The organism is Alkalibacillus silvisoli (genome assembly GCF_039521975.1).
In the GTDB taxonomy this organism is placed as follows: Bacteria; Bacillota; Bacilli; order Bacillales; family Alkalibacillaceae; genus Alkalibacillus; species Alkalibacillus silvisoli.
Map to the genome: position 1 here is coordinate 1 of NZ_BAAACZ010000027.1, position 57,671 is coordinate 57,671.

Below are 57,671 nucleotides of genomic sequence, written 5' to 3' on the forward strand. Positions count from 1 at the left end.
ATATACAAGGCCAAATGGCATAAATAAGGAGTGCTCTTAAGAGAGCACCCCAACATTTGACTTAGAACCGTTTTGTTATTTGTTTATAATAGGTTAATAAGGGTTTAATTGATAAACGCTTATTTAACAAACAGAATATGATTTTTTTGGAATCAAACAAATGGGTCCTTGAAAGAATGAAAATACCCTAGAAAAAGAATCGTTCATGGTGGGAACCCAATTTTAAGATGGATAATGTTTTCGACAAAACTGACCCTGCTGGAAACATAAAGCCTAATATAGAGAAAAGTACAGAGCGAATTTATGGTGCTGTGGTAATGATTATGGCATTGGATCGAGCGATTCGGAACGAAAATCGTGAGAGTGTCTATAATGAAAGAAAGATATTGATAATATGAGTTCAGAATCAGACATTGCATTTATTTTCATTGCAAACTGTCCCTAACTAACGTATAATTATAGGAGTTTAGCTTAATAGACAGATAGTTTAATATTTCATATGTGCCTGGGCAACTAGTTTTTTGGTTAGAAACTGGTTGTTTATTTGGTTAAAGATAGATTTTCTTAAATCTCCATTCTGTAAGGCACTTTTTATATTTTTTCATTCAATAAACTTACAAAGAAATTTGCACTTACAGGAGCGATGATACAGGTGTCTAAAAAATACTATGCTGTAAAACAAGGCAAAAAAACTGGCATCTTTACTACATGGAATGAATGCAAACAAAATGTACACGGATACCCAGGTGCAGAATATAAAAGCTTTACTAGTAAAGCACAGGCAGAAAACTATTTAACTGGTACACAAGAAACTGACGATCCCGAAAAAGATAGGGGAACCGAAAGTGAAGCTGAAGTTGTAGCTTATGTTGATGGTAGCTTTAATGAAGTAAGCTCTGAGTTTTCTTACGGTTCAGTTATTTTTTACCAAGGAGAACAAACACATTTTGCTGAAAAATTTAGTGATCCTGACCTAGTTTCCATGAGGAATGTTGCAGGAGAAATTAAGGGTTCAGAAAGAGCCATGGCTTTTGCTGTCGAAAAGGGAGCCAAGAGCCTGACAATTCATCATGATTACGAAGGTATTTCTAAATGGTGTACAGGTGAGTGGAAAGCGAAAAAGCCAGGCACTATTGCTTATAAACAATGTTTTGACAATATTAAAAATGACGTGAAAGTTAAATTTGTTAAGGTTAAAAGCCACTCTGGTGATGAATTTAACGATTTGGCAGATAAATTGGCTAAAGATGCTTTTGTGCAAACAGAAATTGTAGAGAACTCAGTAGATAGTGTTTCCGAAAATCCAAAAAATATCGGTATCTTTGTAGAACCAAACAAGTTAGGAGAAGCTATTTGCTCTGCTGGGGAAAGTGAATGGAAGGATTTCCAACTTCTCTCTTTTGAAAAAGTTGGGAATGCTAAACGATGCATCTTTTCCGTAAATGATAAACAAGGTTCCTTGGATTTTTATTACAGAACAAGCAAAGGAACAACTACTATGACTCCTATCGGGAAAAATGTTGAACTTTCCTCGGTGCTTAGAGATCGAATTATCGAGCAAAGTGAATATACAGATACGGGTGTTTCTAAATCGCATACGTTTAGGATTAACAAAGAATGGGCAAATAAACTAGTGAACTTCTTAGGTGGACTAGAGGATATTGGTAAAGACCAGAAAAGCTACGAAAACCCTAAATACCAACAATACAATTTTGTGAGTGGTAGGGGCGATCGATTAAACGTAAACATATACGAAACAGGTAAAGTTGTTTTGCAAGGGAAACCTGCCTATCTTTATACTGAAGCTCTTTCCTTTTTATCTTACTGCCCAGAAGTTAATATCAATGATGTTGTTGAAGCAAATAATTCATTCTACGAAGTATATATTACAGTCACAGATACTAGAACAGAACTTCATAAGCTTATGCCAAATGCGTTTGAGAATATTGACGATACGCTAATCAAGATACTCTCTCCGGCAGTGTCCCTTAAAAAAATAAAAATGGAAATTGAAGACTATTCTTGTTACGCTTTTCCTGCTTTACGAGCACTGGAAGGTTACTTGAAGTACCTGTTTGGTATAGAAGGCGTTGAAATTGGGCATAACTATGGACAACAATTTGGGCACGACACTAAGACTGGTGCGTTTCACTTGAAAAAGCATACTGTACAGAAATTGAAGAATCCAAAGAGTGAAGTTCCGATAACGGAAGCTTACAATTACTTAAATAAAAACCGTCATACATTGTTTCATTCAGAACAATTATTATTTACTACTCGCATTTTAGAGGATAAACTAGAAGCAGATCAAATTGTAAATGAAGTCATTGATCTGATTGAACGAACATATACGTATCTTATAGCATAAGATAACTGAGGGAGAAGGTGGTTACTATGGCTAATTTTGAAGTGATACAACTTAATAATGCCCCATATGACTACTTGTTTATCGCGACAAGTTTTCGTAGCTCCCTCAGTGATTTAGCAAAGCTAGACAGTGCAGTGAGTATAGGGCAAGGTAAGATTTTGGTTGACCTTATGTTAATTAATGGTAACAAAAAGAACCGTTTTGTAGAATGCAATGTTGTAAATAATGCTTGCCGAAGACAATCAATAAAAATTGCAGATGATGTTGACGAAAATATTCGTCAAAAGAGCTTATCGTTTTTTAAGGAAAATGAACAACTCGTAAAAAACAGTGTACTACCAAAAGCCCTTCAGTACCTAATTACAACCGGTGATGCTATTTAGCAAAAAACTTGTGGAAGGATTGGGTAATGCCTTAATCCAAATATTCCATTTGTGGGAGGGGTGAGACTATATGTTTTGCTCCTTTTTCTTATGAACAAGAATATAATAAATACGTGCATCTACTGAACAGTGGGTGCTTTTTTTGTCTAATTTCGGAGGTGAGGATCATGAAGATACCACTTATAACAAAAATATTTCAATCAAGGTCAAATCCAAAGAATAGTTTTCTAGGAAACATCTATAGTTTCTTCTTTGGCAGTACAATAAGCGGGAAAGCAGTCAATGAAAGAACGGCTATGCAGACGACCGCAGTTTGTGCTTGTGTGCGGATATTAGCTGAAACGATCGCGAGTCTTCCGCAGCACGTGTACAAATATACCGATAACGGAAAAGAAAAGGCATTGAAACTCCATTTATATAACATGCTCCATGACGAGCCAAACTCCGAGATGATTTCGTTTGTGTTTAGAGAAACACTGATGAGTCATCTTTTATTAAGGGAAATGCCTATGTACAAATCATCAAGGATAGCAGAGGGAATGTGCTTTCTCTTTATCCCTGACAAGATGACGGTGAACCGAACTTCAACAGGTGAGCTTTAATATAAATACTTAAAGGACAGCGGGACAGTCATTCTTAGAAATGATGAGGTTCTTCATATCCCAGGACTAGGTTTTGATGGTCTTGTGGCCTACTCACCAATTGCAATGGCCAAGAATGCGCTAGGAATGGTACTATCTACTGAAGAATATGGGGCTAAGTTTTTCGCTAACAGGGCTAATCTCGGTGGTGTGTTAGAACATCCCGGTGTAGTAAAAGACCCTGCAAAAATGGGAGGAAGCTGGAATGCTGTTTATCAAGGAAATTGCAATGCCCATCGTATTGCGGTCCTTGAAGAAGGGGTGAAGTTTCAGAGTATCGGCATTGCACCAGAGCAGACTCAGTTCCTTGAAACGAGAAAATTCCAAGCGGAAGAAACTTATAGGATATTTAGAGCTGCACCTCACCTCGTTGCAAACCTTGATAAAGCAACCTTTAGTAATATCGAACATCAACCAATTAGCTTTATAGACAATACGATCATGATCTGGGTGGTGAGAATTGGGCAATCAATAAAGAAAGCTCTGTTGAATTCTACGGAAAAGAAGGGGTATTAATCAAAATTAACCTAATGGCCGACTTCGTGGAGTGTGTAAACGCTAAACTAAAATGGACAGTTTTTGCTCGATAAAAATGAACACTTTTGATCAATTAATCCTATTGATGTTTAAATCCATTAGACCGCCCATTGTTAAAATGCAATGAGTGACGAGTTCTATCTTTTAAAATGACCGAAACGAAAGAGGAGAATTAATGAATACGAGTAGAATGCTAGCTTTTGACCCTAATTATGAGCCCTTCCCATGTCATGAAGGTGATGAGGTATTCGCTAATGGAATATTTCAATTTAATATCTCACATATGATGGAGCATATTCACTCTGGATCTCTTATAGTTAAGACAGAAAGGATTGATGTGAATAGATGGTTCAAGACTCATTACCGCCCATCTGTTAATGAAAAGCACCTTCAAACCGTTGATATAAAGATTCCAGTTATCCAAGCAGAAATCAGACCAGGTAAGTACTCCATCATTGATGGAAATCACCGAATGGAACGGGCTTATCGGGAGGGCGCTCAGTATGTGGATTCGTACAAATTACAGGCAGAGCAGCTTGTACCATATTTTGTGAATAAACAAGGTTATAAGGCGTTTATTGATTATTGGAATTCGAAATTATAGATGTAAAAAAAGCAGTTCAGTTAGCATTACTTTAATGTATGCCTCAAAACCGAACTGCTTTTATAATGGTGAAATTACTCCGCTAGTGTCCCGGCTGCTTTTACCCGGATTTTGGTTGCGTTTCCTGGTAGGTAGGCTAGTGGGACGTCTTCAAAGTCTACAATTTCAAGGTCATCTGGGGATGCTCCTGCATTAATGGCTTCATCTTTAGCCATTTTCTTTGCGAGTTCTAGTGTTTCTTCTCTTCCTAATTCATCTAATGAAAAGACGCGTTCTATTTGGCCACTAACTTGTGCTATGGCTGAGCCGATTGCGTTGGCGACACCAAAATGGTTGGGGCGATGGACGCTTGATGCGCCTTTTAATTGATCAGGTAGTAAAATGCTGCCTCCACCAACTAGAATAACCGGAATTGGTTCAGCGCTTGTTTTCATACGGTCGATTGCTTCTTCTACTTTGTTGACTAAGGTTTGGTATGCTTGGTTGATTAATTCTGAGTCTAATTGGGATACAAGACTAGGGTCTCCCACTTTAGCTAGTCCTTTGGCAACCATAATATCTGTAGTGGTGAGTGTGTTTCCGCCAAAGACATAGGCTTCTTCTTGGAGGCGGTAACCGACACTGTCTGGGCCTAAAGTTACGGTTCTATCTTGATTTTGACGTACAATTGTGCCACCCCCAATACCAATTGAGGTGATGTCAGGCATTCGAAAATTTGTCCTAACGCCACCAATTTCAACGGCGAGTGATGATTGGCGTGGGAATGAGTTAACGAGTACACCGATATCTGTTGTCGTACCACCCACATCGACAACTAGTGCATTAGATTGGTTTGTTAAATAAGATGCACCACGAATACTATTGGTAGGTCCGCAGGCGATTGTTAATATAGGATATTTGACAGTGTATTCGACTGACATTAAGGTTCCATCATTTTGTCCGAAGAAGACTTTCGCCTCGACGCCTTCTTCTTTTAATGCATTGATAAATCCATTGGCCGTGTTACGTGCGACCTTAACGACTGCCGCATTTAAGATCGTTGCATTCTCGCGTTCAAGTAGGCCAACACTTCCGATCTCACTTGATAATGAAAGCGCCACTTCTTCACCTAAGACCTCGTGTAAAATCCGTTGAGCTTCAAGTTCATGTTCAGTAGAGACAGGTGAAAACACGGACGTGATCGCTACTGAATCGACCTTACCTTTTAATTCATGAGCGATTTCGTATAATTTCTCTGTATCTAAATCGGCTATTTCTCGCCCGTCAAATTCATGACCGCCATTAATAAGGTAAACGTGCTGACCTAAGATTCTTCTTAAATCATCTGGTACACCTACTAATGGTTTAATGCCTAATGTTGCAGGTGCTCCAATTCGAATCACAGCTACGTGATTTAATCGTTTACGTTCTACAATTGCATTTGTACAGTGGGTCGTACCAAGCATGGCGTAATGAATCTTTTCTTTCGGCACATCTGATGAATTTAGAATGTTCTTCACCGCATTATATATTCCAGTGCTAATGTCTTCTGTTGTTGGTTCTTTCGTTTCTGTTATCACATTAAAGTGTTGGTCTAACACGACAGCATCAGTGTGTGTTCCGCCGACATCAATTCCGATACGATAATTCCCCAATTACTTCGCCTCCTTTTGGTTCAGTTGTTCAACAGGTATATAATCCACATCATAGCCAAAATAACCAGGGCCAGCAGTGGCAATGCCTTTCTCTGTTCGCCACTTTGGATCACAAGGCATACCAATTACAATACAACGAGCCCCGTAGCGTAACCCTTCAGTTGTGATTGGCATACCTGTTTCAGCATCGAGCACAGCTATTAAATCTGGCGTCACACACAATACATCATCTCCACAAGTAGCTAGTAAATGTTCATTTTGGAAGCTTAATGTTAATTCGCTACCGTTGTAGTTATGAATGCCTTCAATTTTTGCGGTTCCTCTTGTAAAGCCAGTTTCCGTTTTACGATTTATATCACTTACTTTTCCTTGAAATAATTCATAACCACTGGTGATTTTTAAGACAGATTGGACAGGGTCATCATTATTCTCTTTCGCCTCTCGAATGCTACGTCCGATATTTTCCTCTAAAGTTAATGTGTTACGGATCGCTGATTGCTTCATCTCTTCACCTTTCATTGGGTAAATGGCTAACATGACTGAACCACCCATTTCAATGGTTGCACCACGCGCCAGTCGCTCAGCCCATACGCTATTAATTGTATTGAGTACCATCCCGTTACCTTTTTCATCTGATAAAACCATAGGAGTGGCACTCATACCATCTAAATAAAACGTCACCATCTGAAGTTCTGGAAATGCACGTCCCATTCCATCACAATCGACTACAGGAAGTCCCTGACGTGCAGCTAGAGCAAATGGGAGAAGCGAATTAACTCCTCCTGCTTCAATCGGCATTGTGGCATATATTTCAGTTGATAAATTATCTTTTAAAGATTGAAAGGCTGTAATCGCCTCATCACCACTTGGTATTTTTTCAACCATGACAGTTGGAGCGCCCATCATAGCCGATGGAACGATAACTGCTTCATCTGGAACCTCATCGGGATCTAATAGTTTAATAGGTCCATGTTCTTCTATTGCTTGAAGTGCCATGAGCTTCCCGATATACGGATCACCCCCGCCACCTGTTCCAAGTAAGGCAGCACCTACTGCTATATCTTCTACTTCTTGTTTTCCTAATAAACGCATGTGTATTATCCTCCTTTTAATTGGTTACCGGACTCGGTGTTTTAACTAGTAAGATCTTTGTGACAACAGCTTGCAATACAAATGCCACTAAGAATGCATCAAAGCCAGAAGCGCCTGTTATGGTAAATAAACCAAAGCCACCTGGTTGAGGTGTTGTCATAAAGGCAACTAATGAAGCTACGACCCAAACTGCAACACTTGGTAGATTTATATTTTCCATGTGGTTTAAGTGATCAAAGCTATACTTTGATTTATTGACTAAGTAATCAGCCACATAAATACCGCCAATTGGTGGGATTAAAACACTTAGGAAATTCAAGAATGGGATGAAGTTATCATAAATTCCCCCAACAGCTAATAATGTTCCAATTGTCCCTGCAATAATTGTTAAGACATATTTCGGCGTATTTTTAAAAATCGCTGAGAAACCAAGTGCTGATGAGTAAAGGTTATTATCGTTTGTTGTCCACTGTGCTAAAATCAATACAAGTAAAGCACCCGAGCCCCAACCTAAGCCAAGCATGATTGCGACAATGTCTGTTTCTGTAGTGAATTTAGCTAATATGAAAGAAGCTATTAAGACTAAACTAAAGCCTGCGAAGTATCCGACAAAAGAAGAAATGACAGCATCCTTAGTCGACTTAGCATATCTAGAAATATCTGGCCCAATAATGGCACCGACTGCAAGAGAACCAATGATTAATGAAACTGAAACACCAATGGATAACGGCTCTCCAAATAAATTACCACTAACCTGATTAGCTTCTGAACTATTTCCAACACGAATTAAAGATGCAACAATTAGAATCGCGAGTAACGGAACAGCTATGAAACTTAACTTCTCTATTGCCTTATAACCAATTACAGCTGTTGTGGTCATTAATATACCACCGATCACCACCAACAACTTTGGTGCGATCTCTATACCGAATGTGTTATTTATTACATGGGCTAAGCTCGCACCAAAAAGATCTAATTGCACCCCGAACCAACCAAACAAGGATAAAGCAATAACGACAGATACCGCATATGAGCCATATCGACCAAGCGCAAAGGTGGAAACTAATGCTGTTGGTAGATTTGTTTTCGCACCTACTACACTACATAAAGCACTTAAACAAGCTAATAGAAACGTTCCAACCAAAGCTGCAATAATTGCTTGTGACATCGTTAAGCCACCTGCAAGTGTTCCTCCAAGCACAATAGCGGATATCGCCACAATCCCACCTAACCAAACAATAGATAACTTGAACCACCCTTTACGTTTATGTTCAGGCACTGGTTCACGCTCGTAGTCTTTCACTAGATTTTTCTCAGCTACATCAGCCATGTTAACCTCCCCCGATCTCGTGTTTTAAACGTTAACTTCTTACAATCCCATTCCAGAATTGATTGAACATAAGGTCCATACGCTTATAGATCACATCAAGACTATACCGTTGCATCTCCCAAAACAGTCCATCCATCAACCCTTGAAACGTAGTAGCTAGTTGAACTGGATCATGCTTACCAATCTCGTCTTTATCTATTCCATGTTGAATAATTTGATAGAGCACATCATATTCACCTTTTTCCATTTCATTAAATCGATTCCTAATATCATCTTTTAAAAAGTCTGGCGGAAAAATCATGAGCCGAATTAAAAACTTAGACTTTAAATCTTCTCTATATTGAAATTCTATAGTCGATTTCAATATATTGTACAGCTGTTGTTTAGCTGATTGCTCACGACTAACTTGAGACTTAACCTCCATTAGGTGGCCGTCTAACAAATCATGGTATATCGCTAGAAATAGATCTTCTTTCCCGCTAAAAAAGGCATATACTGATGGTGGTTTAATCCCAACTTCATTCGCAATCTCCTTCATCGTCATACCTAGAAACCCATACTCAGCAAACAGCTTAGTAGCCGCAACTTTAATTTCTTCTCGTGTAGACATAATACCTCCTCACCTCCTAAGCCTAACTAATATTAGTTAGGTAGAATGGATAAAAAAATAAACGTTTTTGAGAGGCTAAACCTCCCTTCTTTTTCTGAATTTTTAGGTACCTGTAAATTGTTTTAAAAGAAATCATAGCATAGCGGGTGACTGAATACAATAATTTTTCTGAAAAAAGATTGAAGTAAGCGGTTTCTTACAATTTGGGGGCTGTGGTTGTGGTTAAAGGGGGGTGGTATTAGTGTCTAAATGAAGGTAAGAGTTGATAAGGGGGACAATGAAACAAAAAATTACAAAGTTACGCTTAATTATCCCTACATAATAAATACTGACTTTTACATGATTATCTATTTATGCAGGATAAGGTTGTTCGTATTATTTGCAAATGAGGACTGCTCAAACATGTTTTAAAGCTATAGCTGACTTACCAAAGTATTATCACTTTGGTAAGTCAGCTTCTTTGGATCATAGTTTTGCAAACGTCTACTTTACCTAGAATATTAATCGAAAAGAAACTTATGCTTGTTTTTAATTGACAATAAGTATCGTTTGGTAGATATTATTGGTAGATTTCAGCATATATCAAAAGATTATTAAGTCTAATATAATTAGGAGGATCACATGAGCGAAATTCACTATTTTCCTAGGTACTCACAAAAGGAAAACATGACCACGAACAATACACTGTTGTTATTTAGACAACTCTATTACAACAGCCAAGAGAAGTTTATGAATTTCATTAGAGCTACTCTGCAACAAGAAGATTTAGAAACGATGGCAGAGTTCAAACAACAGAAGAAAGCACCAAGCGGCAGCATTCCAGATGGTCTTATTGAACAAAGTAGCTTTAAATTTGTGATTGAGACTAAACTCTATGGCCAAGAGCAAATAGGTCAAATTCGTAATCACCTGTTTTCATTTGAAAATGAAGAACAACAAGTTTTGATCCTGATTAACAAAGAGCTAATTTCTAATGGGTTTGAAGAGGGTGTATCAAAAGTAATTGATGAGCATAATGAACAACACGGGACAAATATTCAACTAGCAACCACAACTTTTAAGGAAATATGTCAAGAATTTAGAGGGGTCATTCAACCATATGATCTTGAAATGCAAGCACTAATAGACGACTACGAAAAGTTCTGTTATGAGTCTAAGTTGATTGATAACTCTGATTCCAAAATTCGTGTCGTACTAACTGGGAAAACGTTAAAACAAAATAAGCAATACAACCTGTATTTTAACCCTAAAAGCCGTGGCTACCAAAATAGCAAATACATCGGTCTATATAAAAATAAAGCAGTAAGAGCAATTGGAGAACCCACGACGATTGTAGATACTCGTTACGACCCAGAAGCTGATGAACTAGAAATTATTTCGGTTATAAATGGTCACATCACTGAAGAAATGAAAGAACGAATTAAAGCAGTTAACCTTGAAGCTAAGGAACAATATGGCTACCCTGCAACTGAAGAAAGACGCTTCTTTTTCGTAGATCAATTCTATGAAACAAATTACCGGAAACAATCCAAAGGTGGTCTACCAGGAACAAGATACATAGACTTAGGCGAATTTGGTGATGAGTACGATACAGACATGACTGCAGAACAAATCGCAGAGTTACTTGAAGGGAAAGAGTGGGGGATTTGATTAGGGAGTTAAAGGAATTAATTGGTTCTATGAATATTTTTCTTAATTTTTTCATGATAAAAAAGTGTTTGAGCAAATTAGTTTATGAATGGTTTGTTTATTAGTATTTTATAGTTGTAAGGCATTTAATTTTGGAGGTGTATTTATGAATAGATTTGAGAACAATGTTGTATTAATTACTGGTGGTGCCTCTGGTTTAGGACAAGCTGCAGCACTTCAAGTAGCCAAGGAAGGTGCTAAACTTTCGCTAGTTGATTTGAATGATGATGGATTACAAGATGTCAAAAAGCAACTTGAATCGGAAGTTCCTGATGTAGAGATTATAACGGTTGAAGCGGATGTTTCTGATGAAGAAGCGACTAAAAACTATGTGAATAAGACGGTTGAGCATTTTGGACGAATTGACGGATTCTTTAACAATGCAGGAATTGAAGGTAAACAAAATCTAACCGAAGACTATGGCAGTGACGAATTCCGTAAAGTTGTAGACATCAACTTGAATGGTGTATTCTACGGATTGAAGTATGTATTAGATGTGATGAAAAGGCAGGGGTCAGGCTCTATTGTAAATACAGCATCTGTCGGCGGCATTCGTGGAGTCGGGAATCAATCTGGATACGCTGCGAGTAAACACGGTGTCGTAGGCTTAACGAGAAACTCAGGTGTAGAGTACGGCCAGTACAATATAAGCATCAACGCGATTGCACCGGGCGCGATCATGACAGCCATGGTCGAAGGATCACTCAAACAAATGGCTGGTGACAACTGGGAAGAAGCTGGAGAAGAGTTCGTTAGTGCGAACCCAATGAAACGCTTCGGGAAACCAGAAGAAGTCGGCCACCTCGTTGCTTTCCTTCTGTCTGATCAAGCAAACTTCATTAACGGCTCTGTCATCCCGATTGATGGTGGACAATCCTTCAAATATTAACTATTTGTGAAGAAGCGCTCACATTGGAGTGCTTCTTTTTTGCATATTTGTCATGAATAATTCGGAAGCACGGGGACGGTTCTCGTGCTTCCTAATACTTTCTAAACCCACGCAAAAATATAGTGAAAAATGTATTGAAATAGGATATAATACATTTAATATCAAATTCATCCAACGTTTAATAAGATTTTATCCCCTTAAGGTACCATGCCACCATCACCATCACTCTTCTAATCATCATTTCCGATTAACAAAAATGCATCGTTTCTAGTAGACTAATCTCCTTAACACTCCTTAATCGTCTTTTCCAATTAAACAATCAAACAATAAAATAATGCCTGGAGGAAATCATTTGTCAGAGAAAACATTAAGTATTGGTTTGAAAGGCCTAGAAGGTTATCGTGTCCAAGTTGAAGTTCAAGTAATTGACGGGTTAGAGTCGATTGTTGTTGTCGGACTGCCAGATGCATCTGTAAAAGAGTCGAAAGAGAGGGTATCGGCAGCATTGCATAGTATGGGATTTCCATTAATAGATAAAAAAGTAGTCATTAATTTATCTCCTGCTGTAACAAAAGAAAAACGGGCCTTTGTTTGATCTCGCCATAGCTCTAGGGATCTTAAAGAGTGGTAACTTCATACAAGAGAGAATTCCAAGTGATGCAGGTTTCATCGGTGCTCTATCGTTAGACGGAACCGTTCTTCCTGTTGAAGGTATGATTGCTGCTGTATTAGTAGCAAAAAAATTAGAACTAAAAAAGCTTTTTCTCCCGTATGATCCATCCATTCCTTCTATTGAACTAGACAACTTAGAACTGACTTATATTTCTTCTCTTCAAGATGTCATAGACCATCTAGCAGGACGACAGCCTTTATCATTCATTGAACCTAGGCCAATACCTAAAGAAGAAAAGGTGGTTGAAAGGGATTTTAATCAAATTATTGGTCATGAATTTGCCAAAAGAGCACTAGAGATTGCTGCAGCGGGTGAGCACTATGTTTTGATGGATGGACCTCCCGGTTGCGGGAAAAGTCTTTTGGCCGAAACGTTTCCTTCTATCCTGCCACCACTTTCAAAAGAGGCACAGCTCGAAAAAATGAGCTTATACCAATTAGCAGGTGCTTCCAACTACTCCCTTACTATGCCTCCATATAGACATCCACATCATTCTGCATCAGCTGTGTCACTCATCGGCGGGGGAACGAACCCGAAACCAGGTGAGGTTTCCTTAGCACATCGTGGGGTTCTTTTCTTAGACGAACTAGCTGAATTTTCCAAGAAAACGTTAGATATGTTGAGACAACCGTTAGAAAACGAAAAAGTAACGATTAGCCGTGGTCGATAAGTGATGACAGTCTATTCTTGGCGATGGGCTTAAGAAAATTGAAAAGTGACTCCATGATCAATCAGGCTATGGTTGCTAGAGAGAAGGGAGGTGGAAGGTACTGGTGAAAGGTTAGTATGTACGAGGGTTTTAGTGGTGATGAGCTTTCATTTAAAAATAGTAAACAATCTACCTACAGAGTGGTGATAAAAATGCCTCGTAAAGCTAGAGTAAAAAGCAAAACTGGGATCTACCATATTATGTGGCGTGGGACGGGAGGTCAAGATATTTTTCATGATGATGGTGACCGGTTAAAATATCTTGATACCGTTTTGAAATATAAGAAGAGAGCGGATATGTCTGTGTATGCTTGGTGTTTAATGAGCAATCATGTTCACTTATTATTGCAAGAGGGAAATGAAGATATTTCGATTACAATGAAGCGGGTTGGGGTAAGCTTTGCTTCTTATTATAATTGGAAGTATAGCATAAAAGGGCATCTGTTTCAGGACAGGTTTAAGAGTGAGAATGTTGAGAATAATCAGTATTTAAGGGCAGTCGTAAGGTATATCCACCAAAACCCACTGAAAGCAGGTATCGTTGATCAGGTTGAGGCATGGAACTGGAGCAGCTGTCGCGGGTATTATGGAAAAACAGTGTACCCATTAGGATTATTGGATGCTGAATTTGTTTTAGGAATGTTTTCAAGCGATAAGGAGATGAAGAGGAAAGCGTTTAAAGTGTTTAATGAAAAAAGAAATCTTGACAAGTGTCTTGATGAGTCTATCTATAAACCAAGGTTATCCGATGAAGAGGCACGGGCAGAAATTAGAAAGATTCTTGGTGAAGTAGAGATACCGCAAATTAAGGGTTTGCCAAGGATGGAAAGGAATGATTTATTGAAAAAAGTAAAGCGGATAAACGGTGTTTCCCAAAGACAAGCAGCGAGAATTTTGGGCGTTTCCCCTAACCTTGTCTTTAAGGCGTAGGGAATCTGCGGGACGGTTCACGTGCTTCCTAGTGTTTTCCAATAGACTAAGTTTTCAGGAAGCACGAGAACCGTCCCTGCGCTTCTCTCGTCTATAAAATATAAGCTAAAATCCTTTCAAGGAATTATTATCAGGGATAAGAGGTATGAATTTAAGTATTCAAGTTATAATGGTTTATATCAGTATATAATTATTCACTTTATTTATAAACCAATCTTTAGGGTTTTTTGAAAGTTGGTTTCCTCCTTTCTATTCAGCATCTTTTACCCCAGACTTTACATAAAACGAACCAAGCAGAAGGATCCCCCCGCAAATGAAAAATATAGGAGCCAGTCCCAAAGATTGTGAAACTAAACCGAATGATACTGGACTAATAGATTGTGCAATTCGGTTTCCTGTTATACGTATACTTAAAGCTCTACCTCTGAAGTTATCTGGTGATAAATTAATAACCGCAACTGTTGATAATGGTTGCGCTAATCCCATTCCTGCTCCCAAAAATAAGAAAATGATAGTCCAATAAATGAAAGAATCGTTAATTGGTAGAGTCATATAACAGATTCCGCTAAGCAATAGAGAGATAAAAAGCACAGTAAAACGATTAACATGCTTTAATATGAAGCCTTGTACCATCCGTATGAACATGGAGGTTATACCTTGCAAACTGATGAGTGCGCCAATCTGTGTTGTAGACGCTCCATGGGATGATGCAAATAGTGGGAAGTATGTAATGATTACATCTTTAGAAAATTGCACGAACATACTAGCAGAAATAGATTTAAACATTCCAGGGATTTTAATTAAATCTAAAGCAGAATATGAGTTATCCTCTGCCTTTTTAGTAGGTTTTTTCTCATTTTGTGGTTGATCTTCATGATTCATTTGTTGTTTAAGCAGTAATAAGCATAGAATTGTAGCTACAAACGATGTCACCGAAAATATTAAAAAAGTATTATAAATGCTACTTTCAGAGATGATTCCCCCAATTAGGGGCCCGATTAATTGTCCCCCGGATACCCAAAAGCTAAACCAACCAAAGTAGTGATCACGTTTACTTATGTCAACATACTGACTTAGAGTATTTTGAAAAGCTATAACTATAAATAAGTGAGCTATACCGGATAAGGTTTGGGATATATATAAAATTGATAGATACGGCCAAATAAACGGTATGATCAAAGAAAAACTGATAGTCAGTAAACCTAGGGAAATAGGTAGGCTACCTTTAAATTTGTCGATAACTTTCCCTGCTTTAAAAGCAAGAAATAAAGGGATAAGCGAGAAACTAGCAGCTATAAGTCCAATCTCTATGGCGCTAGCATTTAAATCAAATGCTAGTAGCGGAACCATGGGACGAATACCTTGTACAATCGCTTGGTGTAGAACGCCACATAGAAAAATAAAATAAATAGGGGTTCGTTTATTCACATTAACACCTCAACGTAGACTTCAAATTTATTTAGTAAAACAACTACTATCTATGACCTAAATTCGAAATATGAGCAAATGATAATATTAAAAATCGAATTCTTTTACAAAGTTGACAAAGGCGTCAATGATATTAAGTTCTAATGATTCACGTTGGTATAACAAGAAGGCTCGACGTTTTAAAGGATTTCCATTTTCCATACTTATCGGTATTCGGAAAAAGTGGATTGAGTTTTCTAAAACGATACTTGGAAGAACAGCATAGCCCAGTCCGTGCATGACCATTTGTTTACATGTATCTGTTGTTCCTACTTCCATCCCGACTTGTGGCGGTTTTGAAAAGCGTTCAATCCACCAGTCATCGATAACTGCACGTGTTTTATAATTTGAATGATAATCAATTCTAGGGAGGTCTGGAAGTTCATCTAAAGTAAGTTCATTTTTTGAGACGATATTAATCGATTCCTCAAATAGCATATGTTTTTCTATTGCATTTGAATAGTCACCTCTTCCTATCCCAACGTGTACGGTTTTGTTTTGAACCATATCCTCTATTTCTAAGCTACTGGAAGTAATGACTTTGAACTTCACTTTAGGATATTTTTTTTGGAATTCACTTAGAATAGCTGGAAGTTTGTATCTAGTCACTAACTTAGATGCTCCGATTCTTAAGGTCCCTTCAAAGTTATTGTCCATATTCAAAACGTCTTCGTTGATTTGTCTTAGGCGAATTAGCATCTCTTCAGCGTAGTTTGCGATATACTCACCCTTTGGAGTAAAACTAATCCCTCGAGCTTCTCTAGTAATGATTTTAAATCCAAATTCGCTTTCCATTTTCCTCATTCGTTTTGAGATTGTCGGCTGTGTGATGTATAACGAATGGGCTGTTTTGGTTATGTTTTTGTTTTCATTTAACGTTTTAAGTATTTCCCAATCTCTGAATTCCATCTTTATTTCCTCCTATGTGTATAAGGTATTCCATTTTGTTATGGCTAATAATAATAAATTGCTATTTCTCTTTTTATCTATAGTAACATATAATTCCTAATATACAGAAAAATAGATTTATTCAAATTTATTTTCAACTAGAAATGTATTCAAAGGAGGAGTTATATGTCGCAAATTAGTGTGCCATGTGTCGTTTATCGAGGTGGAACGAGTCGGGGGTTGTTTTTTCATAAACGAGACTTACCCAACGATGAGGGGCTGCGTAATCAGATATTCTTATATGGAATAGGTTCTCACGATGAGTCACAGATCAATGGGTTAGGTGGTGGAACTTCACACACGAGTAAAGTCGTTGTCATCGCCCCCTCTGACCGTGAAGGTGTGGATGTTGACTATACATTCTACCAGCTCAGCATGGGTGAAGAAGTAGTAGATGATCGTGGTACTTGTGGGAATTTAATGGGAGCTGCAGGTGCTTTTGCAATTGATGAGAATTTAGTGCAAATAAATGAAAGCGCATTCTCAATAGTGACACTCTATAATACAAATACTGACAGCATTATAAAAGTTAAGGTACCTCTAGAAGATGGTGTTGCTAAAGCTCATGGAGATTATGAGGTGCCTGGTTTAGTTGAACCTGGTGCTAGAATTGAGATTGATATTTTGGATCCAAGTAGCGGTGTAACTGACTCAATATTGCCTTTAGGCCCTACTAACGAAATGAAGGGAGAAGAGGGGACAATTGAGTTTACATTTACGGATGCCGTGAATCCCGTCGTGTATGTTAAATCGGAATCAGTTGGGTTGTCAGGTACTGTATCAACGGATGAATTGAAAAGTGATCCGAATATTATTAGTACTTTAAATAATATTCGTGATCAAGCAACCGTACAAACTGGGATTGCAAAAGATATGGATGAGGCTCGAAATGTATATCCAGCTGTACCTAAGATTGCTTGTGTTTCTGAACCACAAGATTATGTTACAACTTCAGGCAAACTTGTGAAGAAAGAGGAAGTAGATATATTAGCAAAGATGATTTCTATGAGTCGTGTTCACCGCACATTTGCAGGAAGTGGACTGATGAATCTAGCAGCATCCGTTTTACTTGAAGGTACGATTCCAAATAAAGTCACCAATGTCCCATCATCAGCGACAGAAATCCGAATTGGGCATCCTGATGGTGTTGCGGTTATTCGCTGCTCATTAAAAGATAATCAACAAGACGTAGAGTCTGTAGGTTACGACAGGACTGCAAGACGATTGATTAAAGGTGAATTGTTTGTTCCTAAGAAGAAATAGCTTAAATTGTAAATGATTCCAATAATACGGTCGCCGTTAGATTAATTTGTGATTAAAAGCGCAAAGTCATTTAATAGTTAGAAAATTTGTGGAATAATAAAAATTCAGAGGGGGATTTTCATGAAAAAGTGGATTTTGTTTACTTCAATTGCATTCACATTGGCATTTATTACAGCTTGTGGTGCGGATGAGGATGAAAATGTTAGTGGTGAAGATGTGCTTGATGGTTATCCTGATGATGATATTACAATCATATGGAGTTCTAGTCCTGGTTCTGGGGGAGATATTTTCCTTAGAAGTCTAGCTGAACCATTGGAAGAGCTTTTAGATGTTTCTGTAGTTGTAGAAAATCGGGAAGGAGCTTCAGGTGCCAATGCATGGAATCATATACTAAATAATACAGATCCAGACGGTTATACTTTATTAGGAACTAGTGCAACGTTTATTAGTTCTCCAGTTATGAACGACTTAGATATTTCTCATGAGGATTTTAAGCCAGTTGCTCAAATGTTCACTGAGCCGCAATTCCTTTACACTTATGCTGATTCTGAATTCGATGATGCAGAGGAACTTATTAATCACGAATTAGAAAACCCAGAGGAATTACAGTGGGCTACTGCGACTCCGGGTAGTAAAGATAATATTTCAATCTCTATGATATTAGAAGAAACGGGGATAGACCCTCATACAGTAAGCTTTGATAGTGGTACAGATGCACTAACACAAATTGTTGGTGAACACATTGATGTGGCACTTGGTGAATATTCTGCGCTTCAAGGTCAAATTGATAGTGGGACTGTAAAGGTTCTTGGGGCTCTAACTGAAGAGCGTTATGAACACTTGCCAGATGTACCAACTTTAACGGAATTAGGTTGGGATGTCGCTCCAATTTTATCTCGTGGATTAGTCGTTCATGGTGATACACCAGACGAAATCGTTGATTATTTAGCAGAAGTATTAGAAGACACTTATGAAGATGAAGGGTTTCAAGAGGTATACGAACAGCAAGGACTTCAGCCTGATTATGCACCGCGTGATGAGTTTAGAAGCAATCTTGAAGAAATGGATGACTTCGTACGTTCACTTCTAGACTAGAAAGGGACGATCTACATGAATAAGGGAACTTTTATCGCATCTCTAATAGTAATTGGAATAGGGGTATGGTTATTTTGGGGTTCAGGAAGCCTTGGCCAAACGAGTACTGGCCAAGACCCTCTTGGTCCAGCTTTTTATCCAAGGTTGTTAGCTGGTTCATTTATTGTCCTAGGTTCAATCTTGCTATTTCAACAAGTGTTTAAACAAATGAATATGGCTTCACAGAAAGTAGAGGATGAAGAAGATGAACCAGAGTATATGTCATTTAAAAATAAAATGACCATTATTTCTATTATTCTATTAGGTGTTGTATATATCTTTGTTCTTGACTCAATAGGTTTTATTTTAGCTACAACTCTATATATTGTTGCGTTGATGTTAATTTTACATGAGAGAACTTGGTGGAAAATTGGATTAACATCTGTAACAGTATCAGTTGTTCTATATTTATTATTTAGTGGAGTTTTGAATGTACTTCTTCCAACACTCTTTTAACTTGAAGAGAGGAGCATAACAAGTGATTGATAATCTCATATTAGGTTTAGAATATGCCATTTCCTGGCAAGCTCTTCTGGTTATTGTTATCGGAGTGGCTTGGGGGATTATAGGTGGTGCCATTCCAGGGATTACAGGATCGATTGCAGTAGCACTACTCTTACCTTTTACATTCACAATGGAACCTGCCTTAGCTTTAATGATGTTAGCAGGTACATATGTAGCAGCTGAATACGGTGGAGGAATTCCAGCCATACTGATTGGAGCTCCCGGAACAGCATCTAACGCAGCGGTCGTATTGGATGGCTATCCCCTTCACAAAAGTGGTCATACGGGTAAGGCACTTGGGACCTCATTAATCATTGGTACGATTGGTGGAATCTTTAGTGTAATTATTCTTATATTACTAGCTATTCCATTAGCTTCAGTTGCCTTAGCATTTTCTGCACCGGAGTATTTTGCGCTCTCCGTATTTGCAATTACAGTAGTGGCATCACTCGTTTCTAATAGTATCGTTAAGGGTTTAATATCAGCAATATTTGGGCTTATGCTAGCGTCAATTGGTTTAGACCCTTTTACAGGGGAACAACGATTTACGTTTGGTATGCCAGAGCTTAGTACAGGCCTTGAAATTTTACCAGTGCTGATTGGACTTTTTGCAGTCAGTGAATTGTTCTTAATGGCCATCAAAAAACAACAAAATAAAAACTATTCGAAAGGTGTATCAACCCAATTCCCTACTTACAGGGAATTACGATCCACTTGGAAAGCAACTTCAATTGGGTCGGTTTCAGGAACATTCTTTGGCCTTATGCCAGGTGTCGGAGGAACGATCGGTTCTTGGGTTGCTTATAATGAAGCGAAAAGATGGTCGAAAAATAAAAAGAAATTCGGTAAAGGTTCACTAGAAGGAGTAGCTGCACCCGAGGCGGCTAATAATGCTGTAACAGGTGGAGCCATGGTACCACTTTTAGCCCTTGGTATACCTGGTTCTACAACGACAGCTATTATGATTGGTGCATTGATGATTCATGGAATTTCTATTGGCCCCATTATGTTTACAGAAACACCTGAGATTCCTTACTCATTATTTATAGGTATGCTAATTGCCCAATTTACCATGTTGGTAATAGGTTATTTAATCATTAAACCTGCAATTAGAATTAGTGCAACGCCACCACCAATTCTTTTATCGGTGATTTTCCCACTAGTATTTGTGGGCGCATACTCTATTAGTAATCATACTTTTGAGGTAGGAGTTGTACTTCTATTTGGTGTGATTGGCTTATTAATGAAAGTCTATGGCTTCTCACCACCAGCTACTGTACTTGGATTAGTACTAGGAGGGTATATAGAGACTAACTTCAGAAGAGCTTTATCTATGTCATCTGGTGATTACTTAGTATTTGTTCAAAGCCCGATTGCTTTAATATTCCTGATATTAGCAGTTCTAAGTCTAGCAGCACCATTTATACAAAACCGACTAATGACGAGAATTAAAGAGAATCACACATGATCTAAAAAAGATAGCGAATAACCTTTTAAATAGATAGGCACTTTTCATTTCGCAGAGGTTGGGTGGGAAGTGTCTTTCATATGTAGATAGCTAGCTCCCACAACCCATTTACTGTAACCCAAGAAGCCCCCACTTCAAGCAACCAGTAAGGGTGGTAAGTGGTAGGTAGTTCACGAAGTTGTGGTCACTATGACGACCCATTAAATAATCCATAAAGAGAGAGTGCAATTTTGAGATAATCCAAGCACTGTGGATAACCAAACAGCAAACATTGATTTTTATAAAATAGAGAGAAGATCACAACATATTTAAAGGTCAGCCAAGAACTACTCAGCTGACCTTTAAATGATTCTATAATAAACCACCCTTATTAAGAGGATGGATCTAGTTCACACCTTAATTCGTAAACCAGTCGTGTAGATCATCTGATTTGATGGAGATGTAAACATCATTCTCAACCTCAGGATTATTATAACGGTCCCGCTTATGAAATACAACAACACCGTCTTCTGATGTTTCAATGGTACCATCTTCTACAATCCATCCGCCATTAGGGCGTGTATAAGTGTCATTTTCACTGACAACTCTATATTCACCCGCTTCATACTCTGTGATCGAGAAGTCGCCAATATCTTCTGAAAAAGTTTCATCATCTGAGATATAGATGTTAATTGTTTTTAAGCCATCGTCATTGGTATAAAATTCAATTTCTTGATCTGATGTTGTATAGTGACTCCAGTCAAATGATGATGACCTCCAATCAATTTCCCCAGTATACATTTGCCCGTCATCATCTTCACCATCTACTTGTGTTGCAACAACCTCTAAAGCAATATCACCACTAGCCCCTTGGAATTCGATGTCATTGTCTCCATGTGGCCAGTTCACTAGAATACGGTATTGTTCAGTGTCGTTCTCTGGTGTGAATGTTTCTGAATGGTCTACTTCCTCCCAGTTACCATCAATCATTCTTTCCATAGTGAGTACGACAGGAGAGTCACCATTACTTGGGAATAAGTCTCCGTTAGTATTTAGGTCGACGCTGTATTCTACAGGTAGTTCGGTATTGTTTTTGTTAATATCAAAGGAATAGACTTCTTTTTCATCCATTCCAGGGTATAGATCGTCACCTAAATCAAAGTCCCCATTACCAATTGTTTGTCCATCACTATTGACAACATCGACATCAAATGAAGCTGCTGTTGCTGTGTTGTCCTCACTTGAAAACTCTGATGTAAAGTAAGCAATTGTTCCAGATAGTGCAATGGCAAAAACTAAAGCACCAATTAAGATAAATAGCTTTTTGTTCTTTCTCATACATATTCCTCCTTCAAATAATTAGATAATTTAATAGTTTTTGTGTGTTGATCATGGGTGTAGTAGCTTTTATACTCACCTCCTTAAGTCTACATCAACCCTTAGATTCTTTACCTTCTGTCGATAGTAGTCTTTTGATAGGGCGATAACCTATACTAATTAGAAAAATCATCGATAGGGTGAAAATACCAAAGGGCCCTTTTAGAAAATCCATCATATAGCCTGCTTTTGGAATGGAAAATGATAGTTTACCAACAATTTCTTCATTTGTAACAAGGATGTGATCAGGGGTATTGTTAGCATCTCCCTTTGTTTCATAATGAGCTGTTCCGCTTTCTTCGATTACATCAATCACGCGGTGGGTAACGAGATTATTTTGGTGATCACGAAAGGTAATGACATCATTTTCTTCAATCGCATCTGTATTTTTAACGATAATGATGTCTCCAGGTGAAACTTTAGGCTCCATGCTTCCAGATAAAACATTCAACAGATGAAAGCCAAAGATTGATGGAGGGTCTTGATTTTGAGATTGAAATGTTGTTAAGAAAGCTAGTACAAAGGTCAGAAGAAGTAAGACTAGAAAACTATTAAAGATCCATTTGCTAATTTGTTTGACCATATTTTTATCTCCATTCCTACTTTTGATATCCACATTTACTCACATTGTATGGACAAAATATGGATGATATGACCTATTTTAATAATCTTTTGAATCAAGTAGGGAGAATGAAGGTTTGAGTGTTTTATTAATAATAATAGATTGCAGCAGCTAAGAGAAAATTAAAGGTGGAGCTTTGAAATTGCCGTAGGATGGCAGCAGTTTTTTAAATTTTTCATGCAAATACACAAAAAACATTCCCCTTTTCATGAAAATTCGAAAATTTTTCTTTACTTTTTCTCCCTTTTGAGTATAATTATTAATGTAATATTTTGTATCTTTTATGATATAAAAGGAGGGGGTAGAGTGAACTAACTGTTTTAAGGGATATGATGAAATTTCAATTGGGGTAGAAGGGAGAAAGTTGAGTGAGCGCTGGTAAAACTGAAGCAGACTTAAAAGCTGAGTTTGTAGACGCGTACTATAATTATGCTAAAACGCGTGATGGTGAATATTTTAAAGAAATGCTTAGGATTCATAGAAGGCTATTCAAATTAACTAAGGGGGCAGTCCCTCTAAATGTATTTGATTATATCCCAGTCTTGAAAGAAGAACTTCGACAAGAATGGGAAGCTAAAAGAAAGAAGAAAACAACTGTTTAGTGGTGATCTAACTTAGGTTTCCACTTGCGAAATAAATGTAGTTAAAATAAAAGATCAAATTCGACCATTGATTTTTTTGTTAAAACACACCTAAACCCCCACCTGAGTCCTTGAAATTGGGCTTTGGTGGGGTTAAAATTTATACATAATTTTGTTAGGTAGTTTATAGGAGAAAGTACTTATGAATAAAATCTTTTCTTGGGGCGCTGTCCTTTTATGGATGGCTTTAATTTTTTACTTTTCTCATCAACCAGCTGAAGAGTCGAGTGAACTAAGTGGAAGTGTTGTCGATTTAGTTATATCCATAGCTCCGTTTATAGAAGGTGATTCTGACTGGGTTCATTTCTTAGTCCGTAAAGGTGCGCACTTTTTCGTTTATTTTGTGCTGGGGATTCTGGTTATAAACGGATTAAGAGTGAGTGGTATTTCGATTAAGAGGAGTGCACTTGCTAGTGTGTTCATCTGTTTACTTTATGCAATATCAGATGAGGTCCATCAATTATACATACCAGGGCGATCTGGAGAAGTGAGCGATGTTATTTTAGATACAATAGGAGCGAGTGTGGGTGTGTTGGTTTATTTAGGTGTGGTGAGATTGGGTAGAAAGAGTGGTAGGTGAGCAGCGACCCGAGCGGAATTTATCAGCGCTCGGGAGTGATTTATCAGCGTTCGAGCCAATTTATCAGCGCCCGAGCCAACTTATCAGCGCTCAAATTTTCAATTATGAGTCCCAACCTCATACAATTAGCGATTATAGCGCCAGGCAACATAGCCGCTTAATCCAAGGACAGCCAACATAGAACCAAGGAGCATTAAAGTGTGGGTTGAACCCGGGCTTGATGCTTGTCTTTCTGAGAATTCGCTATTTACTCTTCTTTCTCTTGCTTCATAGTTGTCTAAGCCTTCATATTGCCCAAATCTAATAAATGATGACCTCATGTCTGATCCTAAGAGCTCACGAATTTCTTTTGCTTCATCTTCATCTTCATCTTCATCATCTTCTTCGTCCTCATCCTCTTCTCGAGCGTCTTCATCTTCATTTTCTTCGTCAAGTTCAGATTGGTTGTTTTGATTGATTGTATCATTTTCTACTGAATCAGAAGAAGATTCCTCATCTGAAGAGGGGTTGTTAGATGGACTAGTATCATTAGTATTATTATTGTCATTAGTATTATTACCATTGGGCGAGCTATCCCCGCCAGAACCACTACCGTTAGAAGAGTCGTTTCCATCAGAAGAACCATTGTCGAGAGAGTCCTCTTCATTAGGGGATTCTTCTTGATCACCATTTGAATCTTCACTAGAATCGCCGTTTTCATCAGACTCACCAGACTCATCACTTTCTTCATCAGCGTCATTGTCTGAAGGGTCATTTTCATCAGTAGGATCGCCATCGTCTATTGGCCCGTCATCTTCTTCTGCTTCATTTTCATCTGAAGAATTGTCCTCATCAATTGGTCCATCGTCCTCATGAGTCTCATTGCTGTTAGGTGAACCACCCTCATCGTCATCATCTGCAAGGATTAGCTTGGGGGTTGCTAAGAGTAATATGATCATAACTATAATAACAAATGATTTTCTCATATAGCCTCCTATTAATTAAAAGTTCAGTATGTGTAAAATTATTAATGCGAAGTTTTTCTTCATATAATAAGTCCTAGTTTAAATTAATCATAAATAATAGAAGATTTCTACCAATTTCCCGAGATTATTTGCTAAAAATTAAAAACCATAAACTAAATTGTAATTAAATTCACTCTATTGTTAAAATTTGTTGAATTACTAGTTTAAATTTGCTAGACTATCATTAAGCACGAATTGCATGGGTACATAGACTTGAGTTCGTGCATGGGGTGAATTTAGTACAGGGACTTTCCAATGGGGGAATGTAAGATTCCATCAATTCGGTGGGATCTTACAATTGTTTAAACAGAAAAATACGAGTTGGGCGTCACACTTTAATAGAGAGTGTGGCGTTTTTTGATTAGGGTATTTGAAAAGTAAAGAAATACAGTGGAAATGAAAAAAGTCGCTGGGTGCTGATAAAAGTTGTGGAGCGCTGATAAAAGCTGCCAAACGCTGATAAAAGTGTCGTGAACGCTGATAAAAATGATCCGCTTGCGTAACTGTTTATCATACACAAGTCATCAAGTGTTCGTATTTTAGTAACACTTAACACCCACTTGTTTCAGGCTTTTATATTTTAAAATGTTAAATTTTAAAAAATTCATCTTTACAAAGACTTATTTGTTTAATAAAATTATCTGTAACGGGTTACAGGCAGTGTGTCCCCTATATATTTTACATGATGTGTAACCGGTTACAGGTCGAATTGATAGGCTATTAAGGTGATTATTATGACAACTATTAAAGATGTAGCACACCATGCGGAAGTTTCGGTGGCGACGGTTTCGCGGGTTATTAATCGTAATGGATATGTTAATGAAGATACGCGTAAGAAGGTAGAAGCGGCAGTTGAGGAGCTGAATTATAAGCCTAATTCGGTTGCACGAAGCCTTTTTAAGAAGCAATCCAAGACGATCGGCATTATTGTCCCTGACATTACGAACCCATATTTCCCAGAATTAGTTCGTGGTGTTGAAGATTATTTAATTAAAAAAGGCTTTACGACGATTCTTTGTAATAGTGATGAAGACCCGGAAAAAGAAAGACTTTATCTTGATGTGATGAAGCAAAAATATGTCGATGGTGTGATTATTGTTTCGAATATGGCTGAGCGAGAGTTTATTGATGAGTGTGATATCCCAATGGTTGCCTTAGATCGTAATGTTCATCAAGAGATGCCCGCTTTCGTAATTGACAATCGTGACGGTGGAAGGGTTGCGACAGAGCATTTATTCGATGTGGGGTGCAAGCGAGTTGCCCATATTAAAGGCCCAGATCAAGTTATCAATTCTGAAGAACGATATGAAGGATACATAGAAGTAGTAAATGGTCGAGACTGGTTTCAAGACAGTTTCGTTGTATCGGGCAACTTTGAACAAAAACAGGCCGCACAAGTAACTAAGCAATTGTTAAACAAGCACCCTGAAATTGATGGTATTTTTGCTGGGAATGATGCTATGGCAGTCGGTGTATTAAAAGCCGCAGAATCATTAAACCTGAAAGTCCCCGAAGATTTAGCGATCATTGGTTTTGATGGCATCGATTTAACAGAGATGACATCCCCAGAATTAACCACCCTCTCACAACCGATTTATCAAATGAGCCGTGATGCTGCAAAAGCCTTAATCACGTTAATAGAAGGGAAAACAATTAAACAAAAAGAAAACCTTTTCCCATTACAATTGCTCAAGCGTCAATCAACTAAAAGATAGATAGAAAGAAAGCACACACGTTCGTGTTAACCGCGAGTGGGTGCTTTTATTTTTAACACTTTTCTAGTTTCTAGTCGGTTGTATTAGTAGAGACTACAAATGAAAAGTGGTGATTATATGAGAAATGAGCTTTTGAGTCTTATAGATAAGCTTCAACAAGATGATTATAAGACAAGGTTATTAAGACGATTACTGATGATGGCATTTTCAGTGCTTTTGAGGGAGGGGAATTATGACGATTTCCGAAAGACGATGGTCATGCTAACTCGGAGTGGTTTTTTTCGTGATGTTGTAAAAGATGAAGAGTTGGTGATGTTGGCCAGTCTGGTGGGGAGGAGGTTTCGTTGAGAGACGAATGTTTAACACCTTGGTCGCTTAGGGAAAACATTATACAAAACCCGATTAATAGGTGGTGTTAAAATGGTCCAACACAAAAATAATCACAAAGGGAAAAGCGTTGATCGTAAGAAAAAAGGCGCATACGAAGAAGACCGCACGCCAATTCACGAATACAAGGACGCTCAATTTGTCGACGAACCACCGCTAGAAGATGTGAAAATCGAGGAACAGAATCAAAAGCAGAAAAACAAACGAAAAAGCCAAAATACTTCGCAGAGTGAGAGGAAGTATAGGAAGAGTCAGTAAGCCCGCTTTGAATAATAAAGCGGGTTTATTATATTGGGGGCGGTTAGCAATCTGATATTTACATGAGAGTGCTCCTTAAATTTAAGTTTTGGGTATATAATAGAGTAGGGGAGTTTAGTTGTGAGTGAAAAGCATACTAGGTAAGAAATACAAGGAATGGAAACATTAATTTTTTCGAGTGCTAAAGATTTATTAGTGTATTATGAATTAGAGTCTAAAGACGATGGTCCAATAGTTGCTAAATCCCTTGTTGAAGAATACAGTAGAAAAATAAGGGGAATATTGGATTATCCTCATGGTGGGACATTAGCACCTGAAGAAATAGCAGAAATTAGGTTTAGACTTAATAAGATGTTTGAATTGTATAGGAAGGAGGTTACTTTATGACTGCTATAAAATCCCTGTTATTCGTTTGGAAAAACCATGAGAATAACTTTTATTATCAAATTGGTACACTTAGTTATGATGGGGAAGTGTACACCTTCGAATATAGTCATAAAAGTGAATCCCCTCGAAATGTTTATGAAGCTTTAAGTAAAGGTTATCGTTTACACCCTGCTTTTCCAGACTTAGAGAAAACTTAAGTTTCTGAGAAGCTTTTTACTACTTTTAATCGACGAATTCCCGACCAATCTCGTATTGGCTATGAAAATATATTGAATGAGCTATTTTTACCACAAGATGCTGATCGAATGGATTTGTTACGTGAAACACGTGGCACTTTATCTGGTGACCCTTATTCATTTGAAGAGCCCCTTCGGTTAACTGGTGAAACTCTTTATTCTAACTTTTATATCAATGGCATGCGACATAGTGAAGGATTGCCAACTAATTGGGATTCAATTATCAATAAAGGTGATTCATTGGTTGCGCAGTTAGAGGAAGGTAATCAATTTGATCCTTTTGCAGTAAAAGTATTAACCATAGATGATATGCATGTAGGTTATATTCCTGGAATTTATGCACAGGCAGTCCATGCCTTGTTGAAAAATCAGGAAAAGGTGAAGTTAACTGTTAAGCAAGTTCGTCCTAATTTTACACCACAATGGTGGGTGAAGGTTGAGTTAGCTGCTACTGTTGAAATGAATAACCCCAACCAATATTATCGCAAAAATCTAGATAGTTTTATATTTAAGGAGATAGCGTAACATTTGGCACTTAATTAGTATTTTGGGTAGAGATGAAAAAAGAATCCGTACGCTCTTCTACTTACGCAGTTTAGATTACACTCTCCAAGGCAAATAAAAGGAGCACCTTTGCAAATCCAAAGGTGCTCCTTTTAGCTTGACCACAATTTGTATATAAGAACGTTGTATAACCTTAAAAACTTTCACCCTTTACACGTTCTTCCCCCTATAGATTTTCGCTTAGATATTAGGAATTTCGCCCGATTAACGGGTTGATTAGGCGAACGCCCAATTAATTAGGCGTTCGCCTGAAAAATGATAATTTCGCCTGAATATTCGAAATTTCGCCCGATTATTGTGAAGTTCGCCTGAATAACGGAAATTTCGCCTGATTCCTAAATAATCAGGCGATTTCATATTACTTCATTTACCACATACTCCATCAATCACACCCAACCGGAGATTTTAAAACTTATATCCCAAATAATTGTGAAAAATATTGAATTTTTTGTCGTATAATGGTACTTTATTACTCGTGATATATACTTATATAGATAGAGGGGGATATCCGAATGAGAAGCAACAGATTATTGTTGTTGGTTCTTTTGTCAGGCATCATGGTTTTAGCTGCGTGTGGTGAAATGACTTTAGAACTAGAAAAGGATGGATCAGGAGAAGTATTTATGGAGATTCCTAATAATGGAATGATTTCTCCGGGTGAAATTGAGAGCCAATTAGAAAGTCAGGTAGAAGATTCAGATCAGGTGTCTGGGTTTTCAGTGAATGAAGGTAGTAACTCAATAAGGACTAGCTTTCAATTTGATAATATTAGTGCTATTGACCCTAATTCGTACATAATACCCGTCTCAGATTATGTGGTTGCAGGAGATTCAAGGCTAGATGAATTACATATTGTTGATGAGGAAATGGAAGCGTTTGAATCAGATAGCACTGCATTGTTTGTGAGGCTTCCTGGTGATTTGCAAGATTTTGAAACAGCGAGAGTGGAGGTTTCTGGTGAAATTGTAGCACATTCTGAGGAGTTAGAGTTAGTTAATGACGACACAGTAGAAGTTGAATCTCGTGGTGAAGTTTTCTTAGTATTTGAGCCGAGTAGTGGTCTTGGTGTACTTGGTTGGGGAATGATCCTTTTATTACCTATAGCAGGTGGGGTTTTCTTCTATTTAAGGAGAAATAATATGTTACCGGCTAAGGAAGCTAAGAAAGAAGGTGACACAGATGCGTAAGGTATTATTTACGTTTTCAATAGCTAGTTTAATGCTATTAATGGCTTGTGGTTCAGATGATGCTTTTCAGAATGATTTAGAAACGGTTATTGATCAAATGAATGATATGGACTATGACGAAGCAATTGCTAAGTTACAGGAGTTAGAAGAAGGGTTAGTAGGAGATCAGTATGAAACAGGCCGTATTAACCTTGTTAGTGGCATGCTTAATGAAGCAGAATATATGAGTGAGAACATTGCTGAATTAGAAGAGATGTATAATTCTGCAATGGAACATGTTGATGAGGCAACAGCTAGTGAAGATCGGGATATAGAATTGTATAGTCATGCACTTAGTTCTATAGATCAAACGCTTAATCGATTTGAAGATATGACACAGCTAGATATGTACCAAGATTTAGAGGGTAAACGTGATGAGTTAAGTGAAGAAATTTTAGGTGATTGGTTACCTTCGTTGCAAGAAGGTATTGAAAGTGATTTAGAATCACAGAATTTTGCAGAAGCAGAAATGCAATTAAATGAAATGAATCGTTTACATCAAATGATGCCAGAAGAGATTAGAGAAGGTGTCGTTAGTGAATATGATGAAATGATCGCTGAAGAAAGAGAACGTTTTGTTTTTATTCCTGAGATTGTAGATGGTTGGAATGAAACGGTAATTGATAACGATGAAGGATCTATAGAGGTTGAAGGAGTTAGAAATATTGATAGTGGAGTAGAAGTCGTTATAAGCTTCAATGATTATTACAAAAATATTAGTGATCAGCTGGCATTTAGCCCAAGAATGATTCTTTCAGATAGTGATACTGTGAGTGGTTCATTAGCTGAAACTAGATTATTAGAAGACAAAGCTATTACTAAATATCACTTCTCAACTATGGGGGGTGACATTCAAGTAGATGATATCTCGAGAATGGATGTTGAAGCTCCATTTGAACAAGAAGAAGCTATTCAAGTAGCCTTTGATGGTACTGATGGTGAGTATGAAATCCCTGGAATTGAATCGATCAAAGAGTTGCATAGGCCAGAGTGGACTCTAGATGGTGATAACTTTGAAGTAGAAATAGATCGTTTCTTTGTTGAAGACCATAATATTGAAATTACAGGCGTGATCAAGGCTGAAGAAGATATAACAATTGATGAAACTTCAAGGGCTTATTTACCTTTTACAAAAGAAGAGAATGATACTAGAGGGTTTGGCTCTAATGAGGTAGAGCTTTATGCAGATACGGAGAAAGATTTTGAAATTAATCATAGTTTCAGTGATCCCATTACAGAGTTTCATAATTATATAGACTTAATGTTATTTGAACACCATTTATCAGTTGATTTGACTGATGGACAATTGTATGAGGTTTCTGATCCTGTGTTTGTAGCTGATCTGGAAAATAGAACACATCGTACCTCGTCTAATTTATATGATGAACATAATGATAGAGAATTAATTAACCAATCAGGTGATAGAGTTAAAGAAGATTCACTTATTATGCGTGCAAGTGCAGTCAATCGGTATACATTAAATGACCGGTTTGATCAATTTACTACGACACTTCATGTTCACCAAGGAAATAGTGGTGTTGATTATGGAACGACGGAATTTGAAGTCTATTCAGTTGAAGATGATGATGAAGTTGAGCTTTATTCAACAACAATTGAGGAAGATCATGATGCACAAGATGTTGAAATAGATGTAGAAGGCGTAACAGAATTGAAGATTCAAATTAGTACAGATAGAGGTTCTGAAGGAAGACAAGAAATTATATTAGAAGAACCAGCAGTTGAGTAAAATTATTTTAAGGAAAAAGAGGTTGATTAAAATGAAAAAAGTACTATTTATTCTAGTGACTATGACAGTAATCTTTTTAACAGCATGTTCATCTTCTGGCGATATTGAAGGTGTGTGGGAGTTAGATGGTGAGCAGATGGAAATTGGAGATGGAGTTATGTCCATTCAAGGTGACTTTCCAATTGAAATAGAGTATGAGCACTTAAGTGGCGATGAGTACGAAATAACATTTATGGGCGAAACAGATACGATGGAAATTAGTGTGAGTGGTGATGAGTTGACGATGGAGTCAATGACAACAGGGGATCAGGAAACTTACGATCGTGTGGAATAATTGATGCATACAAAAAGCAAGTCCCTCCTTTGAATGGAGGAACTTGCTTTTTTGTTAAAACTTAAAACATAACCATATTTTCTAAGTTGTTTACTAAACTGTCGATATAAAAGTTAAATAGAATGTACATAAATATTACTGTCATAAAAAAGCTCGCGATACTATTATAGACAAACTGGCCATTCTCACCTGATTTAGTCAAGTTGTAAGTGGTTAACAGCACAGGCGCTACTAAAGTGAATGCTATTAAACTCGCAAATAGAAGAATTAGAGTAAATTGAGCCGATGTACTTAAGCCAGTAATGATTGATAAAATAGCTAAAACTGAAAATGGTACGGCCAATGCTCCGTATTGCGCGAGTGTTGTTTTAAATGATTGATTAACTTTACCGATCTTTAAAGAAATAATTAATGCTAATAACCCAGTACCAGCAATGAGGATTGTACCTAGAACTAAACGACTAACTGTACCAAAGAATGGGACTGATTCATCTACACCAAATCCGCCTACCAATTGACTAAATAACCCGTTGAGTAAGAAATAAACACCTAATGATAGAGTTAATGACATAATAACTAATGTAATAATTCCATTTATGTACGAGCTTTCTTGTTGTTTTAATGCTAGGTTAGGATTTTTTAAGGTTGAAATAAAATATTCCCAGTAGTTTTTGGTAAAGTTCTTTGCCTGATCAAGCTGAGCATTTGAAGATTTACTTTCGCTAGCTTGACTCTGACCCTGATCCTGACTCTGGTCCTCTTGTTGATCGGGTGATTCATTAGACCCGGAATCATTTGAAATTGGCTTCCCGCAATTCTCGCAAAACCTCCCTTCTTCTTGTTGGTGCTGACAATTTTCACATACTAATGTGATCATAAAAACACTCCTTTAGTTTTAATACAAAATCTCTATAAATTGTAACATAAATTATCAAAAGCTGACATAATTTATGAAAGATTAATGTGGTTGACAAAAAAAGCGAGGGACATTTGGAGTGGGTGTTTTATATTAGGAAGCTAAAATAGACTCAGTCGAATAAAGGTTCTTCAGAAATTGAATTTATTACAGCCATCTCTAGCACACACTGTACTATGTTAAACTAGTAGTAATATTAATGAGTATTCGGAGTTGAACAAGTGCAAATTCAATGTACGAAAAAGTTGTTAAGTGAAATGAAGGTCGAAGCAGATGAGCGAATTGAGAGGGATTCCATATTTGATTGGCATGCTAATGTGATTAAATTGGGTAGGAGAAAAGCGGTTGTTTTAGTGAATGACATTTCTCGTTATTCGATTTTGATTTATGGTGTGAAGGTGGCTGATTTCCATCGTTTGTCTGAGCGTATTTCTTTAGCCATTAACCAAGTGTTACAGGCTGAGGGAATTGAAAAGAGTATTATTGATGAGTATTTTGAAGCGGCTGGTAAGGTAAATTTTACTCATACGAAGTCACGAAAGATGGTTTCTACTATGACTCAGCGTGTAAAGGAACTGGAAATGATTGTGGACGATTTGGGCGATGATGAGAGAGTTTAAGTGGGTATTAGCAAGTTTTGGAGCCGTTTTTTAACTGGTAATGGACAATGTAGTTATATCATGCCTAATCGTGAGGTGTTTGAAGAGCTTGAGAAGTTTTCGGGTAGGGCGATTTTTTAAAATGATGCATTTGAAGTTACAGTGAGTTTGGCGTTGGGGAGTCATAGAGCTTGGAGACGGCTGATTGTTCGTAATGACATCACGTTCTCACAATTTCATGATGTAATTCAAACTGCATTTAAATGGGAAGACAGCCACCTGTATCATTTCGAAATTGGTGATGATGAAATTGAGATTGGCTCTGAACTATTGGAAACACGTTTGGGTGAACGGCTAGAAATTGGGACTAAATTTAAATATGTTTATGATTTTGGAGATAACTGGGAGCATGATGTTGTTGTCGAACGGACAATCGAGGGCTACTCTACGCAACATGCAACGTGCTTAGATGGTGAACATCCAGGACCACCAGAAGATGTCGGTGGAATTCCAGGCTATTTGGAGTTTTTACGAATTATTAATGATAAAAATGATCCAGACCATCCCCATATGAAACTGTGGGCAAGCTTGTGGAAGCCTGAATTTGATATCGTGTGGGTTAATCGAAAGCTCGAGCGTTTGGCATAAAGTTTAATAAGAAAAATCGCCTAATTATTGTGGAATTAGGCGATTTTTTTAATAATTAAGCGAAATCGACGATAATTGGATGAACTTCTCGATAATTAAGCGAACGCCCAATTAATTGAGCGTTCGCTTAAATCCGCCCTTGATCCGCAGAGTGTCCGATCTCTTCCATTATCTGGATTATCAGCGATTTTTTTAATATTCCGGCGAAAATTTAATTTTTCCGGCGAAACTAGGTGATAATTCGGCGAACGCCGGATTTTACACGCGTTCGCCCAATCGAGCCCTAATCGCCCACCGCCACGTCTCCCCCTAAAAACCTACCAAATTTATCTACTATAAAATTTTCTGTCAACTTATAGACAAACTTGTCGAAATAACCTATAATTCGATTAACGGAAATTTACCATAATATATCCGAAATTAAATATAAGTGGAGATGAGATCATGACTAATTTGGATCAAATTATGCAAGATGTCATTAGTGTTAGAAGGGATTTACATATTCATCCTGAGTTGAGTGGGGAAGAATATGAAACTTCTAAAAAGATTCAGCAAAAGTTAGATGAGTACGGGATTACGTATAAAGCAGGTTATGCCGAAACAGGTGTGCTTGGCATCATTAAAGGGAGTAAGCCTGGCAAAACGGTGGCGTTAAGGGCGGATATTGATGCGCTTCCAATTGATGAGAAGGCGGATGTGCCATTTCACTCGCAAACGCCAGGGAAGATGCATGCATGTGGCCACGATGCTCACACGGCGATGCTTCTAGGTACTGGTCGTTATTTACAAAAGCGTGTTGATGAAATTGAGGGGACGATTCTATTAATCTTCCAACCTGCTGAGGAGAACTCGCCAACGGGTGGTTCGCAACAGATGATGAATGATGGTGTTTTTGATGAGTATACGCCTGATGTGGTAGTGGCTCAACACGTTTGGCCAGGACTTCCGGTTGGTCAAATTGGGGTTACACCTGGGCCGATGATGGGGAACTCAGATCGTTTCAAGATTACGATTAAAGGTTCTGGTGGTCATGCTTCAATGCCGCATGAAACGGTTGATGCGATTGTGACGGCTAATCAAGTGATTAATGCGCTGCAAACGATTGTCAGCCGTAATGCTAATCCGTTTGATCCAGCGGTTATTACGGTTGGAAAAGTTGAAGGCGGATACAGATACAATGTTGTAGCGGATGAAGTAACACTTGAAGGCACCGTGAGAACGCAATCAAATGAGATGAAGGATAAGGTTAAGCGTCGTTTTCATGAAGTTGTCGAAGGTGTTACAGACTCCATGAATGCTTCAGTCGATATTGAATATTTAGATGGATATCCTGCAACTGTTAACACGCCGAAGTGGGCTGAACGCGTTAGAGAAACGGCGGTTAATTTATATGGTGAAGAATCAGTGCCGCATGTCACGCCAAGTTTAGGTGGAGAAGACTTCGGTCGATTTTTACTTCAGTATCCGGGTGTGTATTTTTGGTTAGGAACGTCAGTTGGTGAAGGGCAAAAGCCGCTTCATGATCCGTATTTTAAATTAAATGAATCCGGTATGAAGTATGGCGTGGAAATGATGACGGAAGTAGCTCTTGATACTTTAAACGATTTAAAGGAGTGAGCTTATGACGATTAATCAATTTGTAGAGTCGATCTCTAGTTATTTAATAGAAAAACGACGAAGTTTTCACAAAATGCCAGAGCTTGGTTTCACGGAGTATGTGACGACGTATCGAATTTTTCAACAACTTGATGAGTTGGATTTTAATATTTTCGTCGGTGAAGAGACGTTAGTAGCGGATGAGCGTTATGGTGTTCCAACGCAAAGTGAGCTGGATGAAGCAGAAGTAAGAGCGTGCCATAACGGCGTTCCACAAGCATTTATTGAAAAAATGCAAGGTGGTCAAACAGGAATTGTCGCTGTATTAGATACAGGTCGACCTGGGCCGCATACGGCGATGCGTTTTGACATTGATGCTTTACCGATTAAAGAAAGTCAAGATGACGAGCATTTACCTGCGAGTAATGGTTTTCGCTCGACTATTGAAGATTGCATGCACGCTTGTGGTCATGATGGGCACACGACAATCGGTTTAGGTGTCGCAAAATTTTTACACGAACATCACGATGAGTTAACAGGGCGTTATACGTTATTATTTCAGCCTGCTGAAGAAGGTGGCCGTGGAGCTAAGGCGATGGTTGCAAAGGGTTGGCTTGATGATGTTGATTATTTCCTGAGTGGCCATTTAGGTATTGGTGATCAAGAAGCAGGGGTTGTTTCTGCTACGTCTAGCCGCTTTCTAGCAAGTTCGAAGTTGAATGTTCATTTTAAAGGAAAATCTGCCCATGCAGGTGTTGAGCCAAATGAAGGAAAAAATGCGTTATTAGCAGCTGCTTCTGCTAGTTTACATTTGAATAGTATTCCGCGTCATAAAGATGGTGCAACACGTGTGAATGTCGGTCGGCTTGAAGCGGGTAGTGGTCGTAACGTGATTGCTGATTACGCTTATATGGAAATGGAAACGAGAGGCGAGACGACGGAGCTTAATCAATATATGTTAGAGCAGGCGAAGCGAATGATTGATTCGAGCGGGCAGCTTTATGATGTTGAAACAGAAGTTGAATTTATGGGTGAAGCGTTAAATGGTCGTTGTGACGCTGAGTTTCTTGAACTTATCCCAAAAGCTAACGAAGACAATCGGTTTGTTACCGGCGTCATCGATACGATTGAAGTTGGTGCTTCAGAAGATGTGACGTTTATGATGGAGCGCGTGCAGGATCAGGGTGGCAAAGCGACGTTTATGATTTTCCCAAGTTCTATTCCTAATGGACACCACCATCCAGCGTTCGACTTTGACGAGTATTCATTAAAGACAGCCGTTTCAACATTTGCTCATACAATTCAATACATTAACGAACAGGAGACGATCTAGATGGAAGAATGGCTCAAAGATTTACTTTGGCGATTAAATTTAGTTAAAAATATGAATCAGCCAGATGGTTTTACCCGCTTAGGCTATACGCCTAAAGAGGATGAGTCGATTGAAGTTTTTAAATCAGAAGCTAAGAGGTTAGGTTTAGACATTCATGAAGATGCTGCTGGAAACGTTATGGCAAGGTGGGAAGGTGAAAATCCCGACTTACCAGCTGTTGCGTCTGGTTCCCACCTAGATACGGTCGTCAAAGGTGGAGGATACGATGGTCTTGCTGGTGTGCTTTGCGCATTGGGAGCTGTTAAAAAGTTAAAAGGTGACGGCTTTACTCCAAAGCATCCAATTGAAGTCATTGCTTTTCGTTCTGAAGAATCAGCGCGTTTTGGCATTTCGACAATTGGCAGTAAAGCGATGACAGGGTTATTGGACAAATCGATCGGTTCTGTCCAAGATTTTGAAGGTATTTCAATTAAAGAGGCTGTTTCTCATTGTGGTTTTGATTGGGACAATTTTCATAAAGCTGAACGTAGTGAAAAAGCGATCAAAACTTTCGTTGAATTGCACATTGAACAAGGGACTCATATTGAAGATCATGACAAAGATTACGGCGTTGTAAGAGGGATTGCCACACCCATTCGTTTAAAAGTCACAGCCAATGGTAAAGCCGGGCATACCGGGACAACGCCGATGCATAAACGTCATGATGCTTTCGTCGCTTTATCGCCACTTGTTGAGTTTGTAAATAGCTATACGAAACAATTAAATGAAAAGCAAAATACACCTATTGTAGCAACGGTAAGTACTGTTGATTTAAAGCCGAATGTCATGAATGTTATCCCATCAACAGTCGAAGTTGGCATCGACATTCGTAGTGTCAGTGATGAATTAAAGCAAGAAGTGGCTGAAGCAATCCGACAAAAGGTGAAAAAGATTGAAGGCGAAACAGACGTTACGTTTGATGTCCATGAACTCGTTAATAACGAATCTATTTTATTAGATGATGAACTACAACAAAGTCTAGTAAAAATAGGTGAGCTAGAAGGGCTGTCACCTCATTTAATGGACAGTGGTGCTGGGCATGACGTGATGAATATGAGTGTTAAATGGCCGTCTGGGTTAATTTTCATTCCGTGTGAAGACGGGCTGAGCCATCACCCTGACGAGTTCGCATCACTAGCTGATTTAGAAAAAGGCGTCCGTCTATTAACACAATATTATTTAGAAACTGCCAAAGGTGTGTAATTTTGATGAGAAAGATTGTGATTGGAATAGTTGGTCCGAGTGATTCAGTTGAGAGATCATTAGAAGTGATTAAAGAAAATGAAGGGTTAGACGTTCGACCATTTACTTATAAAAATACCGAAGACGTGAACGACTTGATCAAAATGCATAATCATGAAGTCGACCAATGGCTTTTTACTGGTCCGGCGCCGTATGAGTTTGCGATGCAAGATGAACTAATTGATGAAGATCGCGGCGTCTATGCCAAACTTCATGGTTCAAGTCTTTTAAACATTTTATTAAAGGCTTTTGTTGATTATGGACGAGTTGTTCAACATGTCAGTCTCGATACGATTGGTGATGAGCAGTTAAAAGTCGAGCAGTTCAATGAAACTAATTTTCATAGAGTGAGTCAAAGAGAAGAGTATAGACCGACAGAAGAACTAGTTGAATTACACCGCCAAAAGTATGAGAGTGGTGAAACAGAAGTTGCGATTACATGTATTCACTCTGTCTATCAAAAATTAAAAGAGTTAGGTGTCCCTGTTTATCGTGTGGTGCCATCTGATCTATCAATTCAACTAGCATTTGACTATTTAAAGCAGCGAGCTTATATGCTTTCATATAGAAAGAAGCAGTTCGTTATTGTTGGGTTTGAAGTTTGCTATCCATCAACGATTGAAGAAGGCTTTGTTCCTTATCAAACTCAACATCGTGAGTTGGACTTACACCGTGTCATTTTGAAAGTGTCTGAAAAGATGAATGGTTCTTTTGTCAAAGTGGGCAATGGGAAGTACTTCATCTATACCACAAGGGGGGATGTGGATTTATTTATACAAGAGCAAACGATGGAAGAGATCGTCGAGCAAATGTTAGCCCAAAGTGAATTGAATGTCCGTGTTGGTATTGGTTATGGCCATACCGTGTTAGAGGCGGATGAACATTTACACATTGCTTTTGATTATGCTCGTAAGCGCGGTCATTATCACATTATTTTAGTAAATGAAGAAAAAGAAGTCATTGAATTAAAAGAAGAAGGTCGTCGTGTTGCAATGAGCCAACGTTTTTTAAGTGATGACTGGATTGAGAAATATAGTCATCTATCGATTAACCCAACGCAGCTTTCGAAAATTTATGCTCTTAAAAAACATTACGAGAAAGATGAAATTACGTCTTCAGAGCTTGCCCATTGGCTACAAAGCTCTGAACGTAACGCAAGGCGTATATTGCTAGATTTAGAGGGGGTAGGTCTTGCGAAAGTTATTGGGGAGGAATCAGGTAGAAGAGGTAGGCCGAAGAAAGTCTACCAACTGCAAAACCCAAAATAGATCAATAGGGGAGTGTGAACACATTGAGCAATGTGAACAAAGGGATCCTGAACAAAATAGAAAAATGGGGGAACAAATTACCGGATCCATTTTTTATATTCGTCTATTTGGCCGCCTTTGTCATGCTTCTATCATTAATTTTTAATATGATGGGAGCAACAGTTGAACACCCAGGTACAGGCGAGGAACTCGAGATTAAAAGCTTAATCTCAGGTGAAGGCTTGCAATATATTACGGGGTCGATGCTAGAGAACTTCACTGGCTTTGCTCCGTTAGGTTTAGTACTAGCCATGATGTTAGGTGTTGGTTTAGCTCAGAAGGTTGGCTTACTAGAGACAGCTATTAAAAAGTTTATTTTAAATGCGCCGCCAGCCTTGGTCACTTACGCTGTTATTTTCACAGGTATTTTTGGTAACTTAGCTTCAGATGCGGCTTTCGTATTAGTTCCACCGTTAGCGGCAATGGTATTCTACACAATTGGTAGACATCCACTTGCTGGTTTAGCAGCTGGTTTCGCTGGTACTGGTGCAGGTTTCACAGCAAACTTCTTAGTCGCTGGTACAGACGCGTTACTATCAGGAATTTCTACAGAAGCAGCAAGAGCCATTGACGATTCGATTGTCGTAACGCCAGTCGATAACTGGTATTTCATGATTGCATCAGTCTTAATCCTATCTGTAGTTGGTGCACAAATTACTGAACGTATTATTGAACCAAGATTAGGCACTTATAAAGGTGAGGTAGGAAAAACATTTGAGGATGTTACACCTTCAGAATCACGCGGTCTTCGTAATGCCGTCATCACTGGTTTAATTTACATTGGCTTATTAGCATTAGTTATTTTCTGGCCAGAATCACCGTTACGTAATGAAGATGGAGGTATGATTCCATCACCATTCTTAGATGGTATTATTCCGATTATCTTATTCTTCTTCATTAGTATGGCAGTGGCTTACGGTGTGACGGTTAAAGTAATTCAATCATCAAGCGACATTCCTAAATACATGGCTGAAGCGATGAAGGATATGTCAGGCTACATTGTCTTAATCTTCGCTGCTTCACAGTTTATTAGCTACTTCAATTGGAGTAACTTAGGAACTTGGGTTGCGGTTAACAGTGCTGATTTCTTAACAAGCATTGATATGACGGGCTTACCTGTTATTATCGGCTTCGTATTGCTTACAGCTGTCTTAAACATGATTATTTTCAGTGGTTCAGCACAGTGGGCACTAATGGCACCGATCTTCATTCCGATGTTCATGCTATTAGGATACGATCCAGCATTTGTACAAGCTGCATACCGTATCGCCGACTCATCAACGAACATTATTACACCACTTAACCCTTATATTTTAGTCGTACTAGCATTCATGCGCGAGTATGATAAGAAAGCAGGTATGGGTACATTGATTTCCTTAATGCTGCCTTACAGTATCATCTTCTTAAGCATTTGGATCGTACTACTAATCATTTTCGCACTAGCAGGAATCCCACTAGGACCTGGCGTGGAGATGTATATGTAAGATTGGTTGGTTGGTACTGATCGGAGAAAACAGCCCGCGTGGCTGTTTTTTTCTTTTTGAGTGTGATTGTGATTGGAAGCGGAGGAGGTCGCCTTATTGTGGAATTAAGCGATTTTTTTGATTTTTAAGCGAAATTATTAATAATTAAGCGAAACTCGGGATAATTGGACGAAATTCTCGATAATTAAAGCGAACGCTCAATTAATTAAGCGTTTGCTTAAATAAAGCCTTTGATTCGCAGAGTGCCTGTGGTTCCATTATTTGGATTATCAGCGATATTAGTATTCCGGCGAAATTCTCGATATTCCGGCGATTTTTTTAATATTCCGGCGAAAACGCCTTGGAATCCGGCGAACGCCGGATTAATTAAGCGCTTGCTTAATTGAACTGACTATCAGCGTACTGCCCTAGGTCGTCCGCTCTTACCAATCTACCGTTGTTTTCATAGATTATGTGAGAACTCGAGTGGAGGACTGGTGTTATGACGAGTGAAATGGTGTTTGTAAGTGGACTTATATTTTTCATGATTATCGTTTTATTATCCGATAGGTTTCAGGCGGAGTGGGTTATTTTTTCGACGCTCGTTGTGTTATTACTTTCGGGAGTGCTCGAGCCGCTTGAAGCAGCAAGAGGTTTCGTCAATGAAGGAGTTTGGACCATTGGGCTGTTGTTTGTCATTGCTGGAGTGATCGAAAGAAGCGGAGTGATGAAGCGGGTAGTGGGGAGGCTTTTGCGCGGAGTTGATGAGGGTTCGGTGAGAGATTTGGTCATTCGATTACTCGCACCTGCAGCTGGGGCTTCAAGCTTTTTGAACAACACACCGATTGTGGTTACTTTAGTTCCTGTTGTACGAAAGTGGTGTAAGCGCAACGGCGTGTCAGAAACGAAATTGTTAATTCCTCTGTCATACGTGACGATTTTAGGTGGAACCGTGACGTTGATCGGGACATCAACGAATCTTGTTGTTGATGGCCTACTGCGAGAAGCGGAGCTACAAGGGTTTGGATTTCTTCAACTAGCGATTGTAGGGGTGCCGATTACCATTGTAGGGCTTGTTTATGTCGCGTTGGTAGGTTGGCAGCTTTTGCCTGAAAAGAGAGTTGGGCGAAAACGTTGCAAGCGGAGAGGTCACCGGGGGAAAGTAGGTACAAGCCGTGGTAAAGAGTTGGACGGCTGGATCGCGTTAGGACTATTGGGTGTGGCGGTCGTTTTAGTCGCATTTGGGTTGGTGCCGATGTTGGTCGCCATTGCATCAGTTGTCGTGTTACTTTTAGTAGCGCATGTTTTGAAAGTAGGAGAAGTCATCCGAACGATCCCATGGCAAATTTTAATCCTCGTTTCGAGCGCGATTGGCGTAGGGCTGGCGCTGTCAAAATCCGGCTTGGCAGACTTGGTGGCGGTGCATGTTTTAGCAGTCGCGGCTCCACTAGGCACGTTCGCCGTCATTGTCGCGCTGTACCTTTTAACAAACCTATTTACCGAGCTGATGACGAACGTCGCCGCAGCCGTGCTCATGCTGCCAATCGGCTTAGAAATGGCGCAGGTAATCGGAGTCGATCCCATTGGCTTCGCCGTCGTCATCGCCATCGCCGCCTCCGCAAGCTTCGTCACCCCAATCGGCTACCAAACAAATCTAGTCGTCTACCAAGCGTGCGGCTACCGATTTACCGACTTCGTCCAAGTAGGGCTGCCGTTGAGCGTGGTCGTGATGCTAGTGACGAGTGGGGTGGTTTATTGGGTGGTGGTTTAGAGAGGAGGATGTTGATTTGACAAGGTTCGTGGCGGATCAATTTCTTCCATTATCTGTATTATCAGCGAAATTTTCAATAATCCGGCGAAAATTTAATTTTTCCGGCGAAAACACCTTGGAATTCGGCGAACGCCGATTTACGACAAAATAAATAACCGCTCCTGATGTGGGGGCGGTTATTTTAGAAGGTATTCACTTCCTTTTGTATCACCTTTCCTTTCAAACTTAGAAAGTAACCTTTTTGTAGTAGATTCAGATTGGATTTTCAAGAACGATCTAGCTTCATAATTAGTAATGTATTGCCGGTCATACAAAATCGCAAACTCTCTTAATGCTTGGAGATGTGCAGCCTTATCTCTGTGATTACATTTTGAGCAGTGCCAATTTCCGTGGATACGTTTCATAATCATTGATTTACATTGGGTGCACCAGACGCCTTTCTTAATTAAGTGGTCAGTTATGCCGTAATAGTTTATGAGGTTGTTGTTTTTAGGAGTGTGTCGGATTTTTAATGAATTCGCAATTGTATTAGCTTCTCGATTACTAATAAGAGGGGTTTGATTTTGAGATTGAATTTTATAGATGTAATTCGGAAGGTTCTGACTCGGGAAAATTTCAGTGGTGTTTTTATTGATATTTATGATTGATTTAGGGTGTGTGAAAGTGACGCACGTATAAATAGGTAAGAGGTCTAAGCTAAGTCGAGACAACAAGTGAGAGAGTTGGGATCTTTGGATGTTTGCTTGGATGAGTGGGTTTTGATATACCTCAATCTCATCTTCATTTTCCTGAATAAGTTGTCCGGCTTCATTAATTGAAAGTGTCCCTTTTAAATGTTTGGCTTCAATAATCAATATGAAGCTTTGCGTAATGAGCAATAAGTCAATTTGAAAGTAACTATCATTCCCTTTCGCTCGAAAACCGAATAGTAGAAAGTGATCTTTAAGATTAAGAAGTTTTATATAATAATGAAGTGATCGCTCGCCTAAATAACCAGCTAACTCTTTACCGAGGCGCTCTTGAATCGTCTGATAGATCCGGTCAATTCTTTTATAGCGGGGGACAAGAGCTTCGAGTTGTTCAAGCTCAGGTGGTTTACTGTGAGGGAGTATTATCATCGTTCAGTCTCCTTTCCTATTAGGGACACTTTTATTATACACTGGAATATACGTTCGTGTCTAGAGGTGTAGATCAGGATCATAATTCTATTACCATTAAATGGTTTATCAGCGATAATTATGATATTCCGGCGATTTTTTCAATAATCCGGCGAAAATTAATTTTTTCCGGCGAAATTGAAAGGGAATCCGACGAACGCCGAATTCCCATAATTATTAAGCATTAGATTCTAGATTAATAGATTAAATATTCTTCGCGTAGTTCTTTGAATTCGTCTAGGTCGTCTTGCCACTGTTCAATAATGGAATCGACTGACTCGCCGTTTTCGATGGCTTCTTGGACCCAGCCGTTACCGATTAGGTTGCCGAAAAATCCATCGGCACGGAATTCAAAGTCTTCTGGATACATGTCATGAATGGATTTGACGATGTGTAGGCCTGTTTCAATTGGTTTGTATGATCTTTGGTCTGTTACATGAATTTCAATGCCGTGTGATAGGTCACCTGCATGTTTTGAGAATGTTGGTGTAAATGATGCGGCTCTAAATGTAACGCCTGGTAGGTCTTGTTCATTTAAGTGAGCAGCTAAATCAGTAGAATCAATAAATGGTGCTCCTATTAGTTCAAATGGCTTCGTTGTCCCGCGGCCTTCTGAGACGTTCGTTCCTTCGATTAATGCGGCACCTGGATAGACGACTGCTGTGTCTAATGTTGGCATGTTAGGTGAAGGTAAGACGAATTCTAAGTCTGTGTCATCATAATACATATAGCGTTTCCAGCTATCCATTTCGACTACTGTTAAATCAGCGCCAATTTCAAATTCTTCATTAAAAAGGTTAGCTAATTCACCGACTGTCATGCCGTGACGGAGTGGTATTTCATATTCACCAACGAAAGATGAATAGTCATCATCTAAAACTGGACCAGCTACATCAAGTCCGTTAATTGGGTTAGGGCGATCTAACACAACAAACTCTACATCATTCTCCTCGGCAGCTTCCATAGCAAAGGCCATTGTGTAAATGTAAGTGTAGAAGCGTGTTCCCACATCTTGAATATCAAATAAAAGTACGTCAATATCATCTAACATTTCTGGAGTTGGTTTTCTGGTTTCACCGTATAAGCTATAGACAGGAAGCCCTGTTTCTTCATCAATGTAATATTCAACGTATTCACCAGCTTGTGCATCACCACGGACACCGTGTTCTGGTCCGTATAACGCTGTTAAATTTACATCTGGGTCATTAAATAATGTATCGACAATGCTGTTTAACTCAGGGTCAACACCAGTTGGGTTTGTAATGAGTCCAACATTTTTCCCTTCAATTAAGTCCTTTTGTTCATCTAAAAGGACTTCAACTCCAATTTCTAGTTGTTTGGCGTGTCCTTTTTTATTGCCTTGTCCGTTGCCTGGGTCTGCCATTGTGACTGATACCGTAGTTAAAACCAGAACTAATGCAGCAAAGCCGATTAGCCATTTTTTCATAATCTAAATTCCTCCTTAGATAATGTTATATAAACAGGAAGTCCCTGTTTAATTTAATAATTCAACCCGTGACCGAATTCATATAAAATATCATCATCAATAGTCGGGATTGTAACTGGGAGTGTTCCAGTTGGTTCATTGTCACCGAAAATTGTAGCAGCTGTTGCATCAAAACTTGCACGATTAAAGCCGTATTGAGCTAAGTAAGCATCAACTGTCGGGTAAGCCATAATGTCATATGGATTACGAATGCCAACTGCAATAACTGGAGCTTCAGTCAGATCGCCAAGTGAATTGATTAACTCCATGTTTGGATTGTCTGGTGAACGGCCAGCTACATCAAATGTGTGTGAACCAGCAATGATAACTTCTCCTTCTGCAATGGTTTCTAATTGTTCATCTGTTAAATCGCCTGATGATTGAATGACAGTCACATCATCGTGATAAGCTGAAATCGCACTACCAAGGTCGTTAATGTAGGTGTCTCCTAAAACGACCACTTCACCATCTAAGTCTTGTGGCAATGGTAATACGTCTTCGTTTTTAACGAGTGTGATCGAATGTTCTGCAGCTTCTTGTTCAATTTGCTGATGCTCATCAGAACCAACGACCTCTAAAGCGTTAGCCACTTTATCTTCAATGGGTTCAGGATTTTCTTGTTTAATAATACCGCGTTCAAGCTTTAACGTTAAAATGCGTTCAACTGACGCTTCAATTCGCTCTTCAGAAATTTCACCTTCTTCAATTGCATCTAGTAAACCATCAGCAACTTCTTCTAGTCCGACTGGCATTAACACAATGTCACTGCCAGCTTGAACCGCTCGAATAGCTGCATCGACTGGGCCGAAATGGTCAGTAATCGCGTTCATGTTCATCGCATCTGTAGTAATCACACCTTCATAGCCCATATCATCGCGCATTAATTCAGTTAAAACTTTGTAAGATAATGTTGCAGGTAGTATAACTTCTTCACCAGTCGCCTTAGAAATAACAGTTGTATCATCGATTTGTGGGAACGTGACATGTGCAGTCATAATCATATCCATTCCAGCTTCCATCCCTTTTTGAAAGGGGTAAAGTTCAACTTCTTCAAGACGTTCGCGGTCGTGTGGGACTTCAGGTAAGCCTAAGTGGGAATCAACATCTGTATCACCATGACCTGGGAAATGCTTGGCTGTAGCGGCAACACCTGTTGATTGTAGTCCTTCTGTATAAGCAATTCCAAGATCAGCGACTAAGTCTGGATCTTCACCAAACGACCTTACACCAATCACTGGGTTGTCAGGGTTGTTATTCACATCCATAACAGGGGCAAAGTTTGTGTTAATTCCAAGAGAACCAATTTCACGGCCAATAGCTTGTCCAACATTGTAAGAGATCTCCTCAGACCTTGTTGCACCTAATGCCATGTTTCCAGGGAAGTCCGTACCTGATTGAAGACGCGTCACTATACCGCCTTCTTGGTCAATTGTCATCATTAATCCAAACTTTTCTGAAGCGTCTTGATAATCTCTAACGAGGCGTGCAGTTTGCTCAGTGTCTTGTACATTCTCAGCAAATAAAATCACGCCACCTAAATGATAGTCTTTCACAAGCTCTTCAATCTCTGGAAGCATTTCCGTTACAGCCTCACCATCCCAATTACGAAAGTCAGGCATCAGCATTTGACCAAGTTTTTCTTCAATCGTTAACTCATTTAATGCATGTTGAACTAAGTCATAACGCTCACCCTTCTCCTTAACGAGCGTCACTTCTGATTCTGGTTTGCCAGGGCTGTTATCACTTGGATTTACTTTATAATCAACAGCGATCCTGTCTTCATAATCACCATTCGTTACACTAATAAATGTACGACCGTTTTGTCCTGACAGTGTTACCTGTCCGTTGTTATCAACTTCTGCTACATTTTTATTAGAAGATGCCCATTCAAGGTCATGAGCAGTTTCGGTAAAATACCCTTCTTCATATACATTTAAAGCCGTAAGCTGAAATTGTTCAGAATCTGGGCTGCTATCTACTTCAGGGACGTTTTCAAGTAATATGAGATCTTGTGCCTGATCACCCTCTTCAGCTGACAATTGCTCGTTAGGTAAGCCAACTAAAATGTGTGAAAAAACAAATGTCACTGCAATAACTGACATCAACAATTTACGAGAATGTCTCATTAAAGCACCACCTTATCTTTTTTAATATGACCTTTTAATCCAATTATTACTTGTCCAATTTAGGTCAATTGAGTCACCATAATTTGAAAATAATTGCGGATTGCCAATATACCAGCCACGACCGTTAACGGTAGCGTCGGTTTCATAAGTGAAGCGGATTTTTTGAGCTGTTTTAGGTATGTCTACTTCAACTTTGTGCCAATCTTCATTTCCGGTAAAAGGTTCATGAATAGAAGTCCACTCATTTCCATCTTCTGAAATTTCGATAAGACCAAGATCATCGCCTTCCTCTATCCGGTGCCACGTATCAAATGAAAGAGTAGCATGATCGACAAGGTCGATTTCAGCAGTTAATTGTTTTTCAGCATGATCACCATAGCCTGAGAACCATGCTGCACCACTTGGAATAGAGACTGGAATGGCATCAGCGACTTGTTGAGCAAAGGCACGTCTTGCCACATGAGTCGAAGGTGTTTCACGTGTTGGGTGGACTCGATTCGTTAAAAGAATTGCAATCGTATCGTTTTCTTGATTAACAACTAATGATGTTCCTGTAAAACCAGTATGTCCAAAGGTTGTTTCATCTGACAGTGCTCCCATAAAGGAACCACGCTCAAACTCAAATCCAAGTCCTTGATCTGTTAATTCAGGGATTTGGCTATCAAGCATTAAATCGACTGTTTCTTCTTGGACAATTTGTTTACCACCATATCTACCACCATTTAAGAACATATGTGCAAACTTACCTAAGTCCTCAGCAGTTGAAAATAGCCCAGCATGACCAGCGACTCCATCTAATCCCCATGCATTTTCATCATGTACTTCGCCCCACACAAGACCGCGGTCAACTAATGGTTGATATTCAGTTGCGGCAATTCTAGGTTTTAAGTGTTCAGGAGGGTTGTACATCGTATCATTCAGCTTGAGTGGTTTGGTAATTGCCCGCTCAACATATTCATCTAAACGCTCTCCAGTAAGCCGCTCGATTAGCCCACCAAGTGTAATCATGTTTAAATCGCTATACGTATAGGATGTACCTGGTTCTGAGGTAAGCTCATGTTCATAAACGATTTGCATGCGTTCTTCTCGATTTTCACCTTGTGAATGTAGAGGGATCCATGCTGGAAAGCCAGATGTGTGCGTCATCAATTGTCGAATGGTTACCTCATCTTTCTCATTAACGGAGAATTCAGGGATGTATTTTGCTACAGGATCATCAAGGTCAAAGTAACCTTTATCATATAAAGTCATCGCTGCAGTTGTTGTAAACAATTTGCTTAAAGAGGCTAAATCATAGATTGTATCTGTTTCTGTTGGAATGGGTTGGTCAGTTTCAGTCAATTGATCATCTTCATATTGGTAACTGTAACCATAGGCTTCATGCTGAACAATGTGCCCCTTTCTTGCGACAAATGTTACGGCACCTGGCATGACACCTTCATCCACCATACCTTCTATGACGTCATCAATTTGGTTTAATGGCTCCTCAACCATTCCAGCCCCTATGGTTGAACCTGGGTGTAGTACTGGCGAAGTTGGTCCTGGTTCATCCCAGGTGAAATTTTGTGGAATTGGTCCGTCTGTAGCTAGACTGTTGGTAGGTAAAGCTAATGGAACTAAAAGAGCAGCAGTTAACACTAAGGACAAAGATTTACTTTTCGTTCTTATTTCTACCACTTAGTTACCTCCTATAGATTCTATGCTTTTTACGATGAAAGGACCTAGAAGTTATTAAAGGAAGATCTTAGGTGAAGGGATTAATTTGAAGCGCTTACATAAATGAGTGTGCGTGCCTAAGTGCGCCCGCCCGTAAAATTTTATTTCACCACCTTTTATTAATAGTGAACTTAAAATTCAGAATAAGATTAACATTCAGATAATTACCTGTCAAATTACTATTTTTCGAGGTGAATGACCACTTGATAGACAATAGTCCCAATAAAATAATAGAATTTAACAAGTTTTGATAGGAATATTTAGGTAAAAAGGTAATCTAAATCATTTAAAGTGGAGGAGAAAGTCGTTAGGTAGGATTAAAGTCTTAATTTTAAGATGAAAGGATTGTCATAGGGATGAAAGAGGTGAATGCTCCTTAAATAGGGGGGAGGTTCGAACTGGCTGCTAGCTTGAGTTTTAGTAAATGAGCGAAAATCTGGATATAAGAGCGAACCCTCTCAATTAACGGACGAACGCTCAATTCCACTACCATCCTCCCTTAAAAGAGCGATAATTTTACTAGATTAATAAAAAATCGCCTGATTATTGTTGAATCAGGCGAATTTCATGATAATCAGGCGAAATTCTCAATAATCAGGCGAATTTCACGATAATCAGGCGAACGCCTAATTAATCGGGCGTTCGCCTGAATCCACTTTATAGACTACTAATTATACTCCAAACGTCTGCTAGATAAATTCTAAACATGATGTAGATGATTAAATTAGTAAGTCCGAAAGTTAGTAAACTTAAGTAGATCGCCATATGATGTTTATGGCTTTGAAGTAGGTGGAAGAAGCTTGCTATGGCTGGAATGAAGGTGACGAAGATGAGTAATCCCATACTAGAAAGCGTTAGTGTAAATAGTGTAGATGAGCTTAAGCCCGTTAATACAGATAACATCGTCAAAATAGAAAAGGGTACAGCAAGTGTTCCATATTGTGTAGTTGCTTGTTTTAACGTTAAATCGACATCACCAATTTTTAAAACTGTTATGAATGCGACTAACCCAGATGCTAGAACGACTAGTGAAGCGGCTACTAGTTGACTGATTAATTGAAAGGCATTCGCATCAACTATAGTTCCTTGAGCATTAATTAATAAGTAGATACCTAGAGCTAGAGAGATTGACAATATAAAAAGTGTCACAATGGCATTAGCATAATGAGCTTCTGATTGTTTGAATGCATGAGTTGGATTTTTTAAAGTACTCTTGTAGTATTCACTATATTTTTTCATGTAAATGCCTAGTGCAGATGGTTGAGCTACTTGTTGCCGACTTCTGGATAGAGGGGGTTGTTTGACTTGAATAACTTGTTGTCCACCATTCACTAAAGCATTCCCACAGTTTTCACAGAAATTCCCGCCACCTTGTTGATTGTAGCAAATGCTACAGGTAAAAGCTCCCACAAAATCTCCTCCTTATATAAGCTGTTGAATTCACACTAACCTCTAGGAATTTCATAACCAAACTCTTCATCTAACATTTCATAAATATCTTCTCTAAGTTCAGATGCAGCTTGTTCAATTGCATTGATGTGATCTTCTCTTCTTTGGTCTGCTTCATCATGTACTAATTCTTCAATCTTTGGCTTAAAGTATTCCATAATTTCTTCACGCTCTGACTGTACAACACTCATCATATCCGTATGTTGCTTTTGACCTCTTTGTTGATAAATTTCTTCATAATGATCCATTAGAATATTTTTAATCTGCTCATCTTGATTACTTAAAGCGTCGGCAAAATAATTGCTACCACTAGCGAAAACTGTAATACTACCACCTAAAATCAGTCCAATTGTTAAAGACAATAAGACCTTTTTCATAAATATTCACCCCTTTAACTAGCACTAACATTAACACCTATTATTCACCTAGATGGGTCCATCATTTCATAGGTACAGTGAAGCTTATCCATTCTAATATATTAACGGTTTACCTAAAGTATTACTTGTACATAAAAAAAGAACTAAACAGACTAATCCGTTTAGTTCCTTCTATATAATAGTGGCTGTACAATTTTACCTTCTATTAAAGGACGCATCCATTTAACCGTTTTACTCGAACCTAGAAAAAACGTAATGATTGCACTATAGACGAGAATTAATGCATAATCCCAAAACGTCGACAACGCATCATAAAGGTAAAGCTCGTACATCGTTTCGATCACCACACCATGTAAAATATAGATATACGCAGTTCGCTTACCGAGTTCTGTAAAAAATGTCTCGCGTGTAGGGACGAATGCTAGAAAAGCAAAGCCTATTATTAGAGATAAACCATAAATGGCTAAACGATAAAATCCAGCATACCACTTTTCATAACCGAGTCCTGCATAGGGTGTATATCCAAATAGCCATTGTAATGACTCATTAAGTGACAATACTTGTTCGAACATGATATATACGAGTACAAAAGTTGCCACTGCTGCTAATTTCATAAATCTTTTTTTCACCCATTTTAAATGCTCTAAGTTCATGTAATAACCAAGCAAGAAAAACGGGAAAAAGACGAACGTACGGTGAATAGACAAGTAATGGCCTAAATCTGAAATATAGCCAATCCCAACACCTAAAATAATCGCAATTAGAAGCGGGTATTTAATCTTAGTAAATACAAAAAGCATTAAATTCCAAAAGAATAAACTCAACAAAAACCACAACGTGTATTGCGGTGATAGTAAATATAACTCGAACGTTGGATCATTATATAAAAAGTAATAGTACATTCCGAAAACAACCTGGAAAATAAAATACGGAACGAGCAACTTCATCGTAATCTTCTTAATATAGCCTTTTTTCATAAACCCTTTACTGAGAAAGCCAGTTAATAGAATCAAAGCTGGCATGCGAAATAAGCCGAGAATATGATTGATTTCGTTAATGACTGGATGATCCCCACGAATCGGCACGAAGAAATGCCCGAGTACGACTAGAAAAACAAGCAAAAATCGTGCATTGTCAATAAACGGATCACGTGAATTCTTAACTTCTGCCATACTCTCCCAACTCTCTAACAACGATTCCCCATTCGAGCATTGTAAGATAAAATCTAGCAAAAATCTGTATCAAATCTATTAAAAATTGTTACGAGAGAGTTACACAGTGGTAGGGATTAAACGAAAATTTGGATATGAGCGAAAATTGAGATAAATGAGCGAACGCTCGATTAATAGATGCGAGCGCTGATATATGTATCCAAGCGCTGATAAAAATCTCTGAGCGCTAATAATAGAACGTGAGAGTTGATCGCTAGGCGTTCGTTTATTAAAATGGTAGAATCTATATTTGCTTCCAGTCACGAAGTTTTGTAGAGTGGAAGAATCATACATAGAAACAGGTGGCTAATAATGGTTAAGATTTACATCATGTTATTCCTTGTCATGTTAATGTGGGGTCTAAATTTGTCTGCGCTAAAAGTGTTAGTCGATGCGATTGATCCGATATTGTTGACGTCTTTTCGTGTGTTTACTGCTGGTGTTGCAGTGTTAATTATATGTTATGTGATGGGAATTTTCAGGCTACCGTATAAATCGGAGTGGCTCATCATGTTATATATTGGGACGTTTAATGTTGTGCTGCATCATTCTTTTATTGCGGTTGGTCTAGAAAGGACATCAGGTGTTAATGCATCGTTAATATTAGGGTTGATGCCGCTCGCTACTGTTATGATGGCTGTTATTTTCTTAAAGCAGCGGGTTAATTTTTTAAGAACACTCGGCTTTATATTAGGTTTTGTTGGCGTTGCGATGACGGCGTTAACTGGAGATGATGGGTTAGGAGCGATTTCTTTAGGCGATGGGTTAGTTTTTATTGGTGTTGTCGTACAAGGTTTTAGCTTTGTACTGATTAGTAAGCTTAACGCGTCGTTTGATCCACGGTTAATCACAGGATATATTATGGTGTTTGGCTCAGTTTTTATATTTGTATTGAGTCAAATTTTCGGTGCTTCAGTTAGTGAAATGACGCGTGTTTTTGATTGGCATTTAGGTGCAGTCTTCTTGTTTAGCGCTATTTTAGCAACGGCATTTGGTCATATGACGTATAATTTCGCGATAAAGAAGGTGGGTCCAGCTGAATCAGCGATCTTTATTAATTTAAATACGTTATTTGCAATTATTGGGGCAGCTATTTTTCTTAATGAGGTCGTAACTATTCAACATATGATTGGATTTGTGTTTATTTTAGTTGGTATTTTCTTAGGAACAGGTGCAATAGAGCATAAGTTATTAAAAAGAAGAGGAACGCTATAAAATTCGTGGTTGGTATGACGCCAATCTCCGAGGGAGTCTACGCATTTTGATTCCGCTAAGTAACTGCTTAACTAACATGTATTACCTTTTCACAACACTTCATCCCCTTTAATTTTACTAGAGAGTTTTTGTCTAAAAAATTTCAATTTTCTATTGTAAAACGCTTTCATTTATAATACACTCTTACTAAATCGATTTACTAAATCGGTTTATCAAAATCATATGAGAGGTCCCAAAATGGTCAGTAAAAACAGAACAGTCACAATTAAAGATGTTGCTGAAGAGGCTGGAGTATCTAAAAGTACTGTATCGCAGTATTTAAATAATCGTTATGAATATATGGGGTTGGAAACGAGAGAGAGAATCGCTGAGGCGGTGGATGAGTTAGGCTATCAACCCAATATAGTAGCTCGATCTCTTAAACAGAAGACTTCTACTACGATCGGTGTGATTGTCGCCAATATTTCTCATGAGTTTTCAACGCAAATCGTTCGCTCCATTGAAGAATATTGTAATGAATCTAACTTTCACATCATTGTGTGTAATGCCGAAGATGACCCGGAAAAGGAAAAGAAGTATATAGAGATGCTTCGAGCTAAACAAGTCGATGGTATTATTGTTTTTCCAACAAGTATGAACATTAGCTTATATCAGAGTTTGAACTTAGAGGATTATCCTATGGTGTTCATTGACCGTTATGTACCAGATGTTAAAACTAGTTCAATAATGTTGGATAATAAGAAGGCATCTCATTTGGCGGTTAGGGAGTTTGTTGAAAGAGGTTATAAGAAGATTGGGATTGTGACTAATTCGACTGAAAATAATGTCACACCAAGAATTGAAAGAATAGAAGGTTTCATTGAAGCTGCTAGAGTGAATGGACTCATTGTAAAAAATGATTTCATCAAAGGTGTAGAAATAGAAGCCATTCAAGCTGAGTTAGAAAAGATGCTGTTTCGACCTGACCCACCTGAGGCGCTACTAGCTGGAAATGATTTAACTTTATTTGAAATTTTAAAGTTTGTTAAAGAACACAAGATGGAAATTCCTAAAGATTTAGCTGTGATCGGTATTGATGATGTGTCATTTGCATCAATTTATGATCCTGAATTAACGACAATTGGACAGCCGACATCTGAAATGGGGAAAAAGGCTGCTGAGTTGTTATTAAAACGTATTAAAGGTGATGAAGTTGCTTTTCAAGATATTTATCGCTTTGAGCCATTTATTAAAAGACGTTCATCATGTTAGCTAAGGTGGGGTGATTATATGGAGGAAATTTTGCAAACGGTTACAGAAGAAGTGACGTCTGTCGTTGGACAAGTAGATCATCAAGAAGTAGCGAATTTAGCAGAAATAATTGCTTCTTCTAATAGAATTTTTATAGCAGGTACGGGACGTTCTGGTCTTGCGGGTAAAATGTTTGCTATGAGGTTAATGCACATTGGTTATGATTCGTATGTTGTTGGGGAAACGATCACGCCTAGTATTTCAGAAGATGACGTGCTTATTCTCATTTCTGGATCAGGTGAAACGAATACGCTTGTGAATTTTGCAAGTAAAGCGAGTGAGGTCAACACGTCAGTTCATTTAATAACGACTAACCCGACTTCAACAATTGGGAAGGTTAGTAAAGGTGTTGTAAAAATCCCAGCAGTTACGAAAAAGATGTTGGAAAATAGGAACACGATTCAGCCATTAGGTAGTCAATTTGATCAAGCAGCACATCTCATATTAGATAGTGTGATTGTTTATTTGATGAATCACTTTATAGATTCAAAAGATACTAAAACATTAAACAAAAAGCACGCTAATTTAGAGTAAGAAGGTGGGTTTTTAATGGTTAGTGTGTATGATTTGAAACAAAATCCAATTGTATCCGTGATTAGGAATGCTACAGAAGATAATATTTTAAAGACAGTTCAAGCATTGAAAGACGGTGGGATTAACGCTGTTGAGTTAACAGCAGAAACTAAAGGGATCACTAGAATTATAGAAAAAGTTGCCAATGAATTTGAAAGTGATGTATTAGTTGGAGCGGGAACTGTATTAGATGGAGAAACGGCTAAAGAAGTCATATCAGCTGGTGCTGAGTTTGTCGTATCACCTACTTTGAATACAGAAACAATTAAAATGACTAAAAGGTACGGGAAACTATCAATTCCAGGAGCATTTACACCAACTGAGATTTTAACAGCTTATGAACATGGTGCTGACATGGTTAAAGTATTTCCTGCAGGTACACTTGGTCCGAATTTCATTAAAAATTTGAAAGGACCGTTACCACAAATTCCGCTAATGGTTACAGGTGGTATAAATCTAGAGAATATGAATGAATATTTTGAATGTGGAAGTGAAATCGTTGGGATTGGAAGTGAGTTGGTGAATTCCAATCTACTAAATGGTGAAGGCGGTTTCACAGAACTTAAGAAAAGAGCGATGTTATTTACTAGCCAATTGAAAGGTTAGTTATAATAAATATTATTACAAAAGGGGTTTTAAGCATGAAAAGGTTTCTTTTATTATTAGTAGCTATGCTAGTAATGGGAATTCTAGCAGCTTGTGGTGATGATACAGAAGAAGGTTCAAGTGGAGAAGATGGCGAAGATTCGATTAACATTGTTGCAGCTCACAACCAGACTGACCCAGAGAACCCTTATCAAGACGGTTTATTAGCTTTTGAAGAAGTAGCTGAAGAGGAATCAAACGGTCAAATTGAAGTTGAGGTGCATGCGGGTACAATTGGTACTGAAGAATCTCAATTAGTAGAAAGATTGCAAACAGGTGGTGCGGACGTTGTACTTGTATCGCCAGGTTTCATGACTTCTACTGGTATTGAAGAAGTTAACTTATTTGCATTCCCTTATTTATTTGATAGTTATGATCATTGGGAAAGTGTTGTAACGGGGGATGTTGGTGATCAGATGGCAGACATTATTAATGAAGAATCAGGTAATGACTTTAAGTTATTAGGTTACTGGACAGCTGGTGTTCGCCACTACTATGGTAATGAACCTTTAAATTCAATGGATGATTTGGAAGGTAAGACAATTCGTACACAAACATCAGGTGTTGTATCGGATTTTTGGGAAAGAGCTGGTGCTATCCCAACAGACATTGCATGGGGCGAGTTATATCAAGGGCTTCAGCAGAATGTAGTTGAATCATCTGAAAACGCTTACCCATACTTCGTGCAACAAGATCACCATAGAACGCCGAATGGCGAATATATTACAGAGACTGGGCATGATTATACGACTCGTTTTCTATTGATTAATGGCCAAGAGTTCGATAATTACACTGAAGAGCAACAAGAAGTGATTTTGAAAGCTGCAGAAGCATCTGTTGAAGCAGAGTGGGATGCACTTTATGAGCAAGAAGAAGAGTATAGAGAAAAAGCGCTAGAAGAAGGTGCAGAAATTAATGATATTGACCGTCAACCATTTATCGATTTAGCTGAACCACTTCAAGATGAATATGCTGCTGATTATGGTGTAGAAGATCTATTAGAGCAAATCAGAGAAGCAAGATAATTTTAATTTGAAGGGACACGGCGCTATGTCATGTGTCCCTTCCATTAATTAGAGGAGGGTCGCTGTGGAAAAATTAGTAAAGAACATCGAAAGAATTCAAATCGTCATAGGGCTTTTCTTTTTATCTGTATTCTTTCTAGTAATCTTATATCAAATTACCACAAGACACTTAGGTATATCCGTTATTTGGACTGAAGAGGTCGCCCGCTTTTCATTTGTATGGACAGTATTTATGGGTGCAGCAATCATGGTGAATAGAAGAGACCATTTCAGTTTTGATATATTACAAAACAAGCTTAAAGGTAAAAAGAAATTATTGCTAAACCTATTTAATGATACGTTATTGATCATTTTTAATATATTTGTCTTTTATTACGGTATTAGAATTGTGGAACAGTTTTGGAATTATAACTGGGTATCGATTCCAGAGTTGAAAATGGGTTATGTATGGATCTCCATTCCAATAATGGCTGGAACGATGATAATTTATACGTTATCGCACATGATTCAGCATATTAAGCAACTAAGAGAAGGGGAGGTGCAACAATAGTGGGATAT

General features: G+C 38.4%; 52 protein-coding genes and 4 pseudogenes (1 of these 56 running past the window's edge). 39 read left to right on the forward strand and 17 right to left on the reverse strand.

The window, feature by feature from the left end:
* Nucleotides 1-192: 192 nt before the first annotated feature.
* From ABDZ63_RS13465 to ABDZ63_RS13485, 5 genes and pseudogenes are all read left to right on the forward strand, one after another.
* Nucleotides 193-398, forward strand: a pseudogene (locus ABDZ63_RS13465) (terminase TerL endonuclease subunit); the annotation flags it as partial.
* A 254-nt stretch (nucleotides 399-652) separates the two neighbouring features.
* A complete protein-coding gene (locus ABDZ63_RS13470; RefSeq protein WP_343784312.1) occupies nucleotides 653-2,368 on the forward strand; it encodes a ribonuclease H1 domain-containing protein in 1,716 nt (571 codons plus the stop codon).
* A 26-nt stretch (nucleotides 2,369-2,394) separates the two neighbouring features.
* On the forward strand, nucleotides 2,395-2,751 hold the full coding sequence (locus ABDZ63_RS13475; RefSeq protein WP_343784314.1) for a type II toxin-antitoxin system RnlB family antitoxin: 357 nt from the start codon (nucleotides 2,395-2,397) through the stop codon (nucleotides 2,749-2,751).
* Nucleotides 2,752-3,047: 296 nt separating this feature from the next.
* Nucleotides 3,048-3,908 (forward strand): annotated as a pseudogene (locus ABDZ63_RS13480) (phage portal protein).
* Nucleotides 3,909-4,104: 196 nt separating this feature from the next.
* A complete protein-coding gene (locus tag ABDZ63_RS13485) occupies nucleotides 4,105-4,533 on the forward strand; it encodes a hypothetical protein (RefSeq protein ID WP_343784316.1) in 429 nt (142 codons plus the stop codon).
* 74 nt (nucleotides 4,534-4,607) lie between these two features.
* Here the strand turns inward: ABDZ63_RS13485 and ABDZ63_RS13490 are convergent, their stop codons facing one another.
* From ABDZ63_RS13490 to ABDZ63_RS13505, 4 genes are read right to left on the reverse strand one after another with little or no spacing between them, the layout of a single operon-like run.
* Nucleotides 4,608-6,167, reverse strand: a complete 1,560-nt coding sequence (locus ABDZ63_RS13490; protein ID WP_343784318.1) for a hydantoinase/oxoprolinase N-terminal domain-containing protein — start codon at nucleotides 6,165-6,167, stop codon at nucleotides 4,608-4,610.
* Complete coding sequence (locus ABDZ63_RS13495) at nucleotides 6,168-7,259, reverse strand: S-methyl thiohydantoin desulfurase family protein (RefSeq protein WP_343784320.1); 1,092 nt, start codon at nucleotides 7,257-7,259, stop codon at nucleotides 6,168-6,170. It lies immediately after the preceding gene.
* A 16-nt stretch (nucleotides 7,260-7,275) separates the two neighbouring features.
* Nucleotides 7,276-8,589 carry a purine-cytosine permease family protein gene (locus ABDZ63_RS13500; protein ID WP_343784322.1) on the reverse strand — a complete coding sequence of 438 codons (1,314 nt, stop codon included), beginning with the start codon at nucleotides 8,587-8,589 and terminating at the stop codon, nucleotides 7,276-7,278.
* A gap of 31 nt (nucleotides 8,590-8,620) precedes the next feature.
* Complete coding sequence (locus ABDZ63_RS13505; protein ID WP_343784324.1) at nucleotides 8,621-9,199, reverse strand: TetR/AcrR family transcriptional regulator; 579 nt, start codon at nucleotides 9,197-9,199, stop codon at nucleotides 8,621-8,623.
* 621 nt (nucleotides 9,200-9,820) lie between these two features.
* Between ABDZ63_RS13505 and ABDZ63_RS13510 the strand changes: the two genes are divergently transcribed.
* The 4 genes and pseudogenes from ABDZ63_RS13510 (at nucleotide 9,821) to ABDZ63_RS13530 (ending at nucleotide 14,088) form a co-directional block, all read left to right on the forward strand.
* On the forward strand, nucleotides 9,821-10,849 hold the full coding sequence (locus ABDZ63_RS13510) for a hypothetical protein (protein WP_343784326.1): 1,029 nt from the start codon (nucleotides 9,821-9,823) through the stop codon (nucleotides 10,847-10,849).
* 145 nt (nucleotides 10,850-10,994) lie between these two features.
* Nucleotides 10,995-11,777, forward strand: coding sequence for a glucose 1-dehydrogenase (locus ABDZ63_RS13515; protein ID WP_343784328.1), 783 nt, complete (start codon nucleotides 10,995-10,997; stop codon nucleotides 11,775-11,777).
* Between the two features lie 352 nt (nucleotides 11,778-12,129).
* Nucleotides 12,130-13,111 (forward strand): annotated as a pseudogene (locus ABDZ63_RS13525) (YifB family Mg chelatase-like AAA ATPase); the annotation flags it as partial.
* Between the two features lie 125 nt (nucleotides 13,112-13,236).
* Nucleotides 13,237-14,088, forward strand: coding sequence for a transposase (locus ABDZ63_RS13530; RefSeq protein WP_343784334.1), 852 nt, complete (start codon nucleotides 13,237-13,239; stop codon nucleotides 14,086-14,088).
* Between the two features lie 249 nt (nucleotides 14,089-14,337).
* Here ABDZ63_RS13530 and ABDZ63_RS13535 read toward each other — a convergent pair whose 3' ends face one another.
* Together ABDZ63_RS13535 and ABDZ63_RS13540 are read right to left on the reverse strand one after the other, a co-directional pair.
* Nucleotides 14,338-15,516 (reverse strand): MFS transporter, encoded by a 1,179-nt coding sequence (locus ABDZ63_RS13535; protein WP_343784336.1) that lies wholly within the window; start codon nucleotides 15,514-15,516, stop codon nucleotides 14,338-14,340.
* Between the two features lie 87 nt (nucleotides 15,517-15,603).
* Complete coding sequence (locus ABDZ63_RS13540; protein WP_343784338.1) at nucleotides 15,604-16,464, reverse strand: LysR family transcriptional regulator; 861 nt, start codon at nucleotides 16,462-16,464, stop codon at nucleotides 15,604-15,606.
* Nucleotides 16,465-16,629: 165 nt separating this feature from the next.
* Between ABDZ63_RS13540 and ABDZ63_RS13545 the strand changes: the two genes are divergently transcribed.
* The 4 genes from ABDZ63_RS13545 (at nucleotide 16,630) to ABDZ63_RS13560 (ending at nucleotide 20,872) form a co-directional block, all read left to right on the forward strand.
* Entirely contained in the window at nucleotides 16,630-17,766 is a 1,137-nt protein-coding gene (locus tag ABDZ63_RS13545; protein ID WP_343784340.1) for a PrpF domain-containing protein, read from the forward strand.
* Between the two features lie 120 nt (nucleotides 17,767-17,886).
* Nucleotides 17,887-18,861: a tripartite tricarboxylate transporter substrate binding protein gene (locus ABDZ63_RS13550; protein WP_343784342.1), complete on the forward strand. Its 975-nt coding sequence runs from the start codon at nucleotides 17,887-17,889 to the stop codon at nucleotides 18,859-18,861.
* A 15-nt stretch (nucleotides 18,862-18,876) separates the two neighbouring features.
* Nucleotides 18,877-19,356 carry a tripartite tricarboxylate transporter TctB family protein gene (locus tag ABDZ63_RS13555; RefSeq protein WP_343784344.1) on the forward strand — a complete coding sequence of 160 codons (480 nt, stop codon included), beginning with the start codon at nucleotides 18,877-18,879 and terminating at the stop codon, nucleotides 19,354-19,356.
* Nucleotides 19,357-19,378: 22 nt separating this feature from the next.
* Complete coding sequence (locus tag ABDZ63_RS13560) at nucleotides 19,379-20,872, forward strand: tripartite tricarboxylate transporter permease (RefSeq protein WP_343784346.1); 1,494 nt, start codon at nucleotides 19,379-19,381, stop codon at nucleotides 20,870-20,872.
* A 396-nt stretch (nucleotides 20,873-21,268) separates the two neighbouring features.
* Here the strand turns inward: ABDZ63_RS13560 and ABDZ63_RS13565 are convergent, their stop codons facing one another.
* Nucleotides 21,269-22,189: a hypothetical protein gene (locus ABDZ63_RS13565; protein ID WP_343784348.1), complete on the reverse strand. Its 921-nt coding sequence runs from the start codon at nucleotides 22,187-22,189 to the stop codon at nucleotides 21,269-21,271.
* A 94-nt stretch (nucleotides 22,190-22,283) separates the two neighbouring features.
* On the reverse strand, nucleotides 22,284-22,811 hold the full coding sequence (locus ABDZ63_RS13570) for a signal peptidase I (RefSeq protein ID WP_343784350.1): 528 nt from the start codon (nucleotides 22,809-22,811) through the stop codon (nucleotides 22,284-22,286).
* A gap of 407 nt (nucleotides 22,812-23,218) precedes the next feature.
* Here ABDZ63_RS13570 and ABDZ63_RS13575 point away from each other — a divergent pair, with 407 nt between their 5' ends.
* Together ABDZ63_RS13575 and ABDZ63_RS13580 are read left to right on the forward strand one after the other, a co-directional pair.
* Nucleotides 23,219-23,452 (forward strand): hypothetical protein, encoded by a 234-nt coding sequence (locus ABDZ63_RS13575; RefSeq protein WP_343784352.1) that lies wholly within the window; start codon nucleotides 23,219-23,221, stop codon nucleotides 23,450-23,452.
* Between the two features lie 181 nt (nucleotides 23,453-23,633).
* Nucleotides 23,634-24,071, forward strand: a complete 438-nt coding sequence (locus ABDZ63_RS13580; RefSeq protein WP_343784354.1) for a VanZ family protein — start codon at nucleotides 23,634-23,636, stop codon at nucleotides 24,069-24,071.
* Nucleotides 24,072-24,196: 125 nt separating this feature from the next.
* On the opposite strand, the gene ABDZ63_RS13585 is transcribed toward ABDZ63_RS13580, so the two are convergent.
* Complete coding sequence (locus tag ABDZ63_RS13585) at nucleotides 24,197-25,036, reverse strand: hypothetical protein (protein ID WP_343784356.1); 840 nt, start codon at nucleotides 25,034-25,036, stop codon at nucleotides 24,197-24,199.
* 773 nt (nucleotides 25,037-25,809) lie between these two features.
* On the opposite strand from ABDZ63_RS13585, the gene ABDZ63_RS13590 reads away from it, so the two are divergent.
* The 9 genes from ABDZ63_RS13590 to ABDZ63_RS13630 all read left to right on the forward strand — a co-directional run bounded on the left by ABDZ63_RS13590 (nucleotide 25,810) and on the right by ABDZ63_RS13630 (nucleotide 31,929).
* On the forward strand, nucleotides 25,810-26,790 hold the full coding sequence (locus ABDZ63_RS13590) for a LacI family DNA-binding transcriptional regulator (protein ID WP_343784358.1): 981 nt from the start codon (nucleotides 25,810-25,812) through the stop codon (nucleotides 26,788-26,790).
* A 117-nt stretch (nucleotides 26,791-26,907) separates the two neighbouring features.
* A complete protein-coding gene (locus tag ABDZ63_RS13595) occupies nucleotides 26,908-27,138 on the forward strand; it encodes a hypothetical protein (RefSeq protein WP_343784360.1) in 231 nt (76 codons plus the stop codon).
* 72 nt (nucleotides 27,139-27,210) lie between these two features.
* Entirely contained in the window at nucleotides 27,211-27,435 is a 225-nt protein-coding gene (locus ABDZ63_RS13600; RefSeq protein ID WP_343784362.1) for a hypothetical protein, read from the forward strand.
* A 156-nt stretch (nucleotides 27,436-27,591) separates the two neighbouring features.
* Entirely contained in the window at nucleotides 27,592-27,822 is a 231-nt protein-coding gene (locus ABDZ63_RS13605) for a hypothetical protein (protein ID WP_343784364.1), read from the forward strand.
* Entirely contained in the window at nucleotides 27,819-28,019 is a 201-nt protein-coding gene (locus ABDZ63_RS13610) for a hypothetical protein (protein WP_343784366.1), read from the forward strand. The genes ABDZ63_RS13605 and ABDZ63_RS13610 overlap by 4 nt, the downstream gene beginning before the upstream one ends.
* Nucleotides 28,020-28,091: 72 nt before the next feature.
* On the forward strand, nucleotides 28,092-28,583 hold the full coding sequence (locus tag ABDZ63_RS13615) for an HIRAN domain-containing protein (protein ID WP_343784368.1): 492 nt from the start codon (nucleotides 28,092-28,094) through the stop codon (nucleotides 28,581-28,583).
* A 551-nt stretch (nucleotides 28,584-29,134) separates the two neighbouring features.
* The gene (locus ABDZ63_RS13620; RefSeq protein ID WP_343784370.1) at nucleotides 29,135-29,809 is read left to right on the forward strand and encodes a hypothetical protein; all 675 of its coding nucleotides are present in this window, start codon (nucleotides 29,135-29,137) and stop codon (nucleotides 29,807-29,809) included.
* The gene (locus tag ABDZ63_RS13625) at nucleotides 29,802-31,595 is read left to right on the forward strand and encodes an NPCBM/NEW2 domain-containing protein (RefSeq protein ID WP_343784372.1); all 1,794 of its coding nucleotides are present in this window, start codon (nucleotides 29,802-29,804) and stop codon (nucleotides 31,593-31,595) included. The genes ABDZ63_RS13620 and ABDZ63_RS13625 overlap by 8 nt, the downstream gene beginning before the upstream one ends.
* Nucleotides 31,596-31,626: 31 nt before the next feature.
* Nucleotides 31,627-31,929, forward strand: a complete 303-nt coding sequence (locus tag ABDZ63_RS13630; protein WP_343784374.1) for a hypothetical protein — start codon at nucleotides 31,627-31,629, stop codon at nucleotides 31,927-31,929.
* 61 nt (nucleotides 31,930-31,990) lie between these two features.
* Here the strand turns inward: ABDZ63_RS13630 and ABDZ63_RS13635 are convergent, their stop codons facing one another.
* Nucleotides 31,991-32,806, reverse strand: coding sequence for a hypothetical protein (locus tag ABDZ63_RS13635; RefSeq protein ID WP_343784376.1), 816 nt, complete (start codon nucleotides 32,804-32,806; stop codon nucleotides 31,991-31,993).
* Between the two features lie 260 nt (nucleotides 32,807-33,066).
* Between ABDZ63_RS13635 and ABDZ63_RS13640 the strand changes: the two genes are divergently transcribed.
* The 8 genes and pseudogenes from ABDZ63_RS13640 to ABDZ63_RS13675 all read left to right on the forward strand — a co-directional run bounded on the left by ABDZ63_RS13640 (nucleotide 33,067) and on the right by ABDZ63_RS13675 (nucleotide 42,843).
* Nucleotides 33,067-33,465, forward strand: a complete 399-nt coding sequence (locus ABDZ63_RS13640) for a DUF6933 domain-containing protein (RefSeq protein WP_343784378.1) — start codon at nucleotides 33,067-33,069, stop codon at nucleotides 33,463-33,465.
* Nucleotides 33,466-33,603: 138 nt separating this feature from the next.
* Nucleotides 33,604-34,092: pseudogene (locus ABDZ63_RS13645) on the forward strand (plasmid pRiA4b ORF-3 family protein); the annotation flags it as partial.
* Between the two features lie 444 nt (nucleotides 34,093-34,536).
* A complete protein-coding gene (locus ABDZ63_RS13650) occupies nucleotides 34,537-35,709 on the forward strand; it encodes a M20 metallopeptidase family protein (RefSeq protein ID WP_343784380.1) in 1,173 nt (390 codons plus the stop codon).
* Nucleotides 35,710-35,713: 4 nt separating this feature from the next.
* On the forward strand, nucleotides 35,714-37,021 hold the full coding sequence (locus ABDZ63_RS13655; protein ID WP_343784383.1) for an amidohydrolase: 1,308 nt from the start codon (nucleotides 35,714-35,716) through the stop codon (nucleotides 37,019-37,021).
* Nucleotides 37,022-38,263 carry a M20 family metallo-hydrolase gene (locus tag ABDZ63_RS13660; RefSeq protein ID WP_343784385.1) on the forward strand — a complete coding sequence of 414 codons (1,242 nt, stop codon included), beginning with the start codon at nucleotides 37,022-37,024 and terminating at the stop codon, nucleotides 38,261-38,263. It abuts the gene before it with no gap.
* A 5-nt stretch (nucleotides 38,264-38,268) separates the two neighbouring features.
* The gene (locus ABDZ63_RS13665; protein WP_343784387.1) at nucleotides 38,269-39,570 is read left to right on the forward strand and encodes a helix-turn-helix domain-containing protein; all 1,302 of its coding nucleotides are present in this window, start codon (nucleotides 38,269-38,271) and stop codon (nucleotides 39,568-39,570) included.
* A gap of 23 nt (nucleotides 39,571-39,593) precedes the next feature.
* Nucleotides 39,594-41,093, forward strand: coding sequence for an AbgT family transporter (locus ABDZ63_RS13670; protein ID WP_343784389.1), 1,500 nt, complete (start codon nucleotides 39,594-39,596; stop codon nucleotides 41,091-41,093).
* A gap of 481 nt (nucleotides 41,094-41,574) precedes the next feature.
* A complete protein-coding gene (locus tag ABDZ63_RS13675) occupies nucleotides 41,575-42,843 on the forward strand; it encodes an SLC13 family permease (RefSeq protein WP_343784391.1) in 1,269 nt (422 codons plus the stop codon).
* A gap of 176 nt (nucleotides 42,844-43,019) precedes the next feature.
* On the opposite strand, the gene ABDZ63_RS13680 is transcribed toward ABDZ63_RS13675, so the two are convergent.
* The 7 genes from ABDZ63_RS13680 to ABDZ63_RS13710 form a co-directional block, all read right to left on the reverse strand.
* Nucleotides 43,020-43,961, reverse strand: a complete 942-nt coding sequence (locus ABDZ63_RS13680; RefSeq protein WP_343784393.1) for a nuclease-related domain-containing protein — start codon at nucleotides 43,959-43,961, stop codon at nucleotides 43,020-43,022.
* A gap of 235 nt (nucleotides 43,962-44,196) precedes the next feature.
* Entirely contained in the window at nucleotides 44,197-45,447 is a 1,251-nt protein-coding gene (locus ABDZ63_RS13685; RefSeq protein WP_343784394.1) for an exo-beta-N-acetylmuramidase NamZ domain-containing protein, read from the reverse strand.
* Nucleotides 45,448-45,500: 53 nt separating this feature from the next.
* On the reverse strand, nucleotides 45,501-47,612 hold the full coding sequence (locus ABDZ63_RS13690) for a glycoside hydrolase family 3 N-terminal domain-containing protein (RefSeq protein WP_343784396.1): 2,112 nt from the start codon (nucleotides 47,610-47,612) through the stop codon (nucleotides 45,501-45,503).
* A gap of 21 nt (nucleotides 47,613-47,633) precedes the next feature.
* A complete protein-coding gene (locus ABDZ63_RS13695; protein ID WP_343784398.1) occupies nucleotides 47,634-49,289 on the reverse strand; it encodes a serine hydrolase domain-containing protein in 1,656 nt (551 codons plus the stop codon).
* Nucleotides 49,290-49,985: 696 nt separating this feature from the next.
* Nucleotides 49,986-50,738, reverse strand: a complete 753-nt coding sequence (locus ABDZ63_RS13700) for a hypothetical protein (protein WP_343784400.1) — start codon at nucleotides 50,736-50,738, stop codon at nucleotides 49,986-49,988.
* Between the two features lie 35 nt (nucleotides 50,739-50,773).
* The gene (locus ABDZ63_RS13705) at nucleotides 50,774-51,154 is read right to left on the reverse strand and encodes a hypothetical protein (protein WP_343784402.1); all 381 of its coding nucleotides are present in this window, start codon (nucleotides 51,152-51,154) and stop codon (nucleotides 50,774-50,776) included.
* A gap of 161 nt (nucleotides 51,155-51,315) precedes the next feature.
* A complete protein-coding gene (locus ABDZ63_RS13710; protein ID WP_343784404.1) occupies nucleotides 51,316-52,326 on the reverse strand; it encodes an acyltransferase family protein in 1,011 nt (336 codons plus the stop codon).
* Between the two features lie 351 nt (nucleotides 52,327-52,677).
* Between ABDZ63_RS13710 and ABDZ63_RS13715 the strand changes: the two genes are divergently transcribed.
* The 7 genes from ABDZ63_RS13715 to ABDZ63_RS13745 form a co-directional block, all read left to right on the forward strand.
* Nucleotides 52,678-53,580 (forward strand): DMT family transporter, encoded by a 903-nt coding sequence (locus ABDZ63_RS13715; protein WP_343784406.1) that lies wholly within the window; start codon nucleotides 52,678-52,680, stop codon nucleotides 53,578-53,580.
* 237 nt (nucleotides 53,581-53,817) lie between these two features.
* On the forward strand, nucleotides 53,818-54,831 hold the full coding sequence (locus ABDZ63_RS13720; RefSeq protein WP_343784408.1) for a LacI family DNA-binding transcriptional regulator: 1,014 nt from the start codon (nucleotides 53,818-53,820) through the stop codon (nucleotides 54,829-54,831).
* A gap of 18 nt (nucleotides 54,832-54,849) precedes the next feature.
* On the forward strand, nucleotides 54,850-55,404 hold the full coding sequence (gene hxlB, locus ABDZ63_RS13725) for a 6-phospho-3-hexuloisomerase (protein WP_343784410.1): 555 nt from the start codon (nucleotides 54,850-54,852) through the stop codon (nucleotides 55,402-55,404).
* Nucleotides 55,405-55,419: 15 nt separating this feature from the next.
* On the forward strand, nucleotides 55,420-56,049 hold the full coding sequence (locus ABDZ63_RS13730) for a bifunctional 4-hydroxy-2-oxoglutarate aldolase/2-dehydro-3-deoxy-phosphogluconate aldolase (protein WP_343784411.1): 630 nt from the start codon (nucleotides 55,420-55,422) through the stop codon (nucleotides 56,047-56,049).
* A gap of 35 nt (nucleotides 56,050-56,084) precedes the next feature.
* Complete coding sequence (locus ABDZ63_RS13735) at nucleotides 56,085-57,113, forward strand: TRAP transporter substrate-binding protein (RefSeq protein WP_343784413.1); 1,029 nt, start codon at nucleotides 56,085-56,087, stop codon at nucleotides 57,111-57,113.
* Nucleotides 57,114-57,177: 64 nt separating this feature from the next.
* Nucleotides 57,178-57,663: a TRAP transporter small permease gene (locus tag ABDZ63_RS13740; protein ID WP_343784415.1), complete on the forward strand. Its 486-nt coding sequence runs from the start codon at nucleotides 57,178-57,180 to the stop codon at nucleotides 57,661-57,663.
* Nucleotides 57,663-57,671: the start of a TRAP transporter large permease gene (locus tag ABDZ63_RS13745; protein WP_343784417.1), read on the forward strand. 1,278 nt of this gene lie beyond the right edge of the window; 9 of the gene's 1,287 nt are visible here — the first part of the coding sequence; its start codon is at nucleotides 57,663-57,665; its stop codon lies off the right edge, out of view. Before ABDZ63_RS13740 ends, ABDZ63_RS13745 begins: the two co-directional genes overlap by 1 nt.

Bases quoted from the DNA above. Each gene is read 5' to 3' on its own strand.
- ABDZ63_RS13475 (WP_343784314.1), top strand. From the start codon at position 2,395: ATGGCTAATTTTGAAGTGATACAACTTAATAATGCCCCATATGACTAC.
- ABDZ63_RS13485 (WP_343784316.1), top strand. From the start codon at position 4,105: ATGAATACGAGTAGAATGCTAGCTTTTGACCCTAATTATGAGCCCTTC.
- ABDZ63_RS13495 (WP_343784320.1), bottom strand. From the start codon at position 7,259: ATGCGTTTATTAGGAAAACAAGAAGTAGAAGATATAGCAGTAGGTGCT.
- ABDZ63_RS13500 (WP_343784322.1), bottom strand. From the start codon at position 8,589: ATGGCTGATGTAGCTGAGAAAAATCTAGTGAAAGACTACGAGCGTGAA.
- ABDZ63_RS13505 (WP_343784324.1), bottom strand. From the start codon at position 9,199: ATGTCTACACGAGAAGAAATTAAAGTTGCGGCTACTAAGCTGTTTGCT.
- ABDZ63_RS13510 (WP_343784326.1), top strand. From the start codon at position 9,821: ATGAGCGAAATTCACTATTTTCCTAGGTACTCACAAAAGGAAAACATG.
- ABDZ63_RS13515 (WP_343784328.1), top strand. From the start codon at position 10,995: ATGAATAGATTTGAGAACAATGTTGTATTAATTACTGGTGGTGCCTCT.
- ABDZ63_RS13530 (WP_343784334.1), top strand. From the start codon at position 13,237: ATGTACGAGGGTTTTAGTGGTGATGAGCTTTCATTTAAAAATAGTAAA.
- ABDZ63_RS13540 (WP_343784338.1), bottom strand. From the start codon at position 16,464: ATGGAATTCAGAGATTGGGAAATACTTAAAACGTTAAATGAAAACAAA.
- ABDZ63_RS13545 (WP_343784340.1), top strand. From the start codon at position 16,630: ATGTCGCAAATTAGTGTGCCATGTGTCGTTTATCGAGGTGGAACGAGT.
- ABDZ63_RS13550 (WP_343784342.1), top strand. From the start codon at position 17,887: ATGAAAAAGTGGATTTTGTTTACTTCAATTGCATTCACATTGGCATTT.
- ABDZ63_RS13555 (WP_343784344.1), top strand. From the start codon at position 18,877: ATGAATAAGGGAACTTTTATCGCATCTCTAATAGTAATTGGAATAGGG.
- ABDZ63_RS13565 (WP_343784348.1), bottom strand. From the start codon at position 22,189: ATGAGAAAGAACAAAAAGCTATTTATCTTAATTGGTGCTTTAGTTTTT.
- ABDZ63_RS13570 (WP_343784350.1), bottom strand. From the start codon at position 22,811: ATGGTCAAACAAATTAGCAAATGGATCTTTAATAGTTTTCTAGTCTTA.
- ABDZ63_RS13580 (WP_343784354.1), top strand. From the start codon at position 23,634: ATGAATAAAATCTTTTCTTGGGGCGCTGTCCTTTTATGGATGGCTTTA.
- ABDZ63_RS13585 (WP_343784356.1), bottom strand. From the start codon at position 25,036: ATGAGAAAATCATTTGTTATTATAGTTATGATCATATTACTCTTAGCA.
- ABDZ63_RS13590 (WP_343784358.1), top strand. From the start codon at position 25,810: ATGACAACTATTAAAGATGTAGCACACCATGCGGAAGTTTCGGTGGCG.
- ABDZ63_RS13595 (WP_343784360.1), top strand. From the start codon at position 26,908: ATGAGAAATGAGCTTTTGAGTCTTATAGATAAGCTTCAACAAGATGAT.
- ABDZ63_RS13600 (WP_343784362.1), top strand. From the start codon at position 27,211: ATGGTCCAACACAAAAATAATCACAAAGGGAAAAGCGTTGATCGTAAG.
- ABDZ63_RS13605 (WP_343784364.1), top strand. From the start codon at position 27,592: ATGGAAACATTAATTTTTTCGAGTGCTAAAGATTTATTAGTGTATTAT.
- ABDZ63_RS13610 (WP_343784366.1), top strand. From the start codon at position 27,819: ATGACTGCTATAAAATCCCTGTTATTCGTTTGGAAAAACCATGAGAAT.
- ABDZ63_RS13620 (WP_343784370.1), top strand. From the start codon at position 29,135: ATGAGAAGCAACAGATTATTGTTGTTGGTTCTTTTGTCAGGCATCATG.
- ABDZ63_RS13625 (WP_343784372.1), top strand. From the start codon at position 29,802: ATGCGTAAGGTATTATTTACGTTTTCAATAGCTAGTTTAATGCTATTA.
- ABDZ63_RS13630 (WP_343784374.1), top strand. From the start codon at position 31,627: ATGAAAAAAGTACTATTTATTCTAGTGACTATGACAGTAATCTTTTTA.
- ABDZ63_RS13635 (WP_343784376.1), bottom strand. From the start codon at position 32,806: ATGATCACATTAGTATGTGAAAATTGTCAGCACCAACAAGAAGAAGGG.
- ABDZ63_RS13650 (WP_343784380.1), top strand. From the start codon at position 34,537: ATGACTAATTTGGATCAAATTATGCAAGATGTCATTAGTGTTAGAAGG.
- ABDZ63_RS13655 (WP_343784383.1), top strand. From the start codon at position 35,714: ATGACGATTAATCAATTTGTAGAGTCGATCTCTAGTTATTTAATAGAA.
- ABDZ63_RS13660 (WP_343784385.1), top strand. From the start codon at position 37,022: ATGGAAGAATGGCTCAAAGATTTACTTTGGCGATTAAATTTAGTTAAA.
- ABDZ63_RS13665 (WP_343784387.1), top strand. From the start codon at position 38,269: ATGAGAAAGATTGTGATTGGAATAGTTGGTCCGAGTGATTCAGTTGAG.
- ABDZ63_RS13675 (WP_343784391.1), top strand. From the start codon at position 41,575: ATGACGAGTGAAATGGTGTTTGTAAGTGGACTTATATTTTTCATGATT.
- ABDZ63_RS13680 (WP_343784393.1), bottom strand. From the start codon at position 43,961: ATGATAATACTCCCTCACAGTAAACCACCTGAGCTTGAACAACTCGAA.
- ABDZ63_RS13685 (WP_343784394.1), bottom strand. From the start codon at position 45,447: ATGAAAAAATGGCTAATCGGCTTTGCTGCATTAGTTCTGGTTTTAACT.
- ABDZ63_RS13690 (WP_343784396.1), bottom strand. From the start codon at position 47,612: ATGAGACATTCTCGTAAATTGTTGATGTCAGTTATTGCAGTGACATTT.
- ABDZ63_RS13705 (WP_343784402.1), bottom strand. From the start codon at position 51,154: ATGAAAAAGGTCTTATTGTCTTTAACAATTGGACTGATTTTAGGTGGT.
- ABDZ63_RS13710 (WP_343784404.1), bottom strand. From the start codon at position 52,326: ATGGCAGAAGTTAAGAATTCACGTGATCCGTTTATTGACAATGCACGA.
- ABDZ63_RS13715 (WP_343784406.1), top strand. From the start codon at position 52,678: ATGGTTAAGATTTACATCATGTTATTCCTTGTCATGTTAATGTGGGGT.
- ABDZ63_RS13720 (WP_343784408.1), top strand. From the start codon at position 53,818: ATGGTCAGTAAAAACAGAACAGTCACAATTAAAGATGTTGCTGAAGAG.
- hxlB (WP_343784410.1), top strand. From the start codon at position 54,850: ATGGAGGAAATTTTGCAAACGGTTACAGAAGAAGTGACGTCTGTCGTT.
- ABDZ63_RS13730 (WP_343784411.1), top strand. From the start codon at position 55,420: ATGGTTAGTGTGTATGATTTGAAACAAAATCCAATTGTATCCGTGATT.
- ABDZ63_RS13735 (WP_343784413.1), top strand. From the start codon at position 56,085: ATGAAAAGGTTTCTTTTATTATTAGTAGCTATGCTAGTAATGGGAATT.